Annotated in this window: 65 protein-coding genes (2 of these 65 cut by a window edge); 32 read left to right on the forward strand and 33 right to left on the reverse strand. The window is 57.1% G+C overall.

The genetic code is table 11. From position 1 onward, the window contains the following. Positions 1–614, forward strand: the end of a protein-coding gene (gene pnp, locus ACR0AW_RS11005) for a polyribonucleotide nucleotidyltransferase (RefSeq protein ID WP_170515055.1). It extends 1,537 nt beyond the left edge of the window; 614 of the gene's 2,151 nt are visible here — the last part of the coding sequence; the start codon falls outside the window, past its left edge; the stop codon is at positions 612–614. Positions 615–906: 292 nt separating this feature from the next. Here pnp and ACR0AW_RS11010 read toward each other — a convergent pair whose 3' ends face one another. Beyond that, positions 907–1,407, reverse strand: a complete 501-nt coding sequence (locus tag ACR0AW_RS11010; RefSeq protein WP_170394711.1) for a helix-turn-helix transcriptional regulator — start codon at positions 1,405–1,407, stop codon at positions 907–909. A 36-nt stretch (positions 1,408–1,443) separates the two neighbouring features. Further along, positions 1,444–1,998, reverse strand: a complete 555-nt coding sequence (locus ACR0AW_RS11015) for a hypothetical protein (protein WP_170733907.1) — start codon at positions 1,996–1,998, stop codon at positions 1,444–1,446. A 250-nt stretch (positions 1,999–2,248) separates the two neighbouring features. Between ACR0AW_RS11015 and ACR0AW_RS11020 the strand changes: the two genes are divergently transcribed. Next, positions 2,249–2,878, forward strand: coding sequence for a TIGR02466 family protein (locus ACR0AW_RS11020; protein WP_170733908.1), 630 nt, complete (start codon positions 2,249–2,251; stop codon positions 2,876–2,878). Positions 2,879–3,194: 316 nt separating this feature from the next. After that, positions 3,195–4,190 carry a Hint domain-containing protein gene (locus ACR0AW_RS11025; protein WP_170776402.1) on the forward strand — a complete coding sequence of 332 codons (996 nt, stop codon included), beginning with the start codon at positions 3,195–3,197 and terminating at the stop codon, positions 4,188–4,190. 39 nt (positions 4,191–4,229) lie between these two features. Here the strand turns inward: ACR0AW_RS11025 and ACR0AW_RS11030 are convergent, their stop codons facing one another. After that, positions 4,230–4,880 carry a peroxiredoxin gene (locus tag ACR0AW_RS11030; protein WP_170408508.1) on the reverse strand — a complete coding sequence of 217 codons (651 nt, stop codon included), beginning with the start codon at positions 4,878–4,880 and terminating at the stop codon, positions 4,230–4,232. Positions 4,881–5,098: 218 nt separating this feature from the next. Between ACR0AW_RS11030 and ACR0AW_RS11035 the strand changes: the two genes are divergently transcribed. Next, the gene (locus tag ACR0AW_RS11035; RefSeq protein WP_170394725.1) at positions 5,099–6,538 is read left to right on the forward strand and encodes an aldehyde dehydrogenase family protein; all 1,440 of its coding nucleotides are present in this window, start codon (positions 5,099–5,101) and stop codon (positions 6,536–6,538) included. Between the two features lie 55 nt (positions 6,539–6,593). On the opposite strand, the gene ACR0AW_RS11040 is transcribed toward ACR0AW_RS11035, so the two are convergent. Together ACR0AW_RS11040 and ACR0AW_RS11045 are read right to left on the reverse strand one after the other, a co-directional pair. Beyond that, complete coding sequence (locus ACR0AW_RS11040; protein ID WP_170426134.1) at positions 6,594–7,028, reverse strand: glyoxalase superfamily protein; 435 nt, start codon at positions 7,026–7,028, stop codon at positions 6,594–6,596. 175 nt (positions 7,029–7,203) lie between these two features. Beyond that, complete coding sequence (locus tag ACR0AW_RS11045; protein ID WP_170636551.1) at positions 7,204–8,055, reverse strand: bifunctional helix-turn-helix domain-containing protein/methylated-DNA--[protein]-cysteine S-methyltransferase; 852 nt, start codon at positions 8,053–8,055, stop codon at positions 7,204–7,206. Between the two features lie 120 nt (positions 8,056–8,175). Between ACR0AW_RS11045 and ACR0AW_RS11050 the strand changes: the two genes are divergently transcribed. From ACR0AW_RS11050 to ACR0AW_RS11070, 5 genes are all read left to right on the forward strand, one after another. Beyond that, on the forward strand, positions 8,176–8,625 hold the full coding sequence (locus tag ACR0AW_RS11050) for a MarR family transcriptional regulator (protein ID WP_170733910.1): 450 nt from the start codon (positions 8,176–8,178) through the stop codon (positions 8,623–8,625). Between the two features lies 1 nt (position 8,626). Further along, positions 8,627–9,268 carry a cysteine hydrolase family protein gene (locus ACR0AW_RS11055; RefSeq protein WP_170733911.1) on the forward strand — a complete coding sequence of 214 codons (642 nt, stop codon included), beginning with the start codon at positions 8,627–8,629 and terminating at the stop codon, positions 9,266–9,268. 96 nt (positions 9,269–9,364) lie between these two features. Continuing rightward, positions 9,365–10,009: an endonuclease III gene (gene nth / locus ACR0AW_RS11060; protein WP_170515076.1), complete on the forward strand. Its 645-nt coding sequence runs from the start codon at positions 9,365–9,367 to the stop codon at positions 10,007–10,009. After that, a complete protein-coding gene (locus ACR0AW_RS11065; RefSeq protein WP_170426125.1) occupies positions 10,006–10,995 on the forward strand; it encodes an adenosine kinase in 990 nt (329 codons plus the stop codon). Before nth ends, ACR0AW_RS11065 begins: the two co-directional genes overlap by 4 nt. Positions 10,996–11,077: 82 nt before the next feature. Then, positions 11,078–12,415: a serine hydrolase domain-containing protein gene (locus tag ACR0AW_RS11070; RefSeq protein WP_170733912.1), complete on the forward strand. Its 1,338-nt coding sequence runs from the start codon at positions 11,078–11,080 to the stop codon at positions 12,413–12,415. 6 nt (positions 12,416–12,421) lie between these two features. On the opposite strand, the gene ACR0AW_RS11075 is transcribed toward ACR0AW_RS11070, so the two are convergent. Continuing rightward, a complete protein-coding gene (locus ACR0AW_RS11075) occupies positions 12,422–12,907 on the reverse strand; it encodes an RNA pyrophosphohydrolase (protein ID WP_170733913.1) in 486 nt (161 codons plus the stop codon). Between the two features lie 137 nt (positions 12,908–13,044). Here ACR0AW_RS11075 and ACR0AW_RS11080 point away from each other — a divergent pair, with 137 nt between their 5' ends. From ACR0AW_RS11080 to ACR0AW_RS11090, 3 genes are all read left to right on the forward strand, one after another. Continuing rightward, positions 13,045–15,072, forward strand: coding sequence for an NADPH-dependent 2,4-dienoyl-CoA reductase (locus ACR0AW_RS11080; protein ID WP_170733914.1), 2,028 nt, complete (start codon positions 13,045–13,047; stop codon positions 15,070–15,072). Positions 15,073–15,168: 96 nt separating this feature from the next. Beyond that, the gene (locus tag ACR0AW_RS11085; RefSeq protein WP_480776501.1) at positions 15,169–15,420 is read left to right on the forward strand and encodes a hypothetical protein; all 252 of its coding nucleotides are present in this window, start codon (positions 15,169–15,171) and stop codon (positions 15,418–15,420) included. Continuing rightward, the gene (locus tag ACR0AW_RS11090; protein ID WP_170733915.1) at positions 15,417–15,806 is read left to right on the forward strand and encodes a hypothetical protein; all 390 of its coding nucleotides are present in this window, start codon (positions 15,417–15,419) and stop codon (positions 15,804–15,806) included. Before ACR0AW_RS11085 ends, ACR0AW_RS11090 begins: the two co-directional genes overlap by 4 nt. A 26-nt stretch (positions 15,807–15,832) precedes the next feature. Here ACR0AW_RS11090 and ACR0AW_RS11095 read toward each other — a convergent pair whose 3' ends face one another. Further along, positions 15,833–16,273: a DUF4399 domain-containing protein gene (locus ACR0AW_RS11095; RefSeq protein WP_170466618.1), complete on the reverse strand. Its 441-nt coding sequence runs from the start codon at positions 16,271–16,273 to the stop codon at positions 15,833–15,835. A gap of 228 nt (positions 16,274–16,501) precedes the next feature. Between ACR0AW_RS11095 and ACR0AW_RS11100 the strand changes: the two genes are divergently transcribed. Then, positions 16,502–17,407: a LysR family transcriptional regulator gene (locus tag ACR0AW_RS11100; RefSeq protein WP_170394766.1), complete on the forward strand. Its 906-nt coding sequence runs from the start codon at positions 16,502–16,504 to the stop codon at positions 17,405–17,407. 67 nt (positions 17,408–17,474) lie between these two features. On the opposite strand, the gene ACR0AW_RS11105 is transcribed toward ACR0AW_RS11100, so the two are convergent. From ACR0AW_RS11105 to ACR0AW_RS11125, 5 genes are all read right to left on the reverse strand, one after another. Next, positions 17,475–18,290, reverse strand: a complete 816-nt coding sequence (locus ACR0AW_RS11105) for a DUF2189 domain-containing protein (RefSeq protein ID WP_170514036.1) — start codon at positions 18,288–18,290, stop codon at positions 17,475–17,477. A 148-nt stretch (positions 18,291–18,438) separates the two neighbouring features. Next, positions 18,439–19,338: an OmpA family protein gene (locus ACR0AW_RS11110; RefSeq protein WP_170733916.1), complete on the reverse strand. Its 900-nt coding sequence runs from the start codon at positions 19,336–19,338 to the stop codon at positions 18,439–18,441. After that, positions 19,335–19,892 (reverse strand): peroxidase-related enzyme, encoded by a 558-nt coding sequence (locus ACR0AW_RS11115; protein WP_480439058.1) that lies wholly within the window; start codon positions 19,890–19,892, stop codon positions 19,335–19,337. The genes ACR0AW_RS11110 and ACR0AW_RS11115 overlap by 4 nt, the downstream gene beginning before the upstream one ends. A 25-nt stretch (positions 19,893–19,917) precedes the next feature. After that, a complete protein-coding gene (locus ACR0AW_RS11120) occupies positions 19,918–20,628 on the reverse strand; it encodes a GNAT family N-acetyltransferase (protein ID WP_170636559.1) in 711 nt (236 codons plus the stop codon). After that, complete coding sequence (locus ACR0AW_RS11125) at positions 20,625–21,347, reverse strand: molybdopterin-binding protein (protein ID WP_170394779.1); 723 nt, start codon at positions 21,345–21,347, stop codon at positions 20,625–20,627. The genes ACR0AW_RS11120 and ACR0AW_RS11125 overlap by 4 nt, the downstream gene beginning before the upstream one ends. A 51-nt stretch (positions 21,348–21,398) precedes the next feature. On the opposite strand from ACR0AW_RS11125, the gene sfsA reads away from it, so the two are divergent. The 3 genes from sfsA (at position 21,399) to map (ending at position 23,680) form a co-directional block, all read left to right on the forward strand. Beyond that, positions 21,399–22,097 (forward strand): DNA/RNA nuclease SfsA, encoded by a 699-nt coding sequence (gene sfsA / locus ACR0AW_RS11130; RefSeq protein WP_170733918.1) that lies wholly within the window; start codon positions 21,399–21,401, stop codon positions 22,095–22,097. A 66-nt stretch (positions 22,098–22,163) separates the two neighbouring features. After that, positions 22,164–22,733 (forward strand): proton-conducting transporter membrane subunit, encoded by a 570-nt coding sequence (locus ACR0AW_RS11135; protein ID WP_170733919.1) that lies wholly within the window; start codon positions 22,164–22,166, stop codon positions 22,731–22,733. A 134-nt stretch (positions 22,734–22,867) separates the two neighbouring features. Beyond that, on the forward strand, positions 22,868–23,680 hold the full coding sequence (map, locus tag ACR0AW_RS11140; protein WP_170394785.1) for a type I methionyl aminopeptidase: 813 nt from the start codon (positions 22,868–22,870) through the stop codon (positions 23,678–23,680). Here map and ACR0AW_RS11145 read toward each other — a convergent pair. From ACR0AW_RS11145 to ACR0AW_RS11160, 4 genes are read right to left on the reverse strand one after another with little or no spacing between them, the layout of a single operon-like run. After that, complete coding sequence (locus tag ACR0AW_RS11145) at positions 23,668–23,847, reverse strand: hypothetical protein (protein ID WP_170394788.1); 180 nt, start codon at positions 23,845–23,847, stop codon at positions 23,668–23,670. The genes map and ACR0AW_RS11145 overlap by 13 nt on opposite strands. Before the next feature lie 25 nt (positions 23,848–23,872). After that, positions 23,873–24,508, reverse strand: a complete 636-nt coding sequence (locus tag ACR0AW_RS11150; RefSeq protein ID WP_170733920.1) for an HAD family hydrolase — start codon at positions 24,506–24,508, stop codon at positions 23,873–23,875. Position 24,509: 1 nt separating this feature from the next. Then, positions 24,510–25,067 carry a 16S rRNA (guanine(966)-N(2))-methyltransferase RsmD gene (rsmD, locus tag ACR0AW_RS11155; RefSeq protein WP_170733921.1) on the reverse strand — a complete coding sequence of 186 codons (558 nt, stop codon included), beginning with the start codon at positions 25,065–25,067 and terminating at the stop codon, positions 24,510–24,512. Then, positions 25,064–26,275, reverse strand: a complete 1,212-nt coding sequence (locus tag ACR0AW_RS11160) for an FAD-dependent oxidoreductase (RefSeq protein WP_170733922.1) — start codon at positions 26,273–26,275, stop codon at positions 25,064–25,066. The genes rsmD and ACR0AW_RS11160 overlap by 4 nt, the downstream gene beginning before the upstream one ends. A gap of 99 nt (positions 26,276–26,374) precedes the next feature. Between ACR0AW_RS11160 and ACR0AW_RS11165 the strand changes: the two genes are divergently transcribed. The 4 genes from ACR0AW_RS11165 to ACR0AW_RS11180 all read left to right on the forward strand — a co-directional run bounded on the left by ACR0AW_RS11165 (position 26,375) and on the right by ACR0AW_RS11180 (position 27,905). Next, a complete protein-coding gene (locus ACR0AW_RS11165; protein WP_170408529.1) occupies positions 26,375–26,860 on the forward strand; it encodes a peroxiredoxin family protein in 486 nt (161 codons plus the stop codon). 103 nt (positions 26,861–26,963) lie between these two features. Then, complete coding sequence (locus ACR0AW_RS11170) at positions 26,964–27,209, forward strand: glycine zipper 2TM domain-containing protein (RefSeq protein WP_170394802.1); 246 nt, start codon at positions 26,964–26,966, stop codon at positions 27,207–27,209. A gap of 11 nt (positions 27,210–27,220) precedes the next feature. Then, the gene (locus ACR0AW_RS11175; RefSeq protein ID WP_170626752.1) at positions 27,221–27,568 is read left to right on the forward strand and encodes a penta-EF hand family protein; all 348 of its coding nucleotides are present in this window, start codon (positions 27,221–27,223) and stop codon (positions 27,566–27,568) included. A gap of 28 nt (positions 27,569–27,596) precedes the next feature. Next, positions 27,597–27,905 carry a hypothetical protein gene (locus tag ACR0AW_RS11180; protein WP_170733924.1) on the forward strand — a complete coding sequence of 103 codons (309 nt, stop codon included), beginning with the start codon at positions 27,597–27,599 and terminating at the stop codon, positions 27,903–27,905. Here the strand turns inward: ACR0AW_RS11180 and ACR0AW_RS11185 are convergent. From ACR0AW_RS11185 to ACR0AW_RS11200, 4 genes are read right to left on the reverse strand one after another with little or no spacing between them, the layout of a single operon-like run. Continuing rightward, a complete protein-coding gene (locus tag ACR0AW_RS11185) occupies positions 27,888–28,193 on the reverse strand; it encodes a 4a-hydroxytetrahydrobiopterin dehydratase (RefSeq protein WP_170394812.1) in 306 nt (101 codons plus the stop codon). The two genes, ACR0AW_RS11180 and ACR0AW_RS11185, sit on opposite strands and share 18 nt — an antisense overlap. Beyond that, the gene (locus ACR0AW_RS11190) at positions 28,190–29,377 is read right to left on the reverse strand and encodes a GNAT family N-acetyltransferase (protein WP_170408531.1); all 1,188 of its coding nucleotides are present in this window, start codon (positions 29,375–29,377) and stop codon (positions 28,190–28,192) included. Before ACR0AW_RS11190 ends, ACR0AW_RS11185 begins: the two co-directional genes overlap by 4 nt. A gap of 45 nt (positions 29,378–29,422) precedes the next feature. Beyond that, entirely contained in the window at positions 29,423–30,193 is a 771-nt protein-coding gene (locus ACR0AW_RS11195; protein ID WP_170408532.1) for a glycerophosphodiester phosphodiesterase family protein, read from the reverse strand. Beyond that, complete coding sequence (locus ACR0AW_RS11200) at positions 30,190–30,645, reverse strand: RidA family protein (RefSeq protein WP_170394820.1); 456 nt, start codon at positions 30,643–30,645, stop codon at positions 30,190–30,192. The genes ACR0AW_RS11195 and ACR0AW_RS11200 overlap by 4 nt, the downstream gene beginning before the upstream one ends. Before the next feature lie 297 nt (positions 30,646–30,942). Between ACR0AW_RS11200 and ACR0AW_RS11205 the strand changes: the two genes are divergently transcribed. Together ACR0AW_RS11205 and ACR0AW_RS11210 are read left to right on the forward strand one after the other, a co-directional pair. Further along, positions 30,943–31,758, forward strand: a complete 816-nt coding sequence (locus tag ACR0AW_RS11205; protein ID WP_170408533.1) for an MlaA family lipoprotein — start codon at positions 30,943–30,945, stop codon at positions 31,756–31,758. Continuing rightward, on the forward strand, positions 31,748–32,356 hold the full coding sequence (locus ACR0AW_RS11210) for an MlaC/ttg2D family ABC transporter substrate-binding protein (RefSeq protein ID WP_170408534.1): 609 nt from the start codon (positions 31,748–31,750) through the stop codon (positions 32,354–32,356). The genes ACR0AW_RS11205 and ACR0AW_RS11210 overlap by 11 nt, the downstream gene beginning before the upstream one ends. A 59-nt stretch (positions 32,357–32,415) precedes the next feature. On the opposite strand, the gene ACR0AW_RS11215 is transcribed toward ACR0AW_RS11210, so the two are convergent. From ACR0AW_RS11215 to ACR0AW_RS11235, 5 genes are all read right to left on the reverse strand, one after another. Continuing rightward, entirely contained in the window at positions 32,416–33,225 is an 810-nt protein-coding gene (locus ACR0AW_RS11215; protein WP_170733925.1) for a methyltransferase domain-containing protein, read from the reverse strand. Positions 33,226–33,333: 108 nt separating this feature from the next. Further along, positions 33,334–34,431 (reverse strand): ABC transporter ATP-binding protein, encoded by a 1,098-nt coding sequence (locus ACR0AW_RS11220; protein WP_170408536.1) that lies wholly within the window; start codon positions 34,429–34,431, stop codon positions 33,334–33,336. Positions 34,432–34,436: 5 nt separating this feature from the next. Beyond that, a complete protein-coding gene (locus ACR0AW_RS11225; protein WP_170408537.1) occupies positions 34,437–35,336 on the reverse strand; it encodes a carbohydrate ABC transporter permease in 900 nt (299 codons plus the stop codon). Next, positions 35,329–36,201, reverse strand: coding sequence for a carbohydrate ABC transporter permease (locus ACR0AW_RS11230; protein WP_039543053.1), 873 nt, complete (start codon positions 36,199–36,201; stop codon positions 35,329–35,331). Before ACR0AW_RS11230 ends, ACR0AW_RS11225 begins: the two co-directional genes overlap by 8 nt. A gap of 57 nt (positions 36,202–36,258) precedes the next feature. Continuing rightward, positions 36,259–37,503 carry an ABC transporter substrate-binding protein gene (locus ACR0AW_RS11235; RefSeq protein ID WP_170514081.1) on the reverse strand — a complete coding sequence of 415 codons (1,245 nt, stop codon included), beginning with the start codon at positions 37,501–37,503 and terminating at the stop codon, positions 36,259–36,261. A 217-nt stretch (positions 37,504–37,720) separates the two neighbouring features. Between ACR0AW_RS11235 and ACR0AW_RS11240 the strand changes: the two genes are divergently transcribed. Both ACR0AW_RS11240 and ACR0AW_RS11245 read left to right on the forward strand, forming a co-directional pair. Continuing rightward, positions 37,721–38,458, forward strand: a complete 738-nt coding sequence (locus ACR0AW_RS11240) for a response regulator transcription factor (protein WP_170408540.1) — start codon at positions 37,721–37,723, stop codon at positions 38,456–38,458. After that, entirely contained in the window at positions 38,455–39,897 is a 1,443-nt protein-coding gene (locus ACR0AW_RS11245; RefSeq protein ID WP_170733926.1) for a sensor histidine kinase, read from the forward strand. The genes ACR0AW_RS11240 and ACR0AW_RS11245 overlap by 4 nt, the downstream gene beginning before the upstream one ends. Here the strand turns inward: ACR0AW_RS11245 and fliP are convergent, their stop codons facing one another. The 4 genes from fliP to fliF are packed head-to-tail and all read right to left on the reverse strand — an operon-like array spanning position 39,898 to position 43,088. Beyond that, positions 39,898–40,626 (reverse strand): flagellar type III secretion system pore protein FliP, encoded by a 729-nt coding sequence (gene fliP, locus ACR0AW_RS11250; RefSeq protein WP_170733927.1) that lies wholly within the window; start codon positions 40,624–40,626, stop codon positions 39,898–39,900. It abuts the gene before it with no gap. Then, a complete protein-coding gene (locus tag ACR0AW_RS11255; protein ID WP_170394848.1) occupies positions 40,623–40,910 on the reverse strand; it encodes a FliM/FliN family flagellar motor switch protein in 288 nt (95 codons plus the stop codon). The genes fliP and ACR0AW_RS11255 overlap by 4 nt, the downstream gene beginning before the upstream one ends. Then, positions 40,903–41,499 carry an ABC transporter ATP-binding protein gene (locus tag ACR0AW_RS11260; protein ID WP_170733928.1) on the reverse strand — a complete coding sequence of 199 codons (597 nt, stop codon included), beginning with the start codon at positions 41,497–41,499 and terminating at the stop codon, positions 40,903–40,905. Before ACR0AW_RS11260 ends, ACR0AW_RS11255 begins: the two co-directional genes overlap by 8 nt. Then, entirely contained in the window at positions 41,499–43,088 is a 1,590-nt protein-coding gene (fliF, locus tag ACR0AW_RS11265) for a flagellar basal-body MS-ring/collar protein FliF (RefSeq protein WP_170733929.1), read from the reverse strand. The genes ACR0AW_RS11260 and fliF overlap by 1 nt, the downstream gene beginning before the upstream one ends. Before the next feature lie 119 nt (positions 43,089–43,207). On the opposite strand from fliF, the gene ACR0AW_RS11270 reads away from it, so the two are divergent. From ACR0AW_RS11270 to ACR0AW_RS11290, 5 genes are read left to right on the forward strand one after another with little or no spacing between them, the layout of a single operon-like run. After that, positions 43,208–43,705, forward strand: coding sequence for a flagellar basal body-associated FliL family protein (locus ACR0AW_RS11270; protein WP_170515145.1), 498 nt, complete (start codon positions 43,208–43,210; stop codon positions 43,703–43,705). 9 nt (positions 43,706–43,714) lie between these two features. Further along, a complete protein-coding gene (locus ACR0AW_RS11275; protein WP_170394859.1) occupies positions 43,715–44,227 on the forward strand; it encodes a DUF6468 domain-containing protein in 513 nt (170 codons plus the stop codon). Next, a complete protein-coding gene (locus tag ACR0AW_RS11280; RefSeq protein ID WP_170733930.1) occupies positions 44,224–44,817 on the forward strand; it encodes a MotE family protein in 594 nt (197 codons plus the stop codon). The genes ACR0AW_RS11275 and ACR0AW_RS11280 overlap by 4 nt, the downstream gene beginning before the upstream one ends. Before the next feature lie 46 nt (positions 44,818–44,863). After that, positions 44,864–45,733, forward strand: a complete 870-nt coding sequence (gene motA / locus ACR0AW_RS11285) for a flagellar motor stator protein MotA (RefSeq protein WP_170733931.1) — start codon at positions 44,864–44,866, stop codon at positions 45,731–45,733. Beyond that, complete coding sequence (locus ACR0AW_RS11290; RefSeq protein ID WP_170733932.1) at positions 45,730–47,877, forward strand: hypothetical protein; 2,148 nt, start codon at positions 45,730–45,732, stop codon at positions 47,875–47,877. The genes motA and ACR0AW_RS11290 overlap by 4 nt, the downstream gene beginning before the upstream one ends. 680 nt (positions 47,878–48,557) lie before the next feature. On the opposite strand, the gene betB is transcribed toward ACR0AW_RS11290, so the two are convergent. Further along, entirely contained in the window at positions 48,558–50,012 is a 1,455-nt protein-coding gene (betB, locus tag ACR0AW_RS11295) for a betaine-aldehyde dehydrogenase (protein ID WP_170733933.1), read from the reverse strand. A gap of 191 nt (positions 50,013–50,203) precedes the next feature. Here betB and ACR0AW_RS11300 point away from each other — a divergent pair, with 191 nt between their 5' ends. After that, complete coding sequence (locus ACR0AW_RS11300; protein WP_170733934.1) at positions 50,204–50,533, forward strand: hypothetical protein; 330 nt, start codon at positions 50,204–50,206, stop codon at positions 50,531–50,533. Between the two features lie 6 nt (positions 50,534–50,539). Here the strand turns inward: ACR0AW_RS11300 and ACR0AW_RS11305 are convergent, their stop codons facing one another. Next, a complete protein-coding gene (locus tag ACR0AW_RS11305; RefSeq protein WP_170636577.1) occupies positions 50,540–51,040 on the reverse strand; it encodes a potassium channel family protein in 501 nt (166 codons plus the stop codon). A 64-nt stretch (positions 51,041–51,104) separates the two neighbouring features. Then, positions 51,105–52,010: an oxygen-dependent tRNA uridine(34) hydroxylase TrhO gene (gene trhO / locus ACR0AW_RS11310; protein WP_170733935.1), complete on the reverse strand. Its 906-nt coding sequence runs from the start codon at positions 52,008–52,010 to the stop codon at positions 51,105–51,107. A 96-nt stretch (positions 52,011–52,106) separates the two neighbouring features. Here trhO and pncA point away from each other — a divergent pair, with 96 nt between their 5' ends. Further along, positions 52,107–52,700 carry a bifunctional nicotinamidase/pyrazinamidase gene (gene pncA, locus ACR0AW_RS11315; protein WP_170733936.1) on the forward strand — a complete coding sequence of 198 codons (594 nt, stop codon included), beginning with the start codon at positions 52,107–52,109 and terminating at the stop codon, positions 52,698–52,700. A 3-nt stretch (positions 52,701–52,703) separates the two neighbouring features. Here the strand turns inward: pncA and ACR0AW_RS11320 are convergent, their stop codons facing one another. Continuing rightward, positions 52,704–53,234 carry a hypothetical protein gene (locus ACR0AW_RS11320; RefSeq protein ID WP_170466668.1) on the reverse strand — a complete coding sequence of 177 codons (531 nt, stop codon included), beginning with the start codon at positions 53,232–53,234 and terminating at the stop codon, positions 52,704–52,706. Between the two features lie 164 nt (positions 53,235–53,398). On the opposite strand from ACR0AW_RS11320, the gene pncB reads away from it, so the two are divergent. Next, positions 53,399–53,508: the 5' portion of a nicotinate phosphoribosyltransferase gene (gene pncB / locus ACR0AW_RS11325; RefSeq protein ID WP_170733937.1), read on the forward strand. 1,183 nt of this gene lie beyond the right edge of the window; 110 of the gene's 1,293 nt are visible here — the first part of the coding sequence; it begins with the start codon at positions 53,399–53,401; its stop codon lies beyond the right edge, outside the window.

The raw sequence follows: 53,508 nt of genomic DNA on the forward strand, positions 1-53,508 counted from the left end.
TCAAGGTTGCGGGCATCACGCCTGAGATCATGGAGAAAGCCCTGGCGCAAGCCAAGGACGGCCGGATGCACATTCTGGGTGAGATGGGCAAAGCCCTGTCCGAGACCAACGAATTCTCGGTCCACGCCCCGCGCATCGAGACCATGAACATCCCAACCGACAAGATCCGCGAAGTGATCGGCTCGGGCGGTAAGGTCATCCGCGAGATCGTCGAGGTTTCGGGTGCCAAGGTCGACATCAATGACGACGGCGTCATCAAGATCGCGTCGCCCGACGGTGAATCGATCAAGAAGGCCTATGAGATGATCCACTCGATCGTTGCTGAGCCGGAAGAAGGCCAGATCTACACCGGTAAAGTGGTCAAGATCGTCGACTTCGGTGCCTTCGTGAACTTCTTTGGCAAGCGCGACGGTCTGGTGCACGTGTCCCAGATCGAAAACCGACGCCTGAACCATCCGTCGGATGTTCTGAAAGAAGGTCAGGAAGTAAAGGTCAAGCTGCTGGGCTTTGACGATCGCGGCAAGGTGCGCCTGTCGATGAAAGTTGTCGATCAGGAAACCGGCGAAGAGATCGTTCCCGAGAAGAAAGAAAAGAAAGAGGAAAGCGCAGAGTAATCTGCCTCTTTTGCAAGAACGAAGGCCCCGGTAATCCGCCGGGGCCTTTTTCTTTGGGCGAATGACGAGTGCCGTAGCGATGCTGTGGAATGTGCCGACCATCTGCTTGCTGGGGTAGGCTTCAATTTTGATGAGGCTACAATTCTGATTGTTGAGTGCATTGCCCTGAAACAGAGCCTCGCAACCACTTAAAACGTTGGCTTTACAGGCCCGGGGCATCTACTTGGGCATTCTTTTCTACTCATTGCCGATAAATGAATGAATTTACGACGATATCCGATCGTTTCTTGGTTTATTTCTTTTCTTCGATCAAAAGCTCTTCTATGAGCGCGCCTAACAGTTGCGTCCTCGATTTGACCTTGGCTTTTTTGTAGATTGAATTGTTCTGGGACTTGATTGTTCCCTCGCTGGTCTCGCGCAGTTTAGCTATTTCTGCGAGGGACAGGCCCTTTACGGTGAGAAGTGCAACATCTCGTTCCGCAGCACTAAGGCCCCAACGGTCGAACTGTAGTTCCAGCATTCGAAAAAACTCGCCTTGAGCCTTCCGCAGGTTCTGTTTGACTTCTTGGTGACGTCGCAAAAACAGCCTGTGGCTTTGCCAAATCAAAAGCCCCCCAAGAATAAACCCAAATAGGGTGATGAGAGCCGTGATTTCATGGACCACCCAACTCGCGGAAAAAATGTAGTACCCTGTTATTTCGCCAATCAATTCGATCACAAACGTCAAAGCAGAGATCGCATATACAGCGATCCCCGCTTTGAACATGGCTTCTTTTTTAAACCATTTGTTCAAACCCCAATCTCGCTTGGGCTCAAGTTGGAAGCTGAATTAATCATCGTCGCCTTCGTCATCCCCTTCGCCATCGTCGCCTTCGCTATCGCGTTCGCCGTCATCGCCTTCGCTATCGCGTTCGCCATCGTCGCCTTCGCTATCGCGCTCGCCATCGTCACCTTCGCTGTCGCGCTCACCATCGTCGCCTTCGCTGTCGCGTTCACCATCGTCGCCTTCGCTGTCGCGTTCACCATCGTCGCCTTCGCTATCGTTTTCCCCATCGCCTTCGTCATCGTCACCTTCGTCATCGTCACCTTCGTCATCAAATCCTTCGTCGTCATCTTCGTCGTCATCTTCCTCATCGTCGAACTCATCGTCTCGCTCAGAACGATCCCGAACGATGGTTCCGTCTTTCCCCAGCACCACTTCTCTCTCGATTCCAGGTCCAGTTGCTTCAAAGCGAAGATTCCCAAACAGCGTGTTGGTTATTTCGATTCGTTGGAAACCTTGTTCTGTGAGTTCGTCGATGATGTCTTGCTTGGTGGTTTGCGAAAGCGCCGTGGTGGCCATCAGAACGAAAGTTGATGTCAGACCGATAGTTTTCTTGTTCATGTTCCCATCCTCAAAGGAATTGCCAATTGAACTAAAACATCGGCGCTTTGCGATGGGAATATAACTTAGGTTGGTTAGGCCAGACTTGAACCAAAGAACTATATCCTCAACGGTACTGGGTAATGCGCGCAATGTGCGCGAACGTGGATTTGGAGAGCGCCGAAAAATTTTTCAGGAGCAAATTCCTGAATTTGATCTCGGACCGATCTGAATTTACAGCCATGTAGTTTTTGAAGGTGACACCGAGGATATGTCCGAAGCCAAGAAATTCGAAAAGCTCTTCTCTACTCCAATGATGCGATTTGTGGTGCCTAACAGTGCAGCGCTTAATGCGGCGATTCTGTTTGAGGCCGAAAAGATGCGTGAGGAAGACGAGGGTGCCTCAAAATCCAATCGCGGCGGATGGCACTCAAACGGAAACCTCTTTGATCGCGATACGCCCGCTATTCAGAATTTGCGAGACGCGGCCGAAGATGCGGTGTTTCAAATAACGCGAAAGGTCTCAGACAAGGTTGAACTGGATAAACTTCGCCTGAAACTGTTCGGGTGGATAAACGACAATCCTTCCGGCGGGTACAATGCGCCGCATACTCATCCCGGCGCGCATTGGTCTGGAGTGTACTATGTTTCTCAACCCGAGATCGAAGAAGGTTCGTCTGGAATGATTGAGTTTCTCGACCCCCGAAACGAGTTGCCTCACTGGCGCATACTTCAGGCGAGTGCGTTTCGGAACAAAAAGAAGCTGCGCCCGGCAGCCGGCGAAATGATCCTTTTTCCATCCTATCTGACCCATTGGGTCCACCCAAACCAAAGTAAAGAAAGCCGCGTCACGGTTGCCTTCAACGCAACCTTTCGACGTCCAAAATCGGATCCCAGTTAATCGCCTCGAGATACGCAGCCTCTGTGGTATCGAACATCATGGCAATGTTTCGCCTGGTCAACGCAGTCAGCGCGGCTTTCAGTTTCCATCAGAAGCTACAATCCTTTGGCAGCGAGACCGCGTTCAACTGACGTATCCGATCCCTACCACCGCCTCGGTAGGCGTGCCCACAGTCGATCCAACCATAGCCAATCTGCCTTTTTCGATCAGTGCCGCTTTCGAGCCCTGCGCGTCACGGTAAACGATATGTTAACACTTCTAAGTTGAGTTAGCTCAAAGTTAAGGAAATCCAAATCATCTGGGACGTCGCCGCGCTTTGGCCTCTATCACCATCTTTGAGATCGACGGAGATCCGTTTGGCAACCCCAGTGTGAAGGTGACCCAGGGGTTTCAGGTCACCATTACTGATGATGATAATTTTCTCGAAAATCCGGACAACAACGGCAGCCAACAGTTCGATACCCTCCCAATCCCCGGGCTGAACAACTCCGGCAGCTTTCAAATATTTGAAGGCTACAGCGCGACGGTCGGAGGTGCACCGGTCACCTACACACTGCTGCAATTCTCGGGTACGCAATACATCGTTGTGACCTCGGGAAACGTTGCTGTTAACGATGTACTGACAGGCAACTCACTGGCCCAGAGTACTGCACCTGCGGTCGAATATGATAACCTTCCCAGCTTTGTCTGCTTTACTTCGGGGTCACATATTCTGACACCGTCGGGCCAGCGTCTGATCGAAGAAGTCAAAGCAGGCGATCATGTGATCACCGCAGATGGCACCGGTCGGGCCGTGCGCTGGGTGGGTCGGCGACGGCTGAGTGATGCGGACCTGAGACAGACCCCTAAGCATTGCCCGATCCGGATCAGTGCGGGCAGTCTTGGGCCGCAGACACCATCGCGAGATCTGCTGCTGTCACCTCAGCATCGGGTTGTCGTGTCCTCACCTGCATTGGAATTGCATCATAGTCACCCGATGATGTTGGCGACGGCCAAGTCTCTGCTCAACGGCAAGTCTATCACGCAAGTTCCGCCAAGCGGGGGCGTCGAGTACATTCACATTCTATTCGACCAGCATGAGCTGGTGAATGTCGAAGGATTGTGGTCGGAATCGTTTTATCCCGGCGGATATACGCTGGACGCGATGAGCAGTGCAGTGAAGGAGGAACTATTCGAGCTGTTCCCTGAGCTTCATTCCGATACAGGCGGCTATGGTGATACGGTGCTGCCGGTTCTGAAACCGTACGAAGTGCAGATGCTGCGCCCGGAGCTATCTGCCCCTTGCGGCGCAACCTCGGCGTTTGCGCATTAGAAGAAGGCGGGGGCTTTCGCCCCCTGCCCGTTGATCCGATTACGACGGCGCTTTGGTTTTGCGCAGATAGGGGAAGATCGTCTCGAACTCGCCGAACTTCTCTTTTGCCTCATCGTTGGAGACCGCAGGTGGAATGATCACATCCTCACCCGGCACCCAATTTGCGGGGGTTGCCACGCCCTTGGCGCTCATCTGAAGGCCATCCAGCGCACGCAGAATCTCGGCAAAGTTGCGGCCCACGGTCATCGGGTAGGTCATGGACAGTTTCAACTGCTTATCGGGTCCGATGATAAAGACAGAGCGTACAGTTGCGCTGTCGGCAGGCGTGCGGCCGTCGGGCAGATAGGCCTCGGCCGGCAGCATGTCGAAGGCTTTGGACACAGCCAGACCGTCATCGGCGATGATCGGGAAGCCGGGGTTGGCGTTGCCATAGGCCTCGATATCTTTTTTCCACTTCTTATGATCTTCGACACCATCGACCGACACGCCGATCACTTTGGTGTTCCGCGCCGCCCATTCATCGTTCAGCTGCGCAACTGCCGAAAACTCGGTCGTGCAAACAGGAGTGAAGTCCTTGGGGTGTGAGAACAGGATGGCCCAGCTATCGCCAATCCAGTCATGAAACTGGACGGTGCCCTGATCTGTCTCTGCGGTGAAATTCGGGACCGTATCATTGATGCGCAAACCCATTGGGAAACTCCTTTCCTGTGAAAAATCGCGAGTCGATTGCTGCCAACCTAATCACTTTGCGCAGAGGTTAAACCATTCATGTTGCGCTGTCAGAAGATTCAGTAGGTAGATAATTTGATCAAATTATGTTTTACCCTTGCCCGACACCCGGGTGGGTGACAGAGTGCGAATGAAAACCGACCGTTCGGTCGATTGATTCCTGATCCGGAGGATGAGCCATGATCGAAAAACGCGATTTCTATATCAACGGCAAATGGGTCGCCCCATCAGAGCCGAATGATTTCGAAGTGATCGACCCGTCGACCGAAGAACCATGCGCGGTGATCTCATTGGGGTCAGAGGCTGACACTAACGCAGCGGTCGCCGCGGCCAAAGCTGCTCTTCCTGGTTGGATGGCAACCCCGGTGGACGAGCGCATCGCTTTGGTAGAGAAACTGGTCGATATTTACGCCACCCGCTCAGAGGATCTGGCCCAGGCGATGTCGATGGAGATGGGTGCACCGATCGAAATGGCGCGCAGCCAGCAATCGGGCGCGGGGATCTATCACCTGAAAAACTTCATCCGTGCCGCCAAGGCGTTCCAATTCGAACGCCCACTGGGCGATCATGCGCCGAATGACCGGATCATCTATGAAGCGGTGGGTGTGGCAGCCCTGATCACCCCATGGAATTGGCCGATGAATCAGGTCACGCTCAAGGTCGGCGCGGCGGCGATTGCGGGCTGCACGATGGTGCTGAAACCGTCCGAGCAAAGCCCGCTGAACGCGATGATCTTTGCTGAGATGATGGATGAGGCTGGCTTCCCGGCTGGTGTTTTCAACCTGGTGAATGGCGATGGCGTGGGCGTGGGCTCTCAGCTCTCGGGGCACGCAGATGTTGATATGGTCAGCTTCACCGGTTCGACCCGCGCGGGCACTGCGATTTCCAAGAATGCGGCGGATACACTGAAGAAAGTGCATCTGGAACTGGGCGGCAAAGGGGCCAATGTGGTCTTCGCCGATGCCGACGAAAAGGCGGTAAAACGCGGCGTCCTGCACATGATGAACAACACCGGTCAAAGCTGTAACGCGCCCAGCCGGATGCTGGTGCAGCGTCCGATCTATGATCAGGCGGTTGAGACAGCCGCCGAAGTGGCAAACAAGGTCACCGTCGGCAGTGCCGCCGAAGAAGGCCGACATATCGGACCGGTGGTGAACGAAGTGCAGTGGACCAAAATTCAGGACCTGATCCAGAAAGGAATTGATGAGGGCGCGCGTCTGGTGGCAGGCGGTACCGGTCGCCCTGAAGGACTGAACAAGGGCTACTATGTGCGTCCTACGGTCTTTGCAGATGCCAACAACCAGATGACCATCGCGCGCGAGGAGATTTTTGGCCCGGTTCTGACCATGATCCCCTTCGATACCGAAGAAGAAGCCATCGAGATTGCCAATGACACACCTTACGGGCTGACCAATTATGTTCAGACCCAAGACGGTGCACGCGCCAACCGAATGGCTCGCGTCTTGCGGTCGGGCATGGTTGAGATGAACGGCCAGTCGCGCAGCGCTGGGTCCCCGTTTGGTGGGATGAAACAGTCCGGCAATGGCCGCGAAGGCGGGGTTTGGGGCTTGGAGGACTTCCTTGAAGTCAAAGCCGTTGGCGGTTGGGCCGCCGAATAGTCAATCTTGGTGCTATCAAAATGTGAGGCACCCTAAGGGTGCCTCGCTTTGTTTCTTAGGCAGGTCGGACGATAAGCTGCGGCTCTCCGTCCGACGTGTGACGGGTGGATCGACCATCCCAGCCAATCTCACCTGTCACCCGCTGGCGAAGGGACGAAAAACTGTCGAACCGGACCACATCTACGGGCACGTCGAACTGAAGGGTCACCCGGCGATGTCCGCCATCCCCAATCATGGTCAGACCGCGGATTTCGGCGGTGAAGGGCTGACCCAGATATCGGCCCTCAACCCGGTCACCAACGCGCAACTGCACTCGATTTCCTGCCATCGCGTGCAACGTGTTCCAATCCCGCGCACCGAGTTGATGCGCCAACAGTTCCAGCGCCTCGCTATGTGATAGCTTCACTCCGGCGTCCTGCAGGCGTTTGCGCAGGCGTTTTGCCTGCTCTTTCAGCTCCGCAACCGGAGCGATGTTCTGAATATGTGTCATGGTGTGCCTCGTTTCCTGAAACGGGCGCGAAATCTGGACGGGGTTCGCATTGCCATCCGCGCGCCTGGAAAGGGCAACAGATGTGATTCAATCGGGTTTCACCAAAGCCTAAGGCCGCGAACGGCAGGGGACCCGAACCTGCCGTGCATATGGCAACGACGCGCCAGAATGTCAATCAGGCGTCGGCCTGCGCCGCCTCATAGGCCAGCATGGCGCGTTTGACGGGCAGTCCCCAGTGGTAGCCGCCCAAGCCGCCCGATTTGCGCAAGGCACGGTGGCAGGGGATCAGCCAACTGACCGGGTTCCGCCCAACTGCGGTGCCCACGGCGCGCACCGCTTGGGGTGAGCCGACCCGCTGCGCGATCTCGGAATAGGTGGTGACCTGCCCCGAGGGGATGTGCATCAGCGCTTCCCATACCTTGATCTGCAGTGGTGAGCCGATCAGGTAGAGCGGGGTCGGCTCCAACCGGTCGCTGGCCGCACCGAAGGCGCTGAGCACCCAAGGCCGCAGGCGCATCGGGTCCTCGACAAAATCAGCATTGGGCCAACGAGAGATCATGTCTTCCATCGCCGCCTCCTCGCCTGTCTCGGCCCCAAAGGCGATTCCACAGATTCCCTTGTCAGTTCCCATAACCAGCGCAGGGCCAAAGGGGCATTCGAACCAGCCCCAGTAGATCGTGAGACCTGCGCCTTTGCGGGCATATTCACCGGGGCTCATGGATTCCCATTTCAGGAACAGGTCATGCAGCCGCCCACTGCCGGACAGCCCCACATTATGAGCGGTTTCCAGCGTGGTGAAACGCTCGTGCAACAGGGCTTTGGCATGGCCAAGGGTCAGGTATTGCTGGTATCGCTTCGGCGAGACCCCGGTCCAGCGTGAGAACAGACGCTGAAAGTGGGCAGGGCTCATATCCATCTGGCGAGCCAACTCATCAAGACTGAGACTCTCTCCGCCTTGATCGATCAAATCGATCGCGCGCCGCATGACGTTATAATGATATCCGCTTTCTGCTGTCTGGACGTTCATCGGTCACCTCATCAGTTACAGAAACAGTAACTTGCCCCTGTCGATCTTGCGACCCGGAACCTGCGCTTTATCTTGTCAACTGAGTTGACGAATCAAATCGATTTCTCCTACCATTCAGGTATGGGACACAGGTTGGATCAGCTTTATCAGGCAGTTCAGGCCACCCGGCCTTTGCTGCGGAACATCACGGCAGCAGTTGAGCAGGGCAGCCAGCGCAAAGGCGTGACCGTCGGGCAACGTGCCCTTTTGGAAGGTCTGTCGCTATCTCCCGGCGCGACAGCCCCGGTGCTATGCGCCGAGTTGCAGCTGAAACGACAATATGTCTCGCGCATCTTAAAAGAGCTGATGGGCGCACAGCTGATCGAAAGCCAGCCCAATCCCAAACGTGCAGGCACCTACTGCTACCGGCTGAGCCTTGCGGGCGAAGAGACGATCACGGCAATCAGAGCGGATGAGATGGCCAAGCTGACACGCTTTGCACAGGATTTTTCTGCGTCAGAGCTTGCCGCCTATCACAAGGTTCAGCTGGCCCTGACCCGCTATTTCGCAGAACTCGCCAAGGAGGCCTGACATGACCGTCCTTTGGATAATGGCGGCAAGCATCATGATCGCCGTGTTGTACATCCTCTTGCAAATCCGAAAGATTGGCACTCCGACAACCGGAGCCAAAATAGACCTGGCATCGCGGCCTGAAACGGCGCTGCTGGTGATCGATATGCAAACAGATTTTACCTCGATACCCACCTGGGATGACGCACAAATTGAGGGTGCCTTGTCGACGATCCGGTCAACGACGGACAGCGCCCGCCAGTCTGACTGGTCCGTGATTGCCATCCGTCATGAATTCAAGGGACGGCTGGCGAACTTGCTGAACGGGTGGTTCAATCAGGGGCGCGGCAACGCAGGTTCCGACGGAGTTGGGTTGGATCCGCGTCTTGCGCTGAATCCCGATGCCGAGTTTGTAAAATCCGTAGGTGACGCCTTTTCTTCGCCGGGCTTTGAACGGTTCCTGCAAGACAAACGGATCGGAACGCTGGTTCTGACAGGGTTGGACGGGTGTCATTGCGTGAATAAGACCGCGCAGGGCGCGCTCAATCGAGGATATCGGGTTCAGATCGATCCGGCGGCTGTACTGGCAGCTGATCCGAACCGGTGGCAGGGGATCAGGGATCAACTTGCAACGGCGGGGGTGGATTTCCGACTGCAAAAGTGAGGCATAGGGATAAATCGACCAAGACCCGCGCCTAGGCAAAACCAAAACGCACCTTTTCAATTGCGACCGCTTGTCTGGCAGGGCATTAAGGCTCGGATGGCCAATCAACTCGGATACCACAAGATCCGCGAGATCTTTACGCGTTTTCACGACGCCGACCCTGAACCCAAGGGCGAGTTGGAGCATGTAAACGTCTATACTCTGGTCGTTGCCGTCGCACTGTCAGCGCAGGCGACCGATGCCGGCGTCAACAAGGCTACGCGCGCGCTATTCAAGATCGCTGACACGCCGCAGAAGATGCTGGATCTGGGCGAAGAAGGTCTGATCGAACATATCAAGACCATCGGCCTGTTCCGCCAGAAGGCCAAGAACGTAATCAAGCTGAGTCGCATTCTGGTCGAAGACTATGGCGGTGAGGTGCCCAACTCCCGCGCGGCGCTTCAATCGCTACCGGGTGTGGGGCGCAAGACAGCCAATGTTGTCTTGAACATGTGGTGGCGATATCCGGCGCAGGCGGTGGACACGCATATCTTCCGCGTCGGTAACCGCACCGGCATTTGTCCGGGCAAGAATGTAGACGCCGTCGAACGCGCCATCGAAGACAACATACCGACCGACTTTCAGCTGCATGCGCATCACTGGCTGATCCTGCATGGCCGCTATCACTGCAAGGCACGCAAACCACAGTGCCCTACCTGTATCATCCGCGATCTCTGCGAATTTGAGGACAAAACCGAATGAAAACCTACCAACTGACCGGCATCGGAAACGCCGTTGTGGACGTGATTTCCCAAGCCGATGACAGTTTCCTTGAGCTGATGGGCATCGAAAAGGGCATCATGCAGCTGATCGAACAGGAGCGCGGCGAGGTACTGTATGCCTCGATGGAAGGCCGGGTGCAGACGCCGGGCGGCTCGGTTGCCAATACCATTGCGGGTGCGGGTGCACTGGGTCTGGATTCGGCGTTTATCGGGCGGGTGCATGATGATGCGCTGGGGCGGTTCTATGCGGATGCGATGAACGAGGATGGGGTGGATTTCGTGAACCCGCCGGTGCCGGGGGGCGAGCTGCCAACCTCGCGTTCAATGATCTTTGTCTCACCGGATGGCGAGCGGTCGATGAACACCTATCTGGGTATTTCGTCCGAGCTGTCTTCTCGGGATGTCTCGGAAGACGTCGCGGGCAACAGCCAGATCATGTTCCTCGAGGGCTATCTGTTCGACAAGGAAAAGGGCAAGGCGGCATTCCTGGAGGCCGCGCGCAACTGCCACAAGGGTGGCGGCAAGGCGGGCATCGCCATTTCTGACCCGTTCTGTGTAGAACGGCACCGGGTCGATTTCCTGCTGCTGATCGAGAATGAGCTGGATTTTGTAATCGGCAACGAGGCCGAAATCAAATCGCTGTTCGAAACCGACGATCTTGAAGAGGCGCTGGCGAAAACGGCCGAGATTTGCCCTCTGGTCGTCTGCACCCGGTCTGGCGACGGGGTGACCGTTCTGAACGGCGACGCGCGCATCGACGTACCAGTTGAAAAGATCGTCCCCGTGGACGCGACCGGCGCGGGCGATCAATTCGCCGCCGGGTTCCTTTATGGCATGGCAACAGGCCGCGATTACGAGACCTGTGCGCGGATCGGCAATGTCTGTGCCCGCGAGGTGATCAGCCATATCGGCCCGCGCCCTGAGGCGAACATGCAGGAGTTGCTGCAGGCTGAGGGATTGCTCTGATCCCGCGAAACGCAACGTAACGCTGGTGCGTCACATTTCGGAATGGCTACCCTTTTTTTGGATGTAAGGGGGGAGCCAATTCATGTTGGGCAGAGCACTCAGGATCACCGCAGGAACATTGGCGTTGGGGCTTGTGGCCGGCGTTGGGTACCTGCTGATCTCTCCGCCCGACCTGTTGCGAGTCGGGACCAACTATTCTGCCAAGATCGTCTGTTCTAACGTGTTCATCGCCAGGCGGGATGCGCAGGAGGTACTGGAGGTTGATGTGCAGGCGCCCGGGCATCCGTTGCTGAAACACGTCTCGGTCTCGGTAGACCCCGAGGCGCAATCAGTATCCGCAAAGCTACTCGGGATCTTCGCCCCTGCGACCAGCCAATATCGCGAGGGGCTTGGATGTGCGAATACGCATGAGGCCCAACCGGTCAACGCCCAGCTAAACACTCTGCCCGCGCTGTCTGATGCACTTTGGCCGGAAGGCACCACCGTGGCCCCAGCGCAGAACTCCAAATTGGCAATGGTTCTGTCGGACCCGACCATTCTGGGAAAGGGCTTCCGCGCCGTAGTTGTGGTGCATGATGGCCGGATCATTGGTGAGGCTTATGCGGATGGATTCGACGAAAATACCCCTCTTCTGGGCTGGTCAATGACCAAAACCATAACCTCTGGATTGATTGGAACGCTGATAAAATCCGGTCAGATGAAGTTGACGGATACACTGGTCGATTCATTTCCCAATTGGGCAGAGGACAACCGGCAGCACATTACCGTCGAGGATATGTTGACCATGTCAAGCGGCCTGCGATGGAACGAAGGCTATGGTGACGTCTCGGACGTGACTCGGATGTTATATCTGAGCGACGACATGGCGGGGTTTGTCACTTCGCTTGAGGCCGAGGCTGAGCCAAATACTGAATTCAACTATTCGTCGGGCACATCCACCGTCTTGGCGCGGGTCTGGCAGGATCAGGTCAAAGATGACAGCTTGTCCTATCCGCAGCGCGCACTCCTGCTGCCACTGGGCATGACCTCGGCCATACTTGAAACTGATGTTTCTGACACCTTTGTCGGCTCAAGCTATATGTACGCCACAGCGCGGGATTGGGCACGATATGGGCAATTCCTGCTGCAGGGCGGCACATGGGACGGGCAGCAAATTCTGCCCGAAGGGTTCACTGACTGGATGTTCGAACCGGTTGCTGTCTCGGGCGGGGCATATGCCAAAGGTCACTTGTGGCGCGACGTGCCGGGTGGAGAACCCCCGTTCGAAGATGCGGTCTGGATGGCCGGACATGATGGGCAATCGGTCGGGATATTCCCTTCGCGTGATTTGGTGATCGTGCGATTGGGGCTTACACCGTCCGATACCGGTTATTCCCCGCTGCCGCTGGCCAAAGCGGTGATTACGGCGCTTGGTTCCTAACCCGAACTACCCGAGATGCGGCTGAAACGCAGAAAGCACCTGCTGGTAGACGTCCTTTTTGAACGGCACGATCTCATCGACCAGCCGCGTCATGGTCTGCCATTTCCAGTGGGTGAACTCGGGGTGCTCGGTTGCGATATCGATCTGATCATCCCGGCCTAAGAACCGCATCAGGTACCACTTCTGCTCCTGTCCGCGATACCGGCCCTTCCAGATTTTCGGCACAATGTCATGCGGTAGGTCATAGGGCAGCCAGCCGTCGGTCTCGGCGATGATGTCGACCAGATCGCTGGTTACACCAGTTTCTTCCCAAAGCTCGCGCAGGGCCGCATCGCGCGGGTCTTCGCCCTTGTCCACGCCGCCCTGCGGCATCTGCCAGGCGTCCTTGTGACGATCATTGCGCTGACCGACAAAGATTTTCCCCTCGGCATTCATCAACATCAGTCCCACGCAGGGGCGATAGGGCAGTTTGGCGATTTCATCAGGGGTCATGCGCGGCCTCGTGATTAAGCTTTGCTGCGTCTCTAGCAAGCGCCGCAGTAAAGGCAAAGGGAATGACGTTAGGTTTCGCGTGACAAAGGTGACGCGAAGGTCAATCTGACGGTCAAAGTCGGGAGGGAGAGTTTGCCATGACTGCGTACCCAAACATGTTGGCCCCGCTGGATCTGGGTTTTACCACGTTGAAGAACCGCGTGCTGATGGGCTCGATGCATACCGGTCTGGAAGAGACCGGCGACTGGATCCGTGTCGCCGAGTTCTACGCGGATCGCGCGCGCGGTGGTGTTGCTTTGATGGTGACGGGTGGGATTGGCCCGAACCTTGAGGGCTCGGTGCTGCCCGGGGCCTCGATGATGACCAATGATGAAGAGGTGGCGAACCATTCCATTGTGACCAAACGTGTGCATGAGGCAGGCGGCAAGATCGCGATGCAGATCCTGCATGCGGGGCGCTATGCCTATGGTCCGAAATGCGTGGCCCCCAGCCCGGTGAAATCCCCAATTTCTCCGTTTCCGCCGCATGAGTTGGACGAAGAGGGTATCGAGAAGCAAATCAGCGACATCGTCAACGCGGCTGTTCTGGCCCAGAAGGCGGGCTATGACGGGGTCGAGATCATGGGCTCCGAGGGGTATTTCCTGAACCAGTTCCTCGTGACCCACACCAACAAGCGCGAGGATCGCTGGGGTGGGTCATACGAGAACAGGATGCGTCTGCCCATTGAGGTGGTGCGCCGCACGCGGGAAGCCGTGGGGAGCGATTTCATCATCATCTATCGCCTTTCGATGATTGATCTTGTGCCCAATGGGTCGACCCATGACGAAGTCGTTGAACTTGCGCAGCGGATTGAGCAGGCCGGGGCAACGATCATCAACACCGGTATCGGTTGGCATGAGGCGCGGATTCCGACGATTGCTACCAGCGTTCCCCGTGCTGCATTTGCGTGGGTTACCAAGAAGCTGATGGGTAAAGTCGGGATTCCGGTGATCACCTCGAACCGGATCAACACGCCTGAGGTTGCCGAAGAAGTTCTATCGACCGGTTGCGCCGATATGGTGTCTCTGGCGCGGCCGATGCTGGCCGATGCGGATTTCGTGAACAAGGCGATTGCGGATGAGGCCGCGAAGATCGCCCCGTGCATCGCATGCAATCAGGCCTGTCTGGACCACACTTTCAGCGGCAAGCTGACCTCATGCCTGGTCAATCCGCGCGCCTGTCATGAGACTGAATTGGTGATCGGCAAGGCCGAGACACGCAAGACAGTGGCCGTTGTCGGCGCTGGCCCTGCAGGTTTGTCCACTGCGATGACAGCTGCCCAGCGCGGCCATGATGTAACCCTGTTTGATCGCGCCGCCGAGATAGGCGGGCAGTTGAACATGGCCAAACAGGTGCCAGGGAAAGAAGAGTTCTGGGGACTGGTCGACTGGTATCGCACCATGATGAACGACCTAGGCGTGACGGTCGAACTGAACCGCGAGGTCAGCGCGGATGATCTGACCGGTTATGATGAGGTGGTCATCGCCACCGGTGTCACTCCTCGTGATCCGCAGATTCCCGGCCAGGATCGGGACAATGTGCTCAGCTACATCGACGTGCTGCGCGACAAGGCCGAGGTCGGCAGCACCGTCGCCGTAATCGGGGCCGGAGGCATCGGGTTCGATGTCTCCGAATTCCTGCTGGAAGACGGTCACAGCCCAACCACGGACCTTCCATTGTGGATGAAGGAATGGGGCGTGACCGACCCCGCAGAACACCGCTCGGGCCTGGCCCCCGAGGGCCCGCAGCCCGAAGCACCAGCACGGCAGGTCACGTTGCTGCAGCGCAAGGCGCAGCGTCACGGCAAGGGGCTAGGAAAGACAACGGGCTGGATCCACCGCGCGACGCTAAAGATGAAGGACGTCAGTTTCGTTGGTGGTGTGAATTATGAGCGCATCGACGAGGACGGCCTGCATGTCAGCTTTGGCGAAACCCGCGATGATCCAACCGTGATCGCAGCCGAGTCGATCGTCCTATGTGCCGGGCAGGTCTCGGACCGGTCGCTGGCGGATGAGCTGATCGAACGTGGAATCGCCTGCCATGTGATTGGTGGCGCAGATGTGGCAGCTGAGCTGGACGCCAAACGTGCGATCAATCAGGGCACACGTCTGGCGGCAGCGTTCTGACGTTGTAATGCCAGTGCGCTGGAGAAAGCCGCCCCGGAAGAGGCGGCTTTTTTCGTTTTCCTTGACTCAGTTGTTATCAATATACATATGTACCAAATGAATCAGAAAATAGAACGCACCCAAACAGGAATTCGAATCGAGAAGCGGCTTCTGAAAGTTCTCAAAGGGCTGGCAGAATCGCTGGACATGACCCTTGGCGACCTGATTGAGGGCATCGCGCTGCACAGCTTTGAGAACAAGCCAGCCTTCTCTGAAGAGACGCTGAAGAAGATCAAACAACTCAAAAGTGTCTACGACTTCGATTGGACAGCTGAAGACAGCCACCGTTTCAAGGAGGATGAAGAATGAGCGCATCGCGATACGCCGACGTCACCATCGCATTTGAAGCACACGCAATCGACAACGCAAGGTTCGGACACGCCGAGCATGTGCAAGTCGCTTATGACCTGCTACGCAAGTATGATTTCATCGATGCCGCAGCGATCTACGCCAAGGGAATTCGCACGTTAGCAGCGAACGCAGGCGCACCGGACAAGTTCAATCTGACAATCACCTACGCATTCATGAGCCTGATCGCAGAGCGGCTGGCCAACACGCAAGCTACTGACTTTAAGAGTTTCGCACAGGAAAATTCCGACCTGATGGCCAAGTCAGTACTCAACCAATGGTATTCTGCGGAACGTCTCAACATGCAGCTTGCGCGCGATATATTCCTGCTGCCTGCCGACGCATAATCGTGTTTTGCGGCGAAGGTGAATTGTTACTCTACAGTGATCGTAATCACCTCGGACACAATGGGCGTCGCATGAGGGACGTGGCCTGCATCCCCAAGCACCAGCTGCAAAGTATGCTCACCCGGAGCAAATTCCAAAGTCACCTCGGTCTGACCGCCACCGAAATGAATGTGATTGTCGTCTGCGGGCAGACCGTATGACAGTTCGTCCGCACCGTCTTCTCCCTGCCCAAGTGGTGGGCGATCAATCAGGAGGTGATGGTGCCCTGTATTTTCCTTCTCGGTTCCAGCGGGGGCAACGCCCATGCCGCTGAGGCCAAAGACTACGGTCACAGGTGATTGCACGGTGTCACCGTCAGACAGGTTGACGAAATAGACCTTCGCATCTGGATTCGATGGTGTTTCCCCTCCGGCCCACGCAAGGCTGGCGGTCAGACACAGGGTAATGACAGCAAATAGGGCTTTCATAGTCTCCTCCGTGGTCACAAAAATGCCATTCTCATCATAGCACGATTGGAAAAAAGTCCAGAAAACGGGGTTTTGTATCGAAAGGCATGGTCCGCGGCATATAGGCCCGGGCGTTTCCTAGTTGCAAACGATCCGATTCAAAACCCTGATATTATCCCATGTCTGCCCAGTTCTTGCCCAGATTGATCGCGATAAAGAGACAACGAACGGAAGACCTGGGGAACGAGAATGGATCGACTAACTGAAATGGAGGCCTTTTCCAACGTGGTGGACCAGGGTGGTTTCACCGACGCGGCCAAGAAAATGGGCATCTCCAAATCAGCCGTGTCTAAACACGTCTCGAGCCTCGAGGCGCGGTTGGGGGCAAGGCTTTTGAACCGGACAACGCGCCGGGTTTCGCCAACCGAGATCGGGTTGGCCTATTATGATCGCGCCCGTCGCGTGCTGAACGACGCAGGCGAAGCGGATGCGCTGGTGACTTCGATGCAATCTGCGCCTTCTGGTCTGCTGCGGATCTCTGTGGCAACAGATTTTGGCGTCAATCACCTGTCGCCGGTCCTGTCGGACTTCCTGTCGGCCTATCCGGACATCACCGTGAACATGGTTCTGAACAACCGCTATGTTGAGCTGATTTCCGAAGGCTTTGACGTGGCCGTGCGCATTGGCGAGCTGGAAGACAGCACGCTGCGCGCCCGTAAGCTGACCGAAACAGTGAAACGCATGGTCGCGTCGCCGAGATATATCGAGCAGTTCGGACGCCCGCAGAAGATCGACGATTTGAACGAGCACAAACTGCTGCATTACTCCAGCCAATCCTCGGGCAGCGTGTGGAAGCTGACGGCGCCTTCGGGCGAGAAGCGTCAGGTCCGCACTGCTGGCTGGCTGAGCGTAAATGATGGGCAGTCGCTGCTGAACGCCGCGATCTCGGGGCTTGGGATCGCGCATCTGCCCAGCTATCTATATGCCGAAGCACTGAAATCGGGCGAGGTGGTAGACGCCATGCCATCGCTACCGGATGAGGTTCAGGGCGTCTATGCGGTCTACCCGCCGGGCCGGTTCACCCAGCCCAAGGTGCGGGCGTTCATTGATTTTCTTGTCGAGTCCTTTGCTGAAAAGGGTCCGATGGATTGGTAGAATTCTCCCTGTGGCACCTAAACGGCCCGTGCTGAATGGCACGGGTCTTTTTTTGTCTAGCGATGCATCAGTTAGTCTCTGGTGATACGGCCCGCTGATACAGGTGCCACGTGGTATGGCCCAGGATCGGCAGCGTGAAAATCAGCCCCAGAAACGCCGGAACCAGCGACAACAGCATGGTAACCGAGATGATCGCCGCCCAACTGAGCATTACCACCGGGCTTTCAGCGACCACGCGAATGGAAGTGAGCATGGCGGAAACAAAGTTGGTTTCCCGATCCAGAAGCATGGGCATGGCCACCACAGTCACCGAGAACAGGACCGCCGACAAAAAAGCGCCGATACAGGTGCCGACCGCCAGAAAGGTCCAGCCTTGCGGTGTGAAGAAGATGGTGTTCATGAACCCTTCGAAATCCGAGAAGGACGCCTTTTGCAGGATGATCGCCAGCCAAAGGCGGATTTGGTAGGTCCATACCCAGAAAATGAACAGGGTGACAAAGGCCATCCAACCCATCTCGCGCTTGCGTTGATGGGCCATGACGCTGAGGATTTCGGACCAACCGAAGCTTTCCCCTTTCTGCATCCTACGGGACATTTCATAAAGCCCGGCGGCCGCGAATGGGGCAACCAGCGGAAAGCCTACGGCGGCAGGAATGATCATCCAGATCTTGCCAAGCCCGACCAGGCACCAAACGAACAGGATGCCGAAAACCGCGTAGAACAGGCCGAAAAAGCCGCTCATGACCGGGTGTGCGAGGAAGTCGGAAAACCCGGCCTTCAGCGATGCGGTAATATCCTCGGCCGTCAGCCTGTTAACCTCGGGCATGGATTGCTGTGGGACCGTGTTATCCGGCGGAGTGGTATCTTCGGTTTTGGATGCCATGACGCATTCCTCCCAAAGCATGGTGACTGGTGGGACTGCCTGCCAACAGGCCTGATGGCAAGACAGACGCACCGATTAGCTGCAAGTGTGCATCAGGCCGCGCCATCAGGGCAAGGGGGACACAGGGCGTCCGCGGTGTTCGCGCCTGTTAGTTGACCAGCAACACCGCCTCGACCCGGCGATTGAGATCGCGGCCCTCGGGCGTAGCGTTAGAAGTAATGGGCGCAAGATAGCCTACGCCCTGCGCCTCGATCCGGTCGGCGGCAACACCGTGCGCTTCGATCAGCCGCGCACGCACGGCTTCCGCCCGTTTGGTGCTGACCGCAATATTGGCCTGCAATGCGCCCGTATCATCCGTGTGTCCTACCAGCGCCAAACGGGTCGAAGGATTGTCGGCCAAATAGCCCGCAAGCAGCGCCAGCGAGGCAAACGGCCCTTCGCCCAGCGCGACTTCGCCGGTGCGAAAGTGCAGGTCATCAAGGATGACATGCCCGGTACTGCTGAGATCGTTTAGCAACCCGGCAGGGCCCTCAACGGTTTCCTCGATCACAAGTGGCTGCGCAGGCTGCGTACCTTGCGGGGTCACCCGGATCATCTGCACATAGCCATCCGGCGGGTTGCGGCTGACCAGCAGGCTCAGCACTTCGTCACCGCGGGAGGCGGATAGAAAACGGTAATCGTGGATCGCCACATACATGTCAGGCGTCGGCACCACTTCGGTGCCAAAGCGGAAATCGAACCCGCTACAATTGCGTGCCTCGCATTCAAACGCGATCTCGAAACCTTGCGCCTGAAGCTGATCCCGAAGCGGAGCAAGAATTTGCAGCGTCGTGCTGGAGCCGGCCTGAAGACGCCATGTTAGCCGCTCGACACGCCCTTCGACAGTGCGGGATGGAACTGTGCCGTCGGCAAACACGCCGGTTGGCAGGTCGTAGCTGTCCAATGCACTGGTGCGATCCGAAATCTGCCGGGCGCTGGCGGGCAACGTCAGTTCCTGCGCCTGCACAGGCACGGCCAAAAGGAGGCTAAGGAACAGGAAACGGATCATCGGAACTGTGCGTGATACTCGGGGTTCGGGACCATGGCAGTGGCACTGGCCACGCGGTTGGTCATATTGAAGAAACCGGTGACATTGGCAATGTCCCAGATATCGCGATCCGAAAACCCGACATCACTTAAAAGCTGGCGATCGGGCTCTTCGATTGTGGTGCTGGCGGTGGTCATCTTGGCTGCGAAATCCAGCATTGCACGTTGGCGCGCGTCCAATTTGGCGACGCGGTAGTTCATGACCAGCATCTCACCCAGCTGCGGATCGCCCGAAAGCTGCCGCACCGCTGCGCCATGAGCCACGAGGCAGTAGAAGCATTTGTTGATCGAGGACACCACGACCGCAATCATCTCGCGTTCCAGCTTGGTCAGCCCGCTATCGGCCAGCATCAGATCATTATACATCGAAGTGAAGGCATTCAGCTTGTCGATATCGAAGGCATAGGCGCGCAGGACATTCGGCACCATTCCCAGTTTCTCAACACAGATATCAAAGTATTTCTGCGTCTCTGACGGTAGTGGGTCCACCATTGGCAGATCCAGGGCAGTGGGCATGTCCTGTTTTGTCAATTCGTCCTCCTCAGACGCGCTGGCGATAGTGGTATTCTCCGACGATCTTCATCCCAAGCGAGTGATAGAGGCCATTGGCCCCCGCGTTCGCCTTGGTACAGATCACGCTAAGCGTCTGCGCGCCATTGTCCAGCGCCCAAAAGGCCGCGGCGCGCATGGCCCACTGGCCCAACCCCTTGCGGCGGTGATCCGGTAGGATTTCCAGCGCGTGAACCATTGCGATACCTTCATGGATCGCCACGAAGCCTGTTCCTGCGGGCTGATCGCTGTGGCGCAACAAAAGGCCGGTCTTTGGGCCCGGTGCCCGGTACATGATCGCAATCCGTTCGGGGCCGATACCGCCCTGCGCCCAGATCTCACGCATGATGGCCAGCGGTTCCCAGATGTTGAAAACAGTCACGCGCGGGATCGGGATATCGGTCAACTGCTGCGCCGGGCAGGAATAGATATTAACCGGATCAAGGATGTCGTAGCCGCGTTGCGCAAGCATTGCATCCAGCGCCTCATCTCCGGGCCGCAGGCAGAAGATGCGTTTTTGACCCATCGCCTGCATGGCGCTTTCGGCCGCATCGATATCGGCGCTGGTGACGTCCCCGGTGCGATTGGCGGCAGAGACGCGTGAACCTCCGCCCTGTCCTTGCCGCAGTCGAAATGGGCCTTGCGTTTGATAGCCGGCGGCAGGCCATGTGCCATCGACAACAGCGGCCCAATCGGGATTCAAAGCTCGATCTCTTTCGCAAGGCGGGTCATGGCGGCATCGATCCGTCCACCCTCGGTGCCGCGCACGACGACGTTGGCTCCGAAGACGCCATTCGTCTGAAACGGATAACAGCCGATCGAAAGATCGCCGAAGTCTTTGGCCAGTGCGGCCAAAGTTGCTGCAATATCGCCTTCACCCCGATCCACACGCAGCGTCTGCGACAAAAGCGGGCTACCTCCGATGAGCGAAGGCAGAACACTCGCAACCATGGCCTGAAAAACCAAAGGCACCCCGGCCATGACATGGACGTTGTTGATGGTAAAGCCGGGCGCGGTCGAGACCGGGTTGTCGATCAATTCGGCCCCTTCCGGAATACGCGCCATGCGCAGGCGAGCGTCGTTCAGCTCCAGCCCGGATTTCTCGTAATGCGCCTCAAGCAATGCACGCGCGTCGTCGCGAACATCGATATGCACGCCAAAGGCACGGGCGATGCAGTCAGCGGTGATGTCGTCATGGGTCGGACCAATACCACCACTGGTAAACACATGGTCATGGGCCTCTGATAGCGCCCTTACGGCTGCCTCAATCGCGGGTGCATCATCGCTGACAATGCGCACCTCTTTCAGGTCAATGCCGTGTTTGGTCAGCTCTCCAGCCAGATAATGCATATTGGCATCGCGGGTGCGGCCCGAGAGGATCTCATCCCCGATCACCAACATTGCAGCGGTTGGATTGGCCATGACGCGCCCTCCCTCTTGATCGACCGTTAGGGCAGGTATAGGCCCTTGGCCATGCGATTTGAAACCCCCCTTGTCCCCGCTCGACTGATCCGCCGCTACAAACGCTTTCTGGCAGACTGCAGGCTGGAAGACGGGCGCGAGGTGACAGCCCATTGCGCCAATCCGGGCTCAATGATGGGGCTCGCAGAACCGGGTGAGAAAATCTGGCTGGAGCCCAACGACGATCCGAAGAAAAAGCTGAAATACGGCTGGCGGCTGGTCGATCATGAGAACGGGCATTTCACAGGGGTCGACACATCAGTCCCCAACAAGGCGCTTCGGTTGGCGCTCGAGGCGCGTGAAATCCCCGAGCTGGCCGCCTATGAAACCGTGCGCCCCGAGGTCAAATACGGTGAAAACAGCCGTATCGATTTCCTGCTGACCGGGCCGGGCCTACCCGATGCTTATGTCGAGGTCAAAAGCGTCACCCTCTCACGCCAACCCGGCCTTGCTGAATTCCCCGACAGTGTGACCGCCCGCGGTAACAAACATCTCGGCGAACTGGCGGCTATGGCGGCACAAGGGCATCGGGCGGTGATGCTGTATCTGGTTCAACGGACCGATTGCGACCGGTTTGCGCTGGCTACCAATATTGATCCGGCTTATGCGGCGGCGTTTGAGGTGGCGCAAGCGCAGGGGGTGGAGAAGCTGGTTTACGGGACGCAGATTTCGCCAATAGGTGTTTTGGTCAACTCGTCAATCAATTGTTGAGAAAAAATTCAGATGAACCCGACTATTTCTATCGAATTTGCTTAGAGATTCTCAAAGGACAACTTAATGACGGCACTACCGAAGACCGAGAACACCCGTTTAGAAAAGCGTATTCGAACAATCTCAGTGACCCTAATGATTTTGGGAGGGATACCTGTATTGGCTAGATTTTTTGGCGTAGCGTTTGTTCCCTCTCCGATTTGGGTTTCCTGGGCTTTTTGGCCTGCATGCGTAGTGGGAGCAATTTCGGGAGCGACAGCACTTTGGGCGGTTCACCTTAGCTTATCCGAAGGCATCCAATTCTCAGAGCCAATAAAAACAACATTGTCTATATTGTTCATGCCTTTGGTAAGTGCGCTTGCGGGCTTTCTTATAGTGGCGGCGACGATCCCGATGGTTGTTTTTCTTCCCTCTTTTCGCACGGTAGAAATAACATTTGTTGTTAGTGATCCCAATATGGGAGATTATCGGAAGTGCCCTAGGCCAATCGCTCTTAAAGACACGGCGCGCGCTGTTAACGTCGTTTGTGATGTCCCGAACAGTATTCGCAGACGTCTGCGAACCGGAAGACAGATTATTCTTGTTGGCCTAGGAAGCGGTGTCGGCGTATTCCCAACTCACTTTCGTCTGCCTTGATCACCAAGAGCCCTTATCAGTCTACGTGTTAAACCAAATCAACTGAGAAACATTCACCACCGCGCACCCTCTGGTACTTTCTGCACAAGCAGCGTAAAAGAAGTGCTGCGTGAAATATTTGGAGTCCCGCACCGATGAAAGAACATCGTGGCCGTCTGACCAAAGACGGTATCCGCATCTATGAACAGAGTGACTTTGCCGGCATGCATGCGGCAGGGGCGCTGGCTGCGCGGATATTGGATGACATTGCTGAACATGTTTTTGTCGGCCAGACCACCGGTGCGATTGACGGGCTGATCACTCAGATGGTCGAGGATGCAGGTGCGGAATCGGCAACCATTGGCTACAAGGGTTATCAGCACGCCAGCTGCATCAGCGTGAACCACGTGGTGTGTCACGGCATTCCGGGTGACAAAAAGCTGAAGGATGGCGACATTCTGAATATCGACGTGACCGTCATCGTTGATGGCTGGTTCGGTGATACGTCGCGCATGTATGTGGCGGGTAAATTGCCGCGCAAGGCCGAACGGCTGATTCAGGTGACCCACGACGCGCTGTTCAAGGGTATCGAGATGGTCAAGCCGGGCAATACCTTCGGCGATATCGGCCACGCCATTCAGGCCTATGTCGAGGCGCATCGGATGAGCGTTGTACGCGATTTCTGCGGCCACGGTCTGGGCAGGGTGTTCCACGCGCCACCAAATGTCCTGCACTATGGTCGTCCGGGTACCGGAGCTGTGTTGGAAGAGGGCATGTTCTTTACCATCGAGCCGATGGTCAATCTGGGGCGTCCTGAAACCAAGACACTGTCCGATGACTGGACTGCCGTGACCCGCGACAAATCGCTGTCGGCGCAGTTCGAGCATTCGGTCGGTGTGACCGCAGATGGGGTTGAGATTTTCACCTTGTCACCGGGCGGCAAATATCACCCGACCTATTCGTCCTGATCGGTCGCCTGATCGCGTAATAGCTTCAGCAGCAAGGTTTCATCCCGCCACGGGATGACCGCGTCGTGAATGAACACCGGCGCGCGCATCGGTTTGGGCGGAGGCCCAGTTGTGGTGTCGGCGTCTTTCGAAAAAGCCCAGAGCGGAGGTGTGATAGCGCGGTCCATGGACCAAGCATAACACGTTTATGGCTCAAAGTCCCAAAAGCTTGGGCGCATGTAACATGTCGGGGAACACTTCGGCCCCTAGTTCTTCCAATCGCGCACCATCATCATGGGCCGCGTAGCCCAGGCAGCGCATATTGGCGCGGATTGCTGCGGTGACACCGTTTTCGCTGTCTTCGATCACAACCGGCACCGTTGCGCCGAAATGCTGTGCAGCGGTCAGGAACAGGGTCGGGTCGGGCTTGCCCGTTCCAAGCACCTGAGCCGAAAACATCACATCTTGAAAACGCTCCCAAAGACCATTCTGGCCCAAAGTGATCTTCATTTTCTCAGGCCGCCCATTTGAGGCGACACAGTAGGGAATGTCGCTTGCATCCAGTTGCGCCAGCAATTCACGGATACCCGCGACCAGAGGCGTGCCTGCTTTCAGCGTCTCGTAGATTTCCGCATAGATTTGATCAGTCCAGTCATCCGGCAGATCAGCCCCCAGCTCGCGCGCCTTGTCGCGCACACCGGTCATGGTGCCGCCGACAAACAGGGACATGCATTCGGCTAAGGACAAGTGCAGACCATGGCCAGCGAGATTGTCGACCATGACCTGATTGGACAAAACCTCGCTATCGACCAGAACGCCGTCGCAATCAAAGATAACCAGATCGTGCATCTCAGCCCCCTGTGCGCCACATTAGCGAGATATGCGTGTCGCCATATTTCCGCGTGTCGTGCAGCGTAAAGCCCTCGGGCGCGAGCATGGGGGTGCTTTCTTCCCAGACGATCAGAGCGTCATCAGACAGCCAACCACCTTGGGTAGCCGCGGCCAGTGCCCTTTGACCCAGAGCTTTTCCGTAAGGCGGATCCAGAAAAACCAGATCACAAACAGTGCCCGGGTTTTCGCCCAAACGGGTCGCGTCCCGCCGGATCAAAGTGGCCTGGCTAGCGCTTCCGGTCAGGCCGATATTCTTGCGGATCAGACCCTGCGCGACCCTCCCATCATCGACAAACGTGACGTGGGACGCGCCGCGAGACAGCGCTTCTAGTCCCAATGCACCGGTGCCCGCAAAAAGGTCGAGAACCTGCAAGCCGTTGAAGTCGATCTGATGATTCAAAACGTTGAACAGGCTTTCCCTTACCCGGTCAGTGGTTGGGCGAAGATGCGCACCGGCATCGCCTTTGCCAACCGAAGTCAGAGCCCGGCCCCGGAAGTCTCCGGCGATGATCCTCACGCTTTGAGCAGCGGTTTCAGGTCCGCTTCTGGGTCGGCAACAACAGCCGGATCAGCGGTCTTGCCGGCATCAATCAGGCGTTTGCCAACCATATAGGCGCGCGGGTCATTCATCGCGTCGACCGCGATCAGCTGATCGCCCTTGTAGTACCAGAAGGACACCGTCGCGCCCTCACCCTTGCGAGTCACCACACGGTCATAGCCGGTATTCAGCCCGGCGATCTGCAGCTTGACGTCATACTGATCGGACCAGAACCATGGCGTTGCAGTGTAATCCTTAGCCGCGCCCAACATGTTCTGGGCCACGATCTCGGCCTGATCAATGGCGTTCGGCACGCTTTCCAGGCGGATACGGCCTTCGCCATGCGGGAACGACGCGCAATCGCCCGCCGCCCAGATCGACGGATCTGAGGTGCGGCCATGGGCGTCGGTCTTGATGCCGTTATCCAGCTCTAACCCGGCCAGTTCAGCCAGTTGAGTCGACGGCGCGATGCCGACGCCGACGACAACAAAATCCAACTCAAGTTGGGTGCCATCGGTCAGGACGGCGCCCGTCACCTTGCCACTTTCACCAACCAGACGATCCAACCCGACGCCCTCACGAATGTCGGCCCCGTATTCGGTGTGCAGCGTGCGAAAGTAGTCGCTTGTCTCTTTGGCCGCGACACGCTGAAGGATGCGGTCGGCCATCTCGACCAAGGTCACCCTGACCCCGCGCTTGGCACAAACGGCGGCGGCTTCAAGCCCGATATAGCCGCCACCAACGATCAGCGCGCGGGCGCCATCCGATACCCGAGGTTCCATCTCGTCGATATGGGCGAGATCTCGCACCACATGGACACCCTCAAGATCGCCCCCGATCGCTGCGGGCAGGCGGCGTGGGTCGGACCCAGTGGTCAGCGCCAGTTCATCATAGGTGATCACCTCATCGCCGAGGATCACCGTCTTGGCCTTTGGATCAATCGCCGTCACACGTTGACCCAACCGTAGGGTGATGTTGTTTTCGGCATAGAAGCTCTCGGGCCGCAGGAACAGGCGCTCCAGCTCCATCTCGCCCAGCAGATAGGCCTTGGACAAGGGCGGGCGTTGGTAGGGCAAATGCGGCTCGGCTCCGATCAGGGTGATGTCACCTTCGAACCCGTCCTTGCGCAGCCGTGCTACCAAAGAAGCACCGGCCTGCCCTGCCCCGATCACGACAATATGGCTCATGTTTCGCTCACCCTGCAGAATTCACGTGGTTACTTTGTTTCGACCACCTATATTGCGGCAAAGCCCGACTCTGCAAATCCAAATGACAGGAGCGTAAAAATGATTGCAACAGGTGACATGCTGCCCGAGGCCACGCTGATCCAGATGGGTGCCGAAGGCCCCGAGGAGGTTCGGATTTCAGACAAGACCAAAGGGCGCAAGGTTGTGATCTTCGCTGTACCCGGTGCGTTCACCGGAACCTGCACAACCGCTCATGTACCAAGCTTCATGCGGACCAAGGACCAGTTCGATGCCAAGGGTGTAGAAGAAATCATCTGTATCTCGGTCAACGACCCTTTCGTGATGGGCGCCTGGGGAGAAAGCACCGGTGCAACAGCGGCCGGGCTGACCATGCTGGCCGATGCAGCGTCCGAGTTTACCAAGGCCATCGGCATGGATTTCGACGCCCCGCCCGTAGGCCTGATTGCACGCTCCAAACGCTATGCAATGCTGGTTGAAGACGGCAAGGTTGTGGCGATGAATCTGGAAGAAAACCCCGGTGTCTGTGAGGTCTCGGCTGGTGAAGGCCTGCTTGATAGTATCTGATCCCTGTCGGCCCCGGTTTGACCGGGGCCACGTGAAACGCATTTAACTTGATGCAACGCCCCGATGCGCCAATACTTGGCGCATACAACTCGGGAGTTCATTGATGCGACTGAAATTGCTTACATTGTTTCTTGGCACCGCCGGGGCCCTGGCGGCGTGCGGACCTGCACCCACACCCCAACAACAGGCTGCCCGACAGCACGAGATCGCCTGCCTGAGTGGTACCATAGGCGGCGCCCTGATCGGTGGAGTGATCGGCAATCAATTTGGCGGTGGTTCAGGCAAGACCATCCTGACGGCGGCGGGCGCCGCTGCGGGTGGCGTGTCTGGCGAACGTTACGCGTGCTGAGGAGATTTGAGATGAAACGAGTATTGATTATCACCACCGTATTCGTGATGGCTGCTGCTGCAAACGCAGAGACTGTCGCAGAACTGCACGAGGCCGAGTTGAATAACATCGACACCAACAATGACGGCTTCCTGTCCAAGGACGAATTCAACGCCTTCTCGGACTATGCATTTCAGGCAATGGACGAAGACAAGAACGGCACTCTGGGCCTGAGCGAAGCAAAACCGTTCTTGGATATCAAACAGTTCGAAGCCGTTGACCGGGATGGCGACAGTCTTATCTCAAAGGCAGAGTATGTCAGCCAGATGCAGAACGATTTTGACGCTGCGGATAAGGATGGCAACGGTCTCTTAGATTAAACGCCAACTTGGTTGGCAGGAGCGTGTCATGAATAAATGGATCTGCCTCGGTAGCCTGGTGGCTTTGGCCGCATGTGACGTACAGCAATCCCCGGTGGTCAGCGGCCCTGATGGTCAGGTGCAGATTCAGATCAATACCAGCGGTCTGACCTGTTATGAAAATCGGTGTCTCGACATCAATCCGGCGGCCCGCAGCGTGCGGTCCGTCGGCACCCGTACGATCAGAATTCCGGGCAATATCAATGTCAGCGACGGCACGATCACTCCGGCAGAATTCAAGCAGCTGGGAACGGCAACATTGCTGGCCGGTGGGACGGGTTCACGCGGAGACCGTTAGCAGGCTGTCCATCTTACGCGCCAGCTTGGCGTCTTGTGCAGACAGACCGCCAACATCATGGGTCGACAGGACCACCTCTACCGTGCGGTAGACATTCGACCATTCGGGGTGGTGGTTCCATTTCTCGGCCCAGATCGCCACCTGCGTCATCCAGCCAAAGGCGGCGACAAAATTATCGAAGATGAAGGTCTTGGTGATCGCGTCGCGGTCTTCGACCATGGTCCAGCCATTTCTGAACAGCGGGTCCAGCAGCGGGCCGCGGGTCTCGGTTGACAGAAGTTCGGTCATTGCTGTTCCTCCGGGTTCGATTTCCTGAACGGGCCATAATCCGTCAGAATCTCGATCTCTTCTCCCACTGCGTGGGACTCGGCGTCCAGATATTTCTGAACCGCATCAGCAAAACCCGGATCGCCAACCCAATGCAAGCTATGCGTGCGGGTTGGCAGATAGCCGCGCGCCAGCTTGTGCTCGCCCTGCGCACCGGCCTCAACCCGCGCCAGACCTTCCGCAATGGCAAAGTCGATCGCCCTATAATAGCACAGTTCGAAATGCAGGCAGGGGTGATGTTCGACACAGCCCCAATACCGGCCATACAGCGTTTCCCGCCCGACAAAATTTAACGCACCGGCGACGGGGTATCCATTGCGTTCGGCCAGCACCAAGGCGATGTCATCCGTCATGGTTTCCTGAGCGATATCAAAGAATTGTCGCGTCAGGTAGGGCGAGCCCCATTTTCGCGCGCCGGTATCCTGATAGAACCGCCAGAACGCGTCCCAATGCTCGGGTCGCAGATCATCGCCGGTGATTGTTCGAATCTGCCCACCGAAATCACAGGCCTGCGTGCGTTCCTTCTTGATATTCTTGCGTTTGCGCGAGGACAGCGCAGCCAGAAACTCGTCAAAATCGGCGTAATCATCATTGAGCCAGTGAAACTGCTGCGAGTGGCGGACCATCAGGCCCATCTGCTCACCTGCCAGCGCTTCGGCCTCGGTGCAGAAAGTAGCGTGCAGCGATGAAATTCGATTCTCGGCGGCCAGTTGCACCGCTCCTTGCACCAGCGCCGAGATCCCGACAGCATCGTAGCCGGGTCGCACCAAAAAACGCCTGCCAGTCGCGGGTGTGAAGGGCACCGCGATCTGCAGCTTGGGATAATATCGCCCGCCCGCGCTTTCATAGGCATGAGCCCAGCTATGGTCGAAGATGTATTCACCTTGGGAGTGCGACTTGGCAAACATCGGGGCTGCCGCAATCAGCATCCCGTCCAGATAGGCTGTCAGGTATTGCGGCTGCCAGCCAGTACCGCGCCCGACCGAGCCGCTTTCTTCCAGGGCAAGCAAAAACCGATGTGTCGTGAACGGATCAAACGGTCGCCCGCCATCGGCAACCTCGGGGCAGGCGCAACTGTCCCAGTCGCTCGCGGAAATCTGCGAGACCGATGTCAGAACCCGAACCTCAATCTGTGCCTGATCCATATCCCCTCCGCGCTGCACCTTTATCTGTGATCGCGCGCGCCGGGATCAAGCGGGATGTTCGGCCAGATAGCCTTCGAACGTAACATTATCGGCAACCTTGCGTGCCTCTGCTTCTTGTTCAAGCGAGCGCACGGTCCAGCACAGGATCGGCACACCCTGTGCCTTCAACTCAGCGACCCGGGGGCGGTCAAGATCGATGACTTCATGGCTGATAAAGCTGGCTCCAACGCGGTCGAAATCCGGGATGTTGCGCAGATGATCGCAGACGGCTTGCGGCAGAAGCTCGACTTTGGGCTCGTAAGAACTGGTAACGAGACCGCGCGGCAAATGTGGCGTAAGGCGTGCAATCTCTGCGACAGAATGCGGGTTGAACGACATCAGCGCGACCGGGCCTTCATAGTCTTTCAGTGCGCTTACAACATCTGCTTCCAAAGCGCCGATATCGGGGCCCATTGCACCATCTTGATCCTTCAGCTCGATGAGCAAGGGCACCCGTCCTGCAACAATGGCCAGCACCTCTTCCAGCGAGGGGATACCTTCACCGTCAGAATGCAGAAGCGTCTGGGCCCGCGCTTGTGTTTCGGTGATCTGTTGGATCGGTCCGGGCTGCCCGGTCAGACGTGTCATGTCATAGTCGTGAAACACCATGGCCCGATTGTCACGGGTGCGTTGCAGATCAATCTCGACCCCATAACCGGCGTCTATTGCGGCACGAATGGCGGCCCGGCTATTCTCGGGCCGCTGATCAGAAATGTCATGCAGCGCGCGATGTGCTATCGGGCGCTGCAGGAACTCAGACGGAAGGGACGGTTTCATTGAACCTCGAAAATACCCTCGATTTCAACGGCAACACCCAAAGGCAATGAGGCTGCGCTGACGGCCGAGCGCGAATGACGACCGGCGTCGCCCAGCGCTTCGACCAGGAAGTCAGAGGCCCCGTTGATCACCTTCGGCTGTTCTGTGAAATCAGCGGTCGAGTTTACAAAACCGGTCAGCTTGATCACGCGCACCAGCTTGTCGATATCGCCACCACAAGCCGCTTTGACCTGAGCCAACAGGTTGATGGCGCAGACTTTGGCTGCAGCGGCGCCTGCCTCAACATCCATATCATCACCGAGCTTACCAGTGATCAGATCATCCGCCTTGGAGATCTGGCCCGACACGTAGACAATGTTGCCGATGCGCACGAAAGGAACGTAGTTCGCTGCCGGAGCAGGTGCGTCCGACAGGCTGACACCCAGGCTGTCCAGTTTTGCTGCGATGCTCATATGATTGATCCTCATCTCGTAGTGATTCAGCGCGGACGCTACCCGGGAAAACCTGTTTCCGAAAGCGGGAAAGCGGGATTTTTCCCATTGCCTGCAAACTGGGCAGGTCTTCTCTTATTCAGGAAGTGTTGAATTCGTGTCACTTTACGTCGCCCCATCGGCTGAGGTAAACGCGAGTTGTTGTTTCAAATCCTGCGCGAAACCTCTATGTGAGACCAATTGCGCCACCAAGGGTGCAAAGGCTGTATTGATTGAAGGCCCGGATACCGCTGGGCAATTTTCGGAGTAACGAAGACAGTGCCAAGTTACATTCGTCTGAAGCACCTGATCATATTCGGCATCCTGACGGTCCTATCGGCATGCGCGACGCAGCCTCAGGACGCAGCGGCGCGGGGTGAGATTTTTGACCCCTATGAAGGGACCAACCGGGGCATTCACAAGTTCAATCTGGGTGTGGACCGATTCCTGTTCCGACCGGCCTCGAAAGGCTATGTGAAGATCGTACCAGATCCGATGGTTACCAGTTTCAATCACTTTGCCGAAAACCTGACGATGCCCGGGCAGGCGCTGGACTATCTGCTGCAAGGCAATCTGAAACAGTCCGGCAATGCGCTGCTGCGCTTTCTGATCAACTCGACCGTGGGCGGCTTTGGCCTGTCAGCCCCGGCGGATGAGCTGAACCTGCCGCCTGTTGATACTGATTTCGGCGAAACCCTGCATGTCTGGGGCGTGGGCGAAGGTGCTTATGTGGAACTGCCCTTCTACGGCCCGTCCACCGCGCGCGATGCGGTCGGCGTTGTGGTCAACCTGTTCTCGAATCCGATCAACTTTAGCCCGACCCGCCCGGTCGACAATATTGGTGTCTATGCCGAGGTCGTGCGGCGGATGGGAGATCGCGGTCGGTTCTCGGATACAGTTGATTCGATTCTGTACGAAAGTGCAGACAGTTACGCGCAAGCGCGCACGATCTACCTGCAAAATCGCCGCTTTGAACTGGCAAGGGATGATGAAGACGCCTATCTGGGTCTGTATGACGATCCCTACGCCACCACCGGGACCGACCCTGTCAGAGACCCCTATCTTGACCCGTACGAGGACCCCTATGCCGAATAACCTGTTGAACCGACGCCGTTTTGTGGCCACCGCCCTGACCGGGATGACAGTTGCCGCATTGCCTCTGCCCGCGTTCGCGCTGACCGAAGCGCAGGCCAAACAGCTGGTCAACAGCGTTGTGGCCGATATCACGCGTATCATTGACTCGGGTAAATCCGAAAATGCCATGCTGCGTGATTTTCAAAAGATCTTTGTGCAATACGGTGATGTGCCGATCATGGCCCGCTATGCGCTGGGGGCGGATGCACGCACAGCCTCATCCGCACAGCTGCGTCAGTTCACCAAAGCGTTCGAAGGCTATATTTCGCGCAAATATGGTCGCCGGTTCCGCGAGTTCATCGGCGGTGAGGTCACCGTGCGTAACGCGCGCAAGATCAAGACCGGATACGAGGTCAGAACCTCGGTCAAATTGCGCGGCTCATCCCCGTTCGAAGTGACATTCCTGGTGTCCGACAAATCGGGTCGTGGAAAGTTCTACAACATGTTCATCGAAGGTGTGAATTTGTTGCTGACCGAGCGCACAGAGATTGGCGCAATGCTGGATGCGCGCGGCGGCGACCTGAATCGCCTGATCAAGGATCTGAAAAAGACTGGCTGATCAGAGGTATTATCCTACGCCGGCCACCGCTCGACCCGTTCGCGCGGTGGCTTTTTTGTTCAGGTTGCAGGCTTGCGCGCGATCTGGCTGACATAAGACATGTAGCCAAAAAACGTGTTTGCAGACACACGCGCCCGGGCCTCGGATTTCAGCGCCTGTGCCGTTTCAGGCGCCAACAACCCGGTCTCGGCCATTCGATCCGCACCACGGTCGATAACGGTCAGAAAGTAAGTCGCCTCTCCTTCGGCTACATAACCGTGTCCCCGGCGACGGCCCAACTCAAAACCTGCTTGAGAGAGTGCACCGCCAATCTGGCGCATGATCCAGAGGTTTGTGACGTTCTGATTGATCATGAACCGAATGAGTTGATCCAGAGGATCAAAATCGGCAATCTGCGCTGTGGCGGTATCGTAGTCCCCATCGCAAATCGCGAATATCCCGCCCGGTTTCAGTATCCGAAAGGCCTCGGAAACCACATCCTCGGGGCCGGGTACATGGCACAACAGTGTATGCGCCAGAACAAGGTCTGCTGAGCTATCTTCAAGCCTGGTTGCCTTTGCATCGCCGGTTTCAAAAACAAGATTGCTCTCGCTGGCGAAGCTGTTTCTCGCACGTTCGACCATAACCGGTGAGGGCTCAATGCCGAGCGCGCGCTCCACCCCGCCAACTGACAGCAGCTCTTGCGTGATGTGCCCGGTGCCTGAACCCAGCTCAACCGCGAACCCGCCCTCAGGGACAATCAGATCACTTAGATAGCTATCCCTGATCTCTTTCTGCGCCGGCTCCAGACACCGCGCTTCCATAGCTTCGGCGATACGCTCTTGGACCGAGATATCCTGCCCGGCCAGATCGGAGTACGGATCGGACATAGCGCGCCTCCCTTCGCTACGTCCCAAGATAGCATATTTCAAATTAACCGGCCAAAACCGACTGTGATTGGTATGGCCCACCCCGGGTTGGTGCGGGCCAACGGTCCCTTAGTTCAGCCGTTCACCCGTTTCCTTGGCAAAGTAGGACACCTTGCTCATGTCGAACGCCAGGTTCAGCAATTGACCGGCCTGCGCGCTGGTTTCAGCATGCAGCCGCGCCGTGACCTGCTTGCCACCCAATTCCGACACCACATAGGTATCTGCCCCTGCGGGTTCGACCATATCGACCATGCAGGCGGCTTCCTGCACGCCTGCGCCAGCGCGGAACCCCGCCTCGGCGATATCTTCAGGGCGTAGACCAAGGATGACATCCTGCGGCAGAGACAAGTCACGTGCATCGTTCAGAACCAGCGTTTCACCGGATTCGCGCGCGATCGAGATTTGCGTTCCCGAGCCATTGTTCGATGCCTGTGCCGGGATCAGGTTCATCGCAGGTGAGCCCATGAAATCCGCCACAAACAGATTGGCCGGGTTGTTGTAGATCTCGGCCGGAGTACCGATCTGCTGCACGACCCCGCCTTTCAGGACCACGATCTTGGTGGCCAGCGTCATCGCTTCGATCTGGTCGTGGGTAACATAAACAATGGAGGCGTCCAGTGTCTGGTGCAGCTTCTTGATCTCGGTCCGCATCTCGACCCGCAGCTTGGCGTCAAGGTTCGACAGCGGTTCATCGAACAGGAACAGCTTGGGGTCGCGCACCAACGCCCGGCCCATCGCGACCCGCTGACGCTGACCACCCGACAGTTGGCTGGGGCGGCGGTTCAGCAATGGCTCGATCTGCAGCAAGGAGGCGACGTCTTTCAGCTTGGCTTCCTGCGTGGCCTGATCGACCCCGCGCACTTTCATGCCGAAGGTGATGTTCTTGGCCACCGACATGGTCGGGTACAAAGCGTAAGACTGGAACACCATCGCGATGTCGCGATCCTTGGGGCTGACATGGGTCATGTCGTTGCCGCCGATGGACAATGTGCCACCGGTGATCTCTTCCAGTCCCGCAATGCAGTTCAGCAGCGTAGACTTACCGCAGCCCGAGGGGCCGACAAGCACCAGGAAGTCGCCCGGTTCAATCGAGATGTTGATGTCTTTCAGAATCTCGGTCGCGCCGTAATTCTTGTAGAGTTTGTTGATATCAAGGATGGGAGCCATGGGTCTTATCCCTTCACAGAGCCAGCGGTCAGGCCGCGGATGAAATACTTACCGGCAACGACATAGACGAGCAGCGTCGGCAGCCCCGCGATGATCGCGGCAGCCATGTCGACGTTGTATTCTTTGACGCCGGTGGTGGAGTTTACGATGTTGTTGAGCGCAACAGTCACGGGCTGTGTCCCCGCCTGGCTGAACGACACGCCAAACAGGAAGTCGTTCCAGATCTGCGTGAACTGCCAGATCACAGTCACCACGATGATGGGCAGCGACAGCGGCAGAAAGATCGACCAGAAAATCCGCATGAACCCAGCCCCATCAACCCGCGCCGCTTTGGTCAGCTCGGCCGGAATGGTGACATAGTAGTTGCGGAAGAACAGCGTGGTGAAGCCCAGCCCGTAGATCACATGGACAAAGATCAGGCCCGGAATGGTTCCGGCAATCCCCATCATACCCAGCAGACGTGCCATTGGCAGCAGAACAACTTGGAACGGGATGAAGCAACCGAACAGCATCAGCGAGAAGATGATATTGGCCCCTTTGAACCGCCATTGCGCCACGACATAGCCGTTCAGCGCACCCAACAGGGTCGACAAAAATACCGCAGGCACCGCGATCAGAACCGAGTTCCAGAAATAGGGTCGCAAACCTTCACACTGGATACCGGTACAAGCGCCGGACCATGCGGTTTTCCAAGCGTCAAAGCTGACCTCTCGCGGCAGCGAAATCAGGCTGCCGGTGCGGATTTCCTCAAGGCTTTTCAATGATGTCGTCAACATCACGAAGAGCGGCATCAGATAATACAGTGCAAACAGGCCAAGCAGGACATAAAGCAACCAACGCAGGGCAATCTTGCCCGTAGCGCTTTGGGTGCGGGTTTGTGTTTGGGGCATCGACAGATCAGTCATTTTTCGCCCTCAGCTCTGAGTAAAGATAGGGAACCACGATGGCAAAGACGACCAGCATCATGATCATCGCGGACGAGGCTGCTTGACCAATATCGCCGCGCGAAAAGGCCATGGCGTACATGTAAGTAGCGGGCAGATCGGTTGCGTAGCCCGGACCGCCACCAGTCAGGGCGATGACAAGGTCGAAGCTTTTGATTGCGAGGTGCGCCAGCACGATGAAAGCAGACAGGAAGATCGGTGCCATCGAAGGGATGATGATCGCCGTATAAATGCGCCACGTGGGGATGCCATCGACCTGTGCGGCCTTGATGATCTCGCCATCGACCGAACGCAAACCGGCCAAAAACAACGCCATGACGAAGCCGGAACTCTGCCAGATCGCGGCGATCACGATAGTGTAGATCGCGTAGTCGGGGTTCACCAGCCAGTCGAATTCGAAATTCGGAAAGCCCCAGCCCTGCACCATGGATTCGATGCCCAGGCCCGGGTTCAAAATCCACTTCCACGCCGTACCTGTCACGATCATCGACAGCGCCATCGGGTACAAGTAGATCGTCCGGATCGCGCCTTCGACGCGGATCTTCTGATCCAGCAGGATGGCCAGCAACAGGCCCAGTACCATCGCGATCACGATGAACAGCGCGCCAAAGATATACAGGTTGTTGATCGCCGTATCCCAGCGGGGAGAGTCGAACAGGCGTTCATACTGAATGAAGCCTTTGATCTCGTATTTCGGCAGTAGTTTCGATCGGGTTAGCGACACCCATGCGGTCCATCCGATAAATCCGTAGACAAAGATCAATACGGCGATGAACGACGGTGCCAGCACCACCTTGGGCAGGTGGTTTTCCAGCCATTCGGACATTTTAGCCTCCGGGGAAAGATGCTCTGCCCCTCACTATAGGGGGCAGAGCGTATTGGATCAGTAGCTGTTTGCTACCGCGTCCGCCAGTTGCTGAACCGCGTCAGCCGAGGACATATCCGAGTTGAAATGTGCGGTCACAACATCCGTAATCGCACCGGCCTGCGACCCGCGCAGCGCCATGCCATGGGCATAAGACGGCAGCAGCGAACCGCCTGCCGAGGTCGAACCCATGTCTTCGGCCGAGATTTGCGCGCAGATGTCGAACGCATCCAGCGCCACATCAGTCCGCGCAGGGATCGAGCCCTTGTTCAGGTTGAACACTTCCTGGAATTTCGGCGCGACGATCAGCTTGGCCAGCAATTCCTGACCAGCGCGGTTGTCGTCACCTTCCACTTCGAACATGGCGAAGCTGTCGACGTTGTACAGATATCCGTCACCGGGGGTCGAGGCACACAGGAAGTCTTCGCCGGGCTTCTTGCCAGCCGCCAGGAATTCGCCTTTGGCCCAGTCACCCATGATCTGGAAAGCTGCTTCGCCATTCATCACCATGGCGGTGGCAAGGTTCCAGTCGCGGCCTGAGAAGTTTTCGTCCACATAACCGCGCAGGGTGCGCATCTGGTCAAAGACCTGCACCATGGTGTCCGAGGTCAGCGCCTCGGGGTCGAGATCGACAAAGGCTTTCTGATAGAACTCGGGGCCACCCAGACCCAGCGCAACCGCTTCGAACACTGTGGCGTCTTGCCATGCCTGGCCACCATGGGCCAAAGGGATCACTCCGGCAGCCTGCAGTTTTTCGGCAGCGGCGTTGAACTCTTCCCATGTTGTGGGCATTTCAATGTCGTTGGCGGCCAGAACGTCAGCATTGGCCCAAATCCAGTCGATGCGGTGCACGTTCACAGGTGCTGCGCACCACGTACCTTCGCACATCATGTGGCCTGCAATCGATGCTGGCAGCACATCGGCCCAGCCTTCGGCTTCTGCCACGGATGAAATGTCTGCCAAAACGCCCTCTTCATACCATTCCTGAATGGCAGGTCCTTTCAGCTGAACAGCAGTCGGCGCGTTACCCGCAAGAACCCGGGCCCGCAGCGCAGTCATGGCCGCATCGCCGCCGCCACCTGCGACCGGCATATCGGTCCATGTGCCGCCGTTCGAGGCGAACTCTTCCTGCAGAACCGCGACCGATTTCGCCTCACCACCGGATGTCCACCAGTGCAGAACTTCGGCCTTTGGTTCAGCCACAACAGCCGACCCGGCCACTACGGCCAAGGTCGACACGGTGGCAAATGCAAAACGCTTCATTTTTTGTTCTCCTCCCTGAGAATTCGGTGCCACCCCAAGGGCGGCCATAGGTGATATAGCGCTAACGGATTGCCGCATGGCAACGCAGAATGCGATGCAATATCCTGACAAGGTGGAAATTTTCACCGCTTTTGTTACCCCGTGTTACGTTGGCCTTGAATCCGTTTCCATTCGTTACAATTGGCGGCGACGGAGAACCCTGAGGAGGAGAAACAGAGTGGGCATTCCCCGGCTCCTGGTGGTGGACGACGATTCGGAGATGCGGTCGATGATGACCCAGTTCTTTCAGCAGAACGGGTATATTGCTCTGCCTGCCAGTTCCGAAAGTGAAATACGCACGCATCTAACCTCGGGGCGGATCGACCTGATCCTGTTGGACGTGATGCTGGGCGATGAAAACGGCGTCGAGATCTGTGCCCGGTTGCGGGCCGAACAGGATGTACCGATCATTCTGGTATCGGCCCTGTCGGCGGATCACCAGCGCATGGCAGGATATGAGGTTGGAGCAGACGATTACATCGCCAAACCATTCAACCCGCAACTGTTGCTGGCCCGCGTCCGTGCGGTGATGCAACGCGCCCGACGCACGCCTTCGCTGGCATACCGCCGCCGCACGCGCACCTTTCACTTTGACGGCTGGGTCTTTGACGGCAAACGGGACGAGGTGCATTCGCCCGAAGGCTATCTGGTTTCCCTGTCCCAACGGGAGACCGCCCTGCTGAAGGTTTTGCTGGCGAACCCGCATATTCCGCTGACCCGTGATGAGATCGCCGCCGCACTGGATGTAACCGGTGAGGCCGACAAGCCCGAGGCGCAAGGCCGTGCCATAGATATGCTGGTGGGGCGGTTGCGGTCGAAAATCGAGGCCAATCCAAAAGACCCCCAGATGCTGCGCACCGAGCGCGGTGTTGGCTATCTGTTTACCGCTGACGTTATGGTGGATGAGGACGCATGACCCTGCGCCTGCGCAGTTTTGGCTGGCTCTGGACCCTGTCCGCCTTTGTCGCGGGGCTGGTCGCTGCCGGGATGTGGTTCACCTCGGCACAGGCGTGGAACCGGTACCAGACCGCAGCATTTGTTGCTGGTTTCACCATATACGAAGACTTGCGAACGGGGATGGCGCCGCCACCCGGCCTATTGATCAACCCATTGCCAACCGAGGCAGCCGCGCTTGCTGATAGTGGAGCGTTCCAGCAAATGCCCGGCTTTGCGGATCGCCGCTTTGTCACCAATCTGTCGATCCTGACCGACAGTTCAGCCCCCCTGAGTGGCCGCGAATTGACGCTTGCGGTGTTATCGGATCGACTGGTCTATCCGGTTTCAGACATCGTATCTGGCAGCGATCAGACCGGCCCCGAGAAGATGGGGAACCTGACCCGCCTGTTAGCCACATATTGCAGCGAACCTATCCTGATCGCGCAATTCGGGCGCGGGGTCTGGCAGCAAGTCGACGGCACCGCAATCTGGGGCTGTAAGGCTGCGCCGGTTGATCTGCGTTTGCCCGCAATATTGCTGGGCATTGTGTCCTTGGCGGTGCTTCTCACCTCGGTCGGGAATGTTTCTGACAGTTTCGCACGCTTTGCTCAGGCACTTGGTGACCGCCGACGTCGCGGCGGGCCGCAAAACTATGACGCGGACGGGCCCGAAGAGCTGCGCGATATCGTGACTGCGGTGAATGATCACCTGGATGCCGAACGTGCGCAGCTTGAGAAACGCGCCATTGTACTGTCGGGTGTCAGCCACGATCTGGGGACACCTGCAACCCGCGTCCGGCTGCGTGCGGCGCTGATTCCCGATGGCGAGTTGCGCGAAAAGCTCGAGGCCGACGTGGACCAGATGACCGGCATGATAGAAAGCGTGCTTACTTACACGCGATCGGAACTCAGCGTCGAGGAACCGCGCCAGATATCGCTGACCTCGCTGGTTGAGTCGCTTGTGGCCGATTATCAGGATATGGACCGGCCTGTGTCGTTGAAAGCCGTTGATCCCGTTGTCGTCGAAAGCGCGTCGTCTGTTTTCATGTCACGCCGTGGGCATGCGTCGCTGCCGGAAACGCGGCGCATCCTGGTGACGGGTCAGCCCATCGCATTGAAACGAGCTTTGTCCAATCTGATCGATAATGCCCTGAAATACGGTCGTCACGCCGAGGTTGAACTGGAAACCGATGCTCAGACCGCCACGATCGTCGTCGAGGACAAGGGCGCCGACCTATCGGTCGCGGATATCGAGGCGCTACTGGCACCGTTCCAGCGCGGATCAAACATCGGATCTTCGGACGGGTTCGGATTGGGCCTGACAATTGTCAGCACCGTTGCCGAACAACATGGCGGAACGCTGAGTTTCGAGGCCGGAGATCAGGGTCTGCGCGCCCGACTACAGATCACACGGCAATAGTCATGGCGCATAGCTGCGCACCAAGGCGCTGGCGATCAAGGCCCAGCCATCAGCGATGACGAAAAACGCCAATTTGAACGGCAGCGAGACTGTAGCCGGGGGCACCATCATCATTCCCATCGACATCAAAACCGCTGCGACAACGAGATCGATTATCAGGAAAGGTAGGAAAATGAGGAACCCGATCTGAAAGGCCCGCGCGATTTCCGACAACATGAAGGACGGCATCAGCACGGATAACGGGGCCTCGGGCGATAGTTGGATCGCAGCATCATCCGGGCGCAGGTCTGCCATGGCTTGAAACGTGTCGACATCAATGCGCGCTGCCATAAAACTGCGAAACGGCACCAGCGCGCGTTCCAGCGCAGGCTCTACGTCAAGCGTTTCCTCGACCATCGGCTGAATCCCGGTCTCCCACGCCTCGGTAAAAACCGGCTCCATGACGAAATAGGTCAGAAACAGCGCCAGACTGACGATCAACATATTTGGCGGTGACTGCTGCAAGCCGATTCCTTGCCGCAGGATCGCCAAAACCGTGATCAAAAACGGGAAACAGGTGATCATGATCGCCAGTCCCGGTGCCAGGCTGAGCACCGTGATCAGCAAAATCAACTGGATGGTCCGGGCCGAGATCGACCCACCCTCGCCCAGGGACAGCGACAGTTCTTGCGCCGCGCCACCGGAGGGTATGACCAGCAAAAGCGCCAGCCAAAACAGGTGGCGCATCATCCGATCCCGTTCTGCAGATCCGAGATTTCGGTCAGCCGTACAGCCAGTTGCCCGGACTGGTCGCCCTCCATCTCTTCCAACAGACCGCGCGCTACCAATTGGTCCCCAACATAGAGGTCAACCGGATCCTCGATCCGCTTGTCCAGTGTCAGTACGGCATTTTCGCCCATGCTCAACAGGTCACGGATCAAAGGCCGCGCACGCCCGACCGAGACGGTGACTTCGATCGGAACAGTCTCGAACGGGTTGGGTTTTTCGGGTTTCGGTGGTTGAGGATCACTCATTTGACAAAGCCTCTTTTGCTTCAAACAGATATGCGTCGAACGTTGCAGCAATGGATGAGAGCAAGGCAGCGCAGTCCACCTCGCGTTGGGCGATCCCCACCTGCAATCGCGCCTGTCCCGGCTGGAGCGAGACATCCTCGATGACTTGGGGACGCGGCGAGATATCCTGCGGCAGCATCGCCTCGACCTGATCCGAAGTGCCCGCCGGAACAGTCAGCTGCAGTGGCTGGTCAACCTGCTCTCGCGCCATGTCGCAAAGCTGCTCGGTCAATCGCTTCGCAAAGCCATGCTCGATCGTCTCAGGCAGAATAGTCTGAACCAGGCTGTGGAACATCGGTTCCAGCGACAGGGTCATGCGGGTCAATGCTTCTTGATAGGTAAAGGACAGGTCGGATAACGTCGCCGACAGATCGGAGCTTAGCTGTGTACCAGTCTGTTCCTGCGCCTGAACCGCATCTTCCCAGCCCGCCCCATAGCCTTGTTCAAATGCAGCAAGCCGCTGTTCTTCCAGTGCGTCTTCATCCAGTAGATGTACGGCCACCCCAGCCGCAGGGGCGGTGAAGTCTTCAAGAAGATGAGCGATCGACATCACACCTTCTCCTCGCCTTCTTCAAGCCAGCTGCGCAGGATCTCTACCGTCTCTTCCTGCTTGTCGCCGATCATGGCGCGCAAACGGTCGACAGAATCTTCCCCTCGCGCAGCGGCAATCGCCGGAACATTCGGCTGCGCCGCATCCGCGAGCGGTGCAAAGTCCGGCGCATCTGCGGTCGCAATTTCCCCGGTCAGGGAAGGCGCTGGGGCGACCTCGACCGGTGCACCTGCTGGCAGCAGCGCCGATGCCGCAGATTTCGTCAGAATTGGCCGTATGACAAACAGACCCAAAACAAGGGAAACCAGCGCCAAAACCACCATCTGGATTAGCGACATAGCGTCGATGTGCATGTTCTGCCAGATCGACCCGGACACCAACTCGCCCTGGGGTTCAACCATGGGCAAGTCGAGCGATTTCAGTGTGATGACGTCGCCGCGTTCAGCATCAAACCCGACCGCAGAAGCCACAAGCTCTTGCAGTGCATCAAGCTCGGGCTGCGGCATGGGTTCAAAAATCTCGACGCCATCTGTACCTGCCGCTCGAACACCATTGACCAGCACCGCGACAGTCAGACGTTTGATCGCACCTGGCGCGCGATGAACTTCCAACTCGGTCTCTGACACCTCATAATTCACCCGTTCGCGGGTCTGAGTGGCATTCGAATTGGATTCATCGCCTCCTGCCCCGTCGCCATCCGGCAGATTCGACGCCACTGTCACATCCGCCGACTGATTACGCGCACTGTCCGACCGTTCTTCAACATCCGTGCTGATCGCAACACGGCCTTTGGGGTCAAAGCGACGTTCCCGGATAGACTCGGTTTCGGTCACCGTATCTACGCTGACCTCAACCACCGCGTTGCCGGCCCCGACCCGGGCTTCGATCAGACGTAGAACTTTCTCACGCAATTGGCGCGCCTTATCATCTGCAGTATCGGCTGCCACCGCCGTGTCCTGCGCGCCAATCACGGCCCCGTTTGAATCAATCACAGTGACGTTTTCCGGTGCCAGCCCGCTAACCGCCGACGCCACTAAAAACCGGATCGCCTTTGCCTGATCTCCGTTAATCGGTGCACCCGACGGGACCAGATAAACCGAAGCGGTTGGTGCTATGCTGCGCTGAAACGGGTTGGAGGAGCTGTTGGCGATGTGCACCCGGGCCTTGCTGACATGCGGGCTGCCCACGATCGTGCGCGCCAGCTCTCCTTCTTTTGCGCGCCAATAGGCGGCATCAAACATCTGCGACGTAGTGCCAAAGCCGCTGAGCGAATCCAGCAGTTCGTAACCGCGATTGCCGTTCGCAGGCAGGCCCTCGCTGGCCAAAGTCATCCGCAACTCATCCCGCTGAACGCCGGGGACGTAGATCGAGCCACCCCTTATTTCATAGGTCACACCACGCTGGTCCAGCGCCCGCACGATATCCCCTGCCGCACCGCTTTCGAGCCCCGCATAAAGCAGCGTCATCGACGGCGCTGTCACAATCCGTGACATCGCAAGCACACCCAGAAACACCAGTGCCACGGCACCGGCCACGATAATTTGTTTGCGCCTGTCCAAACTTGCCCAGACAGTTCCGATCTGCTGCACGCTTACCTCCGACTCACCGACATTCTGTGCGGCTCTGCCCTTGTTTGGACGATTGCCCTTAACAATCGGTTAGTCCCTGAGGGGTTATGACGGTTGCCGAACAGATTCATGAGGACGGCATGACCGACGCAACTGCAGATGAGGCGGAAGCCACTAAAAAATCAGGGAAAAAAGGCCTTCTGCTTGGACTGATTCTGGCTATCGCGGGCGGTGTTGGTGGCTATTTCATAACTGCATCCGGCCTGCTTCCCATAGGTGGGTCCGAGATGGTGAAAGAGGCCAAAAAGAAAGGCGAAGACGCTTCCGTAAAGGCACTTCCCGATGTGAAATTTGTCGATCTTCCGCCGGTGATCATCTCGGTCAAGTCAGATGATTCGCGACATTTGAAATTTCACGCGCAGCTTGAAGTGAACGCGGGCTACGCCGCCGAGGTTGAAAAGATGCAGCCGCGAATCATGGACGTTCTGAACAGCTATTTGCGCGCCCTTGAGTTAACCGATCTGGAAGATTCTCTGGCTTTGATGAGGATCCGCGGACACCTGCTACGACGCATTGGGATCGTCGTGGGCGAAGGCCGCGTGCGTGACGTTCTGGTCATGGAATTTGTACTGAATTAGGAGGCGATGGTGGAGTTGATTGCCGATATTCTGCTGGTTGCGGGCGCTCTTGGGGCTGGTCTGTATTGTTTCGTTCTGTCGCGACGCCTGAAGCGGTTTACCGATCTTGAGAAGGGTGTGGGTGGCGCCGTTTCCGTGCTGTCCTCGCAAGCAGAAGAGTTGCGAAAATCGCTGGATAGCGCACGCCAGGCTTCGGATGATTCCGGCACCGCGTTGCAGACGTTGACCGAACGGGCGGAAACCGTCGCACAACGGTTGGAGCTTATGATGGCCTCGATGCACGATGTTGTTCAGGAAGAGCCCTCTGAGCCAGACGCTCCCAAGGATCAGCCAGATGACGCACCTGCTGAGGACAGGTCTGAGCAGCCCGGCGAAGCACAAGAAACTGCATCCGATTCGTCTGGTGAACCAACTGAGGTCTCGACTGAGCCATCGGAAGCTCCACCAGAGCCGCCCGCAAAGAAACCAGAAGGCCTGATGTTCTTTCGGCACGCCGCACCATCTGGCGGAGCAGCGAAATGAGTCGCAACCGGGCAAAAGCGCCTGATCGCCGAGCGCGGGGCGGTGTTCTGACCATCATTTCCTTGCTGATGGTCGGCTCTGCGATTATTCGCATCGGGCTTGAGGCCGGGCCTGCACTTGCCCGCGGCGCGGAACCAAACATGGCCTCGCCGGTCGGTGGTGAACGCAAAGAGGCGAATGCGGCAGATCTACAATTGCTGCTTACGGAACTATTGCGCCGTGAAAAGACTCTAAACCAGCGTGAAAGCACGATTTTGGACCGGGAACGGGCGCTCGACATTGCCGATCAGGCCATCGAAACCCGGCTCACCATGCTGGAGGACGCCGAGAACGCTCTGCGTGAAACGGTGGCGATTGCCGAAAAGGCCGCCGAAAACGATCTGACACAACTGACTGACGTGTATCAGAGCATGAAGCCCAAAGATGCCGCCGCGTTGTTCGAAACGATGGACGCGGTATTCGCCGCTGGCTTCCTGTCTCGCATGCCACCGGAAGCTGCCGCTGAAGTTATGGCCGGTCTCAGCCCCGAGGCTGCTTACACCATCAGCGTGATCATGGCCGGGCGCAATGCACGTGCCCCACAGGAATGACCCTCATGGCCATATCTATCTGCACCCTCAACGCTGGAGACCTTTCATGATCGGGCTCATCGGAATTGCCGTCATCTTTGTCATGGTATTCGGCGGCTACCTTGCCGCAGGCGGCAAGATGGCCATCATTATGAAATCACTGCCCTTCGAGATGATGATGATCGGAGGGGCCGCAGTCGGCGCATTTCTGATCAGCAATGATATCGGCGGCGTAAAACACACCGCCAAGGATATCGCGAAAGTTTTCAAAGGACCCAAATGGAAGCCCGAGGATTATTGCGATCTGTTATGCTTGTTATTCTCTCTGATCCGGATCTCACGCGCGAACCCGGTCGAGGTAGAGCAGCACATTGAAGAGCCAGGAAGCTCATCGCTATTTTCCGCATATCCCAAGATTCAAGCCGACAAAGAAGCGGTGGACCTGATCTGTGACACCATGCGCTCGGCGGCGATGAACTATGACGACCCGCACCAGGTTGAGGAGGTGCTGGAGAAGCGGATGGAGGCGAACTTCCACCATGCCATGCATTCAAGCCACGCGCTGCAAACCGTTGCTGACGGGTTGCCCGCTCTGGGGATCGTGGCCGCCGTTCTGGGTGTGATCAAGACGATGGGAGCAATCGACCAACCACCGGAAGTTCTGGGTAAGCTGATCGGCGGCGCGTTGGTTGGGACGTTTCTGGGGGTTTTTCTGGCTTATGGATTGGTGGGCCCTTTTGCGGGCAAGCTGAAATCTGTTGTCGAAGAAGACAACCACTTTTACCAACTCATCAAAGAGGTTCTGGTGGCTAATCTTCACAACCACAACGCGGCCATGTGTATTGAGGTCGGCCGCCAGAACACACCGACCCACAACCGGCCCGGTTTCTCAGAACTTGAAGACGCGCTTAAGGAACTCAAGCAGGCTGCAGCATGATCCGCGCATTGTCTTTGGTCTTGCTCGCATGGGGCACAAGCGCGTCAGCACAGGCTTTGACCGTGCGATCGGGCGAGCATGAGGGATACACGCGTCTGGTGGTACAGGTCCCCTCTGGCACCGGTTGGATGTTGGATCCGGTCGAGAACGGCGCGCGGCTGAGCATTGGCATCGATAATGCGACATTCAACACTGCAGCTGTCTTCGACCGCCTGTCGGGGAACCGTCTGCAATCGCTTCAACAGGCCGGGCCAGGTGCAGCGTTGGAGATGACATTTGGGTGCGACTGCGTGGCAACGGCATTTCTGCATCGCCAAACTATGGTTGTCATAGATATCGCACCCGGCCAGGGTACACCTGCAAATGACCCGGTAGAGCCAGAGGCGCTTCCCAGGACTGCAAGTATCCCGGCCCCAAAACCCTTACCTACTGATATTCCAGCCACCGAACTGGCCTTGCCTTTGCTGCAATTAAATCAACGAAATTTTGAGGAGCAGTTGGCATCACGTATATTGCAAAGCGCTGATCGAGAGGTTGTTGATCTTGAACTGGCAGGTGTCGGAAGCAGGGAATCGTCCAGTTTTGGGTCGCTGCGATCTTCGGAAAAGCTGGTACCAAATCTGCGACTGTCTTCGGTGCTCGATGAGGTTTCGGGGCTAGGCAATCTGGCAGTTCCTCAGATTGATAGCAAACCGGAATGTATCACGGACAGCGAACTGGGTTTTGGGACATGGTCGGGCGCTCGATCATTTTCCGAGGATGTGGCCGAATTGCGGGTCGGGCTATTTCAGGAATTCGATCGTGTCGACCAGGCGCATGCAATGGATTTGGCGAAGCTCTATACGTATTTCGGGTTCGGTGTAGAAGCGCACCAAGCCCTGTCTTTGTTGTCGGAGACCTCGGTTGAGCAGCGCAGAGTAGCGGCCATCGCATCAGTGATGGACGGGTTGCCTGCGCCGACGCCGAACCCTTTGGAAGGACAGCAAAGATGTGATGGTGCCGCCGCACTCTGGGCGCTTTTGAGTAAGGGTAAACTTCAATCCGATGCGCATGTGAAGGCGATCGAACGCAGTTTTGGTCGGCTGCCGTGGCATCTCAGGCAACATCTCGGCCCGGATATCGCCGAGATGTTTGTCTCGGCAGGCCGACTTGAAGTATCGCGCCGGATCTTGCGTGCGGTCGAACGGGTCTTAGAGGACGAACCCGCTGATGTAACCTTTGCCCAAGCCAAAATCGCGGATGCTGCAGGGGATACCGATACCGCAGAAACGCTGTTGACCGAGGTCATATCGGCGCCCGATGCCGCGACCGATGCGCCGTTGGCACTTGCGCGGTTGATCGAAAAGCGGTGGTCGGACCGGGGTACGGTCTCGCCCCGCGACCTCGATTTAGCTGCAAGTTATGCGCGCGAGCTTCGGAAGTCCGATCTTGGCCCGATGTTGGCGCGTGCACACGCTTTGGCGATGGCTTTGTCGCAGGATTTTACCGGAGCTCTTGCCAGTTTTGAGGATGTCTCGGATTCCGACGAATGGCAGAGGACACGAGATCAGGTATTCCAATTGCTGGCGGAGCGGGCGGACGACATTACTTTCCTGCGCCATGTGATGGAATTGAAGGACAAGCGACGCAACGCGCTGGCGGTCGAAACTGCCGTGTCCATGGCAGAGCGATTGGCTGACCTTGGGTTTTCAGCGCAGGCTTACGCGCTGGCAAACCGACCGCAAGATCGGGAACGCAGCCGTGATCGTGCTCGGCTTCGGGCAAAGGCGGCTCTGTTGGGCAACCGTCCCCGTCAGGCGCTGCTGGAAATCGCGGACGATTCCTCGGACACCGCGCAAGAGTTGCGCGCCCAGGCCATGATGCAAACACAGGATTTCGATGCCGCCGCGCGCGCATTGCAGGCAGGCGGGAAGCACGAGATGGCCGATCGATACAACTGGTTGGCGGGCTCCGGCGGTGCGGATGAAGAGAGGTCAAACACCTTCACCGATTTGTCCCGCATCCGAACGTCCCTGATCAAGCCCGTTGCGCGGCAGCCGGACAAGCCGTTGTCGGACGCCGCAATGCTAATACAGGACAGCACCATCGCACGCGCGCAGATCATTGAAATGCTTGAGACAGTGCGCGCAATTGACCCGAACTGAACCTTGGAAGTCTGTTCTTGCAGGGACAGGTGTAACTGATTTGGCCTGTAGGCTGATAGACGCCAAAATCAGCCTCTAACAAAGGTATTGAATTCATTTGGACTTCCTATGCGTTAATCCATGATGCCCATGGGACAGTGGCGGTAAACTCAGTGAACGTGTCGAAGATCTACAGCTGGCTCAATGATCATTCAGGACCACCGCACGCGTTCAAGTGTGCTGGTTCTTGGACAACTCTATCTGAAATTACGATCACCACATCTGCCCTTGGTAATCCAGGCCGAGTGACTCAGACTTTCTGAAACCGTATTCAAGGGCATTACGGTTGCCACATCGGGATCCGGCAGACCCGCCCCAGAGATTTGTTCAGCCCAGATGTGAACATGCACCGCCAAAACAGCCGCTACAATTGGCATTGCGTATTGTGCCGGGGACATGGTCTGGGGTTGGCCCCAAGTTAGCTCGCCCTTTCCAGCATCGCCACGTCAATCCAACCAAACTTGGCCAGTTGATAAAGGATCAAACTGCACCGATCACATAAGCTTGGGCGTGTGTTTTCACAGGCTGATCTCCGGTTTGCGGAGGAGGCGTCTTGAGGAATTTAGTCATATGTACGAGCCGGCATGTGCTCTGCCCCCGACGTGAACCATCAAGAACAGAGACTATTCAACCGGATTTATTCAGTATGGGGCCTCCACATCATTCATCGAGACGTAGACTGTCTTCATCTCGCTGAAGTGGTTGATTGCCAGTTTCGAGTTCTCGCGACCGACGCCCGACATCTTAGATCCGCCGAACGGTGCCTCAACCGGGGCCAGGTTATAAGTGTTGATGTAACAAGTCCCCGCCTCAAAACCTGCCACGATGCGGTGGGCGCGGGTTAGGTCGTTGGTGAAGACGCCGGCGGCCAGACCGAATTCAGTGTCATTGGCACGGGCCAAAACCTCTTCTTCGGTGTCGAAGTCCAGCACCGACATCACCGGGCCGAAAATCTCTTCGCGCGCGATTGTCATATCGTCCTTAACATCGGCAAAAACCGTGGGCTGCATGTAGAAACCATCGCCTTGGACCCGTTCGCCGCCATAGATCAGCCGCGCGCCTTCAGCCTTACCCTTTTCGACATAGCCAAGCGCGATATTCATCTGGTTTTCGCTGACCATCGGGCCAAAGTTGACCTCTTCATCCATCGGGTCGCCGATTTTCGCCGTAGCAAGGCGTTCAGACAGGCGCTTAAGGAACGCTTCCTTGATTCCCTTTTGCACAAAAACTCGAGTGCCGTTGGAACAGACCTGTCCCGAGGAATAGAAATTTCCCAGAATGGCGCCTGACACGGCATTTTCGATGTCGGCGTCGTCGAACACGATCATCGGGGACTTGCCACCCAATTCCATGGTGACATGTTTCATGCCATCGGCGGCAGCAGCGTACACCTTGCGACCCGTTGGAACCGACCCTGTTAGCGAGACCTTGGCCACTCGGGGGTCGGTCACCAGGCTGGCGCCTACATCACCGTAGCCCTGAACAACGTTATAGACGCCTTTGGGTGCACCTGCCTCGATCAAAATCTCGGCTACTTGCAATGCCGACAGCGGAGTAGTCTCGGAAGGCTTGAAGATCATTGTGTTTCCGCACGCCAACGCCGGGGCACCCTTCCAGCAAGCGATCTGCGTCGGGTAGTTCCATGCCCCAATGCCCACACAAACGCCCAGCGCCTCGCGGACGGTATAGACAAAATCCCCGTCTGCCAGAGGGATATGGTCGCCGGTCAGCGAGGCCGCCAGACCGCCAAAATACTCCAGCGCATCCGCGCCGCTGGTAGCGTCGGCCACCAGCGTTTCCTGCAGAGGTTTGCCGGTATCATGGGTTTCGATAATCGATAAGTCACGATTGCGATCCCGCATGATGTCGGCCGCGCGTCGCAGCACACGGCCTCGCTCGGTGCCCGATAGGGCAGCCCAGGCCGCTTGGGCCGATTTTGCGCTGTTTAGAGCCTTTTCAACAATCTCAGGCGTGGCGGAATGCAGCCGTGCGATGACCTCTCCGGTGGCGGGGTAGATAACGTCGATGGGCGCGCCATTGGTGTCCTCGACATACTCGCCATCGATGAAATGGCTGGCCTTAGGTTGAAACTTCATGCCGGTTCCCTCTGTGTTCAGAAATCTCTTTAGGCAAAGAGATCGCGTGCGTTGAGGATCGAATTATCGATTATTGACTGATCAGTCAATCAAGCCGCAAATTGGCAGGTTCTCGCCTAACCCAAAGGGTCTTCCCTTGAAACGAAAGGTTAATGTTCTATTTATGTTCTACATAGTCAGAGGATTACCCGATGGCCCAGAACATGCGAAATTCCGCCCTGAGCGGCCCGACAAACGACTATCACCTGCTGCCAGTTACAGATCGGCAGATGCGCTTTGCCCGCGCCATCGCGCAACAATCAGCGCTTGAGATTCCGGTCGAGGCGCAGCGTGACCGCAAATCCCTGTCGGACTGGATTTCAGCTCATAAGCCGCATGATCCGTCGCCCTTTACAAACTACCCAACAGGTAAGCAGGTTGCTTTTGCCGAACGTATCTCGCGCAGCAAGCGCCGCCCGATCCCGTCCGAGTGTTTCCGCGACAAACAAATGATGTCGCGCTGGATCGATCATAATAAATAGATCGCTCTATTTGCCGTGGTTGCGCGCGTATAGCGCGACGGCGGCGGCCACAAACATGCCCAACAGGATGTAACCCGTCACAGCCTCGGCCACAGCCAGCCCACGGCAAAAGCCAGTTGGGGACATGTCCCCATATCCGACCGTTGTGAAGGTGACGTATGAGAAATACAGAATATCGGCTGGCCCTTCAGCGCCGATCACACAATGGTCGTTATATCCAAACGCGCCGTAGACGGCTGCGAACAGGAATGGCACGACCTGGATGAAGGACACCCCCATCAGGAACAACAACCTCCGGGGGGATTTCACCTGGGTCATGTAGTACCAGGACTGCGAGGCGATCCAGATTAGAAGGCCTACCGAGGAAAGCGTGCCAATGGTGTCGCCTGCAGTGGCTTCGTTCAGGCGCGACAGACCGTACCACGCAAGAAAGCTTGCCAAGACCAGTCCAAGCGCCGCCAGAAAAGTTGATTTCCATTCTTCCAGGGTTCTGGGTTCGTGGGTCATGAGCGCTCCGTCGGTTGGGCTTGCGCACAATCATCCGATTTCAAACGTGGCCTGCAAGCTGATTTCAGTCAGAACCCAGATGTTCCTCGCCCCGCGCGCGGGCCAGCTGTATCTGCTTTTGCCGCTCGCGAAACCGCGCCTTGTCCTGTTCTGAAGTCTCATTGATACACCGATGGCAGGATACGCCATGCTCGTATGCAGGGCGTTTCACATCTTCGGGCAGGATCGGGCGACGGCAACCATGGCACAGCTTGTGTGGGCCTTCGACCAGACCATGACCAACTGAGACGCGGTTGTCGAAGACAAAACACTCACCCTGCCAAGTGCTGTCTTCGGGTGGCGTTTCTTCCAGATACCGCAGGATGCCACCTTTCAGGTGATAGACATCTTCGACCCCTTGCCCCAGCAGGTAGTTGGTGGATTTTTCGCACCGGATGCCACCGGTGCAGAACATCGCAACGCGTTTGTTGTGAAAGCGCTCCTTGTTCTGTTCCCACCACGCCGGGAAATCGCGGAAACTGGCTGTGTTAGGGTCTATTGCACCCTCAAACGTGCCAATCGCCACCTCGTAATCGTTGCGGGTGTCGATCACCACCACATCATCTGATCGGATCAGCGCGTTCCAGTCCTCAGGCTCGACGTAATTGCCGACATTTGCGCGGGGATCGACATCGGGTTGCCCCATAGTCACGATCTCTTTCTTCAACCGCACCTTCATCTTGCCGAAGGGCGGATGGTCCGAGGTCGCCTCTTTCCACTCAAGATCAGTGCATCCTGGCAACGCACGGATATGCGCCAGAACCGCGTCAATCCCGGCACGAGGACCGGCGATGGTGCCATTGATCCCTTCCTGCGCCAGCAGCAGGGTGCCTTTCACCGACTGCGCGCGGCAAAGCTCGTGCAAAGCCGGGCGCAGCGCATCGGGGTCGGTAAAACGCGTGAAATGATAGAGGGCAGCGATTGTGTACATGTGGGCGATCTAATGCCCTTGGCAAAAACACACAAGAGACCGCATTGACGATACCCGCTGCGCACCATACCGATAACGCGACTTTAGGAGGCCAGCATGTCCCACGCCCTGCTCGTTATCGATGTTCAAAATGACTTCTGCCCCGGCGGCGCGCTTGCCGTTGCCGGAGGGGACGAGATCGTCGCACCGATCAATGCGATCATGGATAGGTTCGATACGGTGATCCTGACACAGGATTGGCACCCGGCGGGGCATTCTTCATTCGCCAGTTCTCATACTGGCAAAGCGCCGTTCGAGATGATCGACATGCCTTATGGCCCTCAGGTCTTGTGGCCCGATCACTGTGTTCAGAGCAGCGCAGGCGCGAACTTCCATCCGGATTTGCGAACAGATGGCGATCTGATCATCCGCAAGGGATTTCGCAGCGCTATCGATAGCTATAGCGCGTTTTTCGAAAACGACCATTCCACGCCCACTGGTCTAAAAGGCTATCTTGAGACGCGCGGGATCACGCAGCTGACCATGGTCGGTTTGGCAACAGATTTCTGCGTGCATTATTCGGCGGTAGATGCGGCACAGCTGGGGTTTGATGTCACTGTCTTAAGCAACTTGTGCCGCGCCATTGATATGGACGGATCTTTGGCTGTCGCAGAACAGGCCATGCGCGCAGCGGGTGTGACACTGGCCTGAGGATCAAAGCGCGGCACCATGCTCGGCCAGCAGTTTCAGAAACACGAACAGGATCACGGCAAGACCTAACGCGAAACCGATACGCCCAGAAACCGTGCGACGCTTTGGACGCACTGGTCTTGGGCGTGGCGCTTGCAATGGTCGCTCGGGCATTTTCCGGTTCACGGTCCCGGGCTTTGCGGTCCTGATATGGCCCAAGAAGTGATGGAAATCGAACTCACCACTATACTCTCCCTGGACACCCATATTCCGGATATTCGCAAAAAGCCGCTTTAGGATCAGGAGGCGATCTTCAGCGTCTTCTGGCCGAAAATAACCTCGGGCAAGATGCCCATCCGACTCGTCCAGGCTAAATCCTGATTCCAGAAATATTCTGCGAATCTTGGGCGATGCAGCGCGCAAAGCGTCTGCCGTCTTGATATCCCTGAACCGCGCCCGCACCGGGGGCCGCCCAGTTATCGATGTTTGCCCATGCTCAGGATCAACCTCATCCGGAGCTATTGCAACAATGTCAAAATCGTACTCGAGACTCATTCACTAACTTCAACCTTCAGTTCCATCCCCACCCCTCACTAAAGCGTGAAGGAAACCCACAATAAGCCCGTAATGTGTTCTGTCGTGGGCATTGTTCCCAATTCCGCGACTCTTGCCATTTCGTGCTCCGATTGATCTAACAACGGAAATTGCAGGAGGTCCCCATGGTCGATATCGCGACGCGGGTCTACAATCATAAATGGAAGATTGACCCGATTATCCGGTCATTGATCGACACAGATTTCTACAAACTGCTGATGTGCCAGTCAGTGTT

It is taken from the genome of Ruegeria sp. C5 (assembly GCF_056537605.1).

What these genes read in the sequence shown, in the direction of transcription:
- ACR0AW_RS11015 (WP_170733907.1), bottom strand. Translation starts at nt 1,998, where the DNA reads ATGAACAAGAAAACTATCGGTCTGACATCAACTTTCGTTCTGATGGCC.
- ACR0AW_RS11020 (WP_170733908.1), top strand. Translation starts at nt 2,249, where the DNA reads ATGTCCGAAGCCAAGAAATTCGAAAAGCTCTTCTCTACTCCAATGATG.
- ACR0AW_RS11030 (WP_170408508.1), bottom strand. Translation starts at nt 4,880, where the DNA reads ATGGGTTTGCGCATCAATGATACGGTCCCGAATTTCACCGCAGAGACA.
- ACR0AW_RS11035 (WP_170394725.1), top strand. Translation starts at nt 5,099, where the DNA reads ATGATCGAAAAACGCGATTTCTATATCAACGGCAAATGGGTCGCCCCA.
- ACR0AW_RS11040 (WP_170426134.1), bottom strand. Translation starts at nt 7,028, where the DNA reads ATGACACATATTCAGAACATCGCTCCGGTTGCGGAGCTGAAAGAGCAG.
- ACR0AW_RS11045 (WP_170636551.1), bottom strand. Translation starts at nt 8,055, where the DNA reads ATGAACGTCCAGACAGCAGAAAGCGGATATCATTATAACGTCATGCGG.
- ACR0AW_RS11050 (WP_170733910.1), top strand. Translation starts at nt 8,176, where the DNA reads ATGGGACACAGGTTGGATCAGCTTTATCAGGCAGTTCAGGCCACCCGG.
- ACR0AW_RS11055 (WP_170733911.1), top strand. Translation starts at nt 8,627, where the DNA reads ATGACCGTCCTTTGGATAATGGCGGCAAGCATCATGATCGCCGTGTTG.
- nth (WP_170515076.1), top strand. Translation starts at nt 9,365, where the DNA reads ATGGCCAATCAACTCGGATACCACAAGATCCGCGAGATCTTTACGCGT.
- ACR0AW_RS11065 (WP_170426125.1), top strand. Translation starts at nt 10,006, where the DNA reads ATGAAAACCTACCAACTGACCGGCATCGGAAACGCCGTTGTGGACGTG.
- ACR0AW_RS11070 (WP_170733912.1), top strand. Translation starts at nt 11,078, where the DNA reads ATGTTGGGCAGAGCACTCAGGATCACCGCAGGAACATTGGCGTTGGGG.
- ACR0AW_RS11075 (WP_170733913.1), bottom strand. Translation starts at nt 12,907, where the DNA reads ATGACCCCTGATGAAATCGCCAAACTGCCCTATCGCCCCTGCGTGGGA.
- ACR0AW_RS11080 (WP_170733914.1), top strand. Translation starts at nt 13,045, where the DNA reads ATGACTGCGTACCCAAACATGTTGGCCCCGCTGGATCTGGGTTTTACC.
- ACR0AW_RS11085 (WP_480776501.1), top strand. Translation starts at nt 15,169, where the DNA reads ATGAATCAGAAAATAGAACGCACCCAAACAGGAATTCGAATCGAGAAG.
- ACR0AW_RS11090 (WP_170733915.1), top strand. Translation starts at nt 15,417, where the DNA reads ATGAGCGCATCGCGATACGCCGACGTCACCATCGCATTTGAAGCACAC.
- ACR0AW_RS11095 (WP_170466618.1), bottom strand. Translation starts at nt 16,273, where the DNA reads ATGAAAGCCCTATTTGCTGTCATTACCCTGTGTCTGACCGCCAGCCTT.
- ACR0AW_RS11100 (WP_170394766.1), top strand. Translation starts at nt 16,502, where the DNA reads ATGGATCGACTAACTGAAATGGAGGCCTTTTCCAACGTGGTGGACCAG.
- ACR0AW_RS11105 (WP_170514036.1), bottom strand. Translation starts at nt 18,290, where the DNA reads ATGGCATCCAAAACCGAAGATACCACTCCGCCGGATAACACGGTCCCA.
- ACR0AW_RS11110 (WP_170733916.1), bottom strand. Translation starts at nt 19,338, where the DNA reads ATGATCCGTTTCCTGTTCCTTAGCCTCCTTTTGGCCGTGCCTGTGCAG.
- ACR0AW_RS11115 (WP_480439058.1), bottom strand. Translation starts at nt 19,892, where the DNA reads ATGCCCACTGCCCTGGATCTGCCAATGGTGGACCCACTACCGTCAGAG.
- ACR0AW_RS11125 (WP_170394779.1), bottom strand. Translation starts at nt 21,347, where the DNA reads ATGGCCAATCCAACCGCTGCAATGTTGGTGATCGGGGATGAGATCCTC.
- sfsA (WP_170733918.1), top strand. Translation starts at nt 21,399, where the DNA reads ATGCGATTTGAAACCCCCCTTGTCCCCGCTCGACTGATCCGCCGCTAC.
- ACR0AW_RS11135 (WP_170733919.1), top strand. Translation starts at nt 22,164, where the DNA reads ATGACGGCACTACCGAAGACCGAGAACACCCGTTTAGAAAAGCGTATT.
- map (WP_170394785.1), top strand. Translation starts at nt 22,868, where the DNA reads ATGAAAGAACATCGTGGCCGTCTGACCAAAGACGGTATCCGCATCTAT.
- ACR0AW_RS11145 (WP_170394788.1), bottom strand. Translation starts at nt 23,847, where the DNA reads ATGGACCGCGCTATCACACCTCCGCTCTGGGCTTTTTCGAAAGACGCC.
- ACR0AW_RS11150 (WP_170733920.1), bottom strand. Translation starts at nt 24,508, where the DNA reads ATGCACGATCTGGTTATCTTTGATTGCGACGGCGTTCTGGTCGATAGC.
- ACR0AW_RS11160 (WP_170733922.1), bottom strand. Translation starts at nt 26,275, where the DNA reads ATGAGCCATATTGTCGTGATCGGGGCAGGGCAGGCCGGTGCTTCTTTG.
- ACR0AW_RS11165 (WP_170408529.1), top strand. Translation starts at nt 26,375, where the DNA reads ATGATTGCAACAGGTGACATGCTGCCCGAGGCCACGCTGATCCAGATG.
- ACR0AW_RS11170 (WP_170394802.1), top strand. Translation starts at nt 26,964, where the DNA reads ATGCGACTGAAATTGCTTACATTGTTTCTTGGCACCGCCGGGGCCCTG.
- ACR0AW_RS11175 (WP_170626752.1), top strand. Translation starts at nt 27,221, where the DNA reads ATGAAACGAGTATTGATTATCACCACCGTATTCGTGATGGCTGCTGCT.
- ACR0AW_RS11180 (WP_170733924.1), top strand. Translation starts at nt 27,597, where the DNA reads ATGAATAAATGGATCTGCCTCGGTAGCCTGGTGGCTTTGGCCGCATGT.
- ACR0AW_RS11185 (WP_170394812.1), bottom strand. Translation starts at nt 28,193, where the DNA reads ATGACCGAACTTCTGTCAACCGAGACCCGCGGCCCGCTGCTGGACCCG.
- ACR0AW_RS11190 (WP_170408531.1), bottom strand. Translation starts at nt 29,377, where the DNA reads ATGGATCAGGCACAGATTGAGGTTCGGGTTCTGACATCGGTCTCGCAG.
- ACR0AW_RS11195 (WP_170408532.1), bottom strand. Translation starts at nt 30,193, where the DNA reads ATGAAACCGTCCCTTCCGTCTGAGTTCCTGCAGCGCCCGATAGCACAT.
- ACR0AW_RS11200 (WP_170394820.1), bottom strand. Translation starts at nt 30,645, where the DNA reads ATGAGCATCGCAGCAAAACTGGACAGCCTGGGTGTCAGCCTGTCGGAC.
- ACR0AW_RS11210 (WP_170408534.1), top strand. Translation starts at nt 31,748, where the DNA reads ATGCCGAATAACCTGTTGAACCGACGCCGTTTTGTGGCCACCGCCCTG.
- ACR0AW_RS11215 (WP_170733925.1), bottom strand. Translation starts at nt 33,225, where the DNA reads ATGTCCGATCCGTACTCCGATCTGGCCGGGCAGGATATCTCGGTCCAA.
- ACR0AW_RS11220 (WP_170408536.1), bottom strand. Translation starts at nt 34,431, where the DNA reads ATGGCTCCCATCCTTGATATCAACAAACTCTACAAGAATTACGGCGCG.
- ACR0AW_RS11225 (WP_170408537.1), bottom strand. Translation starts at nt 35,336, where the DNA reads ATGACTGATCTGTCGATGCCCCAAACACAAACCCGCACCCAAAGCGCT.
- ACR0AW_RS11230 (WP_039543053.1), bottom strand. Translation starts at nt 36,201, where the DNA reads ATGTCCGAATGGCTGGAAAACCACCTGCCCAAGGTGGTGCTGGCACCG.
- ACR0AW_RS11235 (WP_170514081.1), bottom strand. Translation starts at nt 37,503, where the DNA reads ATGAAGCGTTTTGCATTTGCCACCGTGTCGACCTTGGCCGTAGTGGCC.
- ACR0AW_RS11245 (WP_170733926.1), top strand. Translation starts at nt 38,455, where the DNA reads ATGACCCTGCGCCTGCGCAGTTTTGGCTGGCTCTGGACCCTGTCCGCC.
- fliP (WP_170733927.1), bottom strand. Translation starts at nt 40,626, where the DNA reads ATGATGCGCCACCTGTTTTGGCTGGCGCTTTTGCTGGTCATACCCTCC.
- ACR0AW_RS11255 (WP_170394848.1), bottom strand. Translation starts at nt 40,910, where the DNA reads ATGAGTGATCCTCAACCACCGAAACCCGAAAAACCCAACCCGTTCGAG.
- ACR0AW_RS11260 (WP_170733928.1), bottom strand. Translation starts at nt 41,499, where the DNA reads ATGTCGATCGCTCATCTTCTTGAAGACTTCACCGCCCCTGCGGCTGGG.
- ACR0AW_RS11270 (WP_170515145.1), top strand. Translation starts at nt 43,208, where the DNA reads ATGACCGACGCAACTGCAGATGAGGCGGAAGCCACTAAAAAATCAGGG.
- ACR0AW_RS11280 (WP_170733930.1), top strand. Translation starts at nt 44,224, where the DNA reads ATGAGTCGCAACCGGGCAAAAGCGCCTGATCGCCGAGCGCGGGGCGGT.
- motA (WP_170733931.1), top strand. Translation starts at nt 44,864, where the DNA reads ATGATCGGGCTCATCGGAATTGCCGTCATCTTTGTCATGGTATTCGGC.
- ACR0AW_RS11290 (WP_170733932.1), top strand. Translation starts at nt 45,730, where the DNA reads ATGATCCGCGCATTGTCTTTGGTCTTGCTCGCATGGGGCACAAGCGCG.
- betB (WP_170733933.1), bottom strand. Translation starts at nt 50,012, where the DNA reads ATGAAGTTTCAACCTAAGGCCAGCCATTTCATCGATGGCGAGTATGTC.
- ACR0AW_RS11300 (WP_170733934.1), top strand. Translation starts at nt 50,204, where the DNA reads ATGGCCCAGAACATGCGAAATTCCGCCCTGAGCGGCCCGACAAACGAC.
- ACR0AW_RS11305 (WP_170636577.1), bottom strand. Translation starts at nt 51,040, where the DNA reads ATGACCCACGAACCCAGAACCCTGGAAGAATGGAAATCAACTTTTCTG.
- trhO (WP_170733935.1), bottom strand. Translation starts at nt 52,010, where the DNA reads ATGTACACAATCGCTGCCCTCTATCATTTCACGCGTTTTACCGACCCC.
- pncA (WP_170733936.1), top strand. Translation starts at nt 52,107, where the DNA reads ATGTCCCACGCCCTGCTCGTTATCGATGTTCAAAATGACTTCTGCCCC.
- ACR0AW_RS11320 (WP_170466668.1), bottom strand. Translation starts at nt 53,234, where the DNA reads ATGAGTCTCGAGTACGATTTTGACATTGTTGCAATAGCTCCGGATGAG.